The organism is Dyadobacter arcticus (assembly GCF_011762185.1).
Lineage (GTDB): Bacteria > Bacteroidota > Bacteroidia > Cytophagales > Spirosomataceae > Dyadobacter > Dyadobacter arcticus.
This window is the reverse complement of the sequence record NZ_JAASQJ010000001.1, coordinates 173015-230685: the sequence shown is the minus strand read 5'-3', so window position 1 is coordinate 230685 and position 57671 is coordinate 173015. Positions and strand designations below refer to the sequence as shown.

Here is a 57671-nt window from a genome sequence, read left to right as displayed (position 1 = left end):
TGTGAATATCGGAATGTGGTTCGAGCGATTTGTAATCATTGTTACCTCTCTTCACCGTGACTATCTTCCTTCCAGTTGGGCAATGTTTTCTCCGACTAGGTATGATATAGGTGATTATATATTCTCTTTCGGGCTTTTCTTCACCTTGTTCTTGCTATTTTCTAAGTATTTGCCAGTGATTAACATGGCAGAGGTGAAAGCAGTAATCCGCTCAACTTCCGCTAACCCGCCAGCCAAAATCGCGGGTGTCGCAAAAGTAAGGCAACGTGGAACTGCTGAGCCCGTTTTTAATAAGGATAAAGAATAGTTTCGTCAAGCGACTTTCAGGTATTTATATTATCATAATAGTATGGCAGAGTTATCTGGTAAATTTTTGGTCGGAGTCTATGATGATGATGATACTGTTCTTCATGCAGTGCCTCGTCTGAGAAAGGCTGGGGTAAAAATTAAAGAGGTTTATTCGCCATTCCCGATTCACGGAATGGATGAGGCATTGGGTCATCCGCGTACCAGAATTGGGATTGCGGCATTTATGTTCGGAGTTACGGGATGTATCTGCGCACTGGTATTAATGATCTGGACGATGGGTATTGACTGGCCAATGATTGTTGGAGGAAAAGATCCAATATCCATACCTAATTACATCCCTATTACATTCGAGTTGACGGTACTTTTTACCGCATTTGGAATGGTTACTACTTTCTTTATTTCCAATGGACTGGGGCCTGGTACACACTTTCATCCCCGTTTTGATGTGCGTTCGACGGATAACAAGTTCGTAATGGCTATAGATTTAGGAAGAAATTCAATGAGCGAGGAAGAAATATCACGTGCGTTGAGAGACAGTGGTGCTGAAGAGGTCAACCTTAAACAATTTTAATGCCGTTTTGAACAATGAAATTTAAAAGTTTAAATAGATACCTGTTGGTTGCTATCGTTTTGCTTACAGCCGTTTTGGGTTGTAAAAACGATCCTAATAATCCTGGAAAGGAGTATGCACCTAACATGTACCTGCCGGTAGGTTATGAACCCTACAAACAGGAAAAGGCCAATCCGATAAACCCAATGGGGTTGACAATGCGACTACCCGTTGAGGGGACTGTTGCGAGAAGAAATTATAAAACATCATTTGGCGAGACAGATTCGGCAAGGGTGGATTTAATGGTATACAATATTTCAGCAGACAGTATTTCAATCTCCGAAAGGGTTTTGAAAAATCCGGTGCCTCTGAACGAAGCTACCCTGGCGGAAGGTAAAATTTTATATGAAAGATATTGCCAGCATTGCCATGGTGCAACAGGAGCTGGTGATGGCAAGGTTGGGGCGATGTACAAGGGGGTGCCTAACTATGCAAGTGATGCATATAAGAGTTTGAATGAAGGCCATATTTTTCATGTCATAACACACGGTAAAGCTCGTATGTGGCCTCACGGATCACAGATTAACCCTGAGGAACGCTGGAAGATTGTCCATTATGTACAGAAATTGCAAAAAGGGGCATAATTAGAATTTTAATAACAGAGAAATAATTTTAGATAATGGCATCAGCACATTCGATTCCTTCTATTGAAGAACGGTTTGAATTTACATCAGAAGCTAAGCGAAATTTACTTATTGGCGGCGGTGTCGGACTGGCTCTTGTATTATTAGGAGCTTACCTGGCCGCGACTGGCGGCGGGCATGAGGCAGCTGCCCATGGTGCGGAGCATGCGGCTAATGCACTTGCAAGAACAACATCGGAACATGCCGCTGGTGGCCATGAAGCTGCTGCTGCGGTTGGCCACGAAGGTGCTGCGGCTGAGGGGGGTCACCATGCTAAGAGTTGGATGACAAGAATTTGGGCTAACCTTTGGGTAAATGCGGTATACTTTACAGGGATGTCCGTAGTCGGGATGTTTTTTATTTCCTATAATTATTTGGCTCAGGCTGGATGGTCCGCTGTTTTTAAACGAGTTCCTGAAGCACTGCCTGCGTTTCTGCCATTCACAGGAATTATAATGCTAATTACTTTCTTTTTAGGCGGGCACGATCTGTTCCATTGGACGCATGAAGGGCTTTATGAAATTGGCGGTCCAGAATATGACCCTATTATAGCTGGTAAGAGAGGGTTTTTAAATACACCATTCTTCATCGCGCGACTTGTTATTTATTTCGGTGTATGGTACGGATTGTGGCGTGTGATCAGAAACCTTTCTTTAAAGGAAGATGAAATCGGCGGGACTGAGTTTTATGAAAAATCGATCCGATTTGGAACAGCGTTCCTGGTAGTTTTCGGAGTGACTTCTTCTACATCCGCATGGGATTTTGTGATGTCAATTGATACCCACTGGTTCAGTACAATGTTTGGCTGGTATACACTTGCTAGCTGGCATGTTGCCGGGTTAGCGGTTATAACATTGACAGTCATTATGCTGAGAGAGCGTGGATATTTAAGGGCAGTTAATTCCAGTCACATGCGTGACCTCGGTAAATTTATATTTGCATTCAGCATTTTCTGGACCTATGTATGGTTTGCACAATTTTTGCTTATTTATTATGCTAACCTTCCGGAGGAAACGATTTACTTTCTCGAGAGATTCAGGGGTTATGGAGGATTTTTCAAAGGCCCCTTCTTTGTCACATTATTTCTTAATTTCTTTTTTCCTTTTCTTGTGTTGATGACAAGGGATGCGAAATACACGCATTCAATTCTGAAAGTTGCTTGCTGGAGTGTGATTGTGGGTCATTATATGGATTTCTATACTAATATAATGCCGGGTACGGTTGGAGCTGGTGCAGAACTAGGTCCATTGGAATGGGGATTTTTTGTAATATTTCTTTGTGCGTTTGCTTATTCAATTGCTAGTCAACTTGAAAAGGCAAATCTGATCCCAAGGAATCACCCTATGTTGGAGGAGTCATTGCATCACGATATTGCCTAATTGCAAAACAGTTTATTATCATGTCTATTTTAATCGCAATAGTTGCTCTTGTTTTCGTGGTTCTCACAGGTATTGTGATTTCCAGGTTACAGAACGTTCTTAAAAGTATTAATAAGTCGGATTCCCCAGACGCTGAACCTAGTGGAAACAAGGTTAATGGAGCAATGTTTCTTGTCATTCTGGTGACTGGCGCAGTTGCCATCACCTGGTCATATCTTCACGCGAGGGAATTCTTCCTGCCTGAGGCATCATCGGTACACGGTAGAAGAACTGATGATTTATTTTGGTTTTCTATGGGGATTCTTACCATTCCCTTTATACTTGTGAATTTCCTAATCTTCTTTTTTGCTTGGAAATATCAGCATAAACCAAATCATCGCGCCTCATTTTATCCTGACAATCATAGGCTTGAACTTATCTGGACGATTGTTCCGGCAATTGTCATGGCGCTGCTGGTATTTACAGGTTGGAAAGCATGGTCCGATATTACTTCCGACGCCCCAAGGGATTCGGAAGTAATCGAAATAACGGGTAAGCAATTCAACTGGATTGTGCGTTACTCCGGGGTAAGTGATAACAAATTAGGGAACTACAATTTTAAATTGATCGACGCGCAGAATGAGGTTGGAATTGATTTATCCGACGAGAATTCATTCGATGACTTTACCAATCCCAGCGAAATGCACATTCCCGTGAATCGTCCCGTTCTGCTGAGAATTCGCGCAAGGGATGTTTTGCATAGTGTATTCATTCCTCATATGAGAGTTAAAATGGATGCGGTTCCTGGAATGCCAACGAAGTTTTGGTTTGTGGCTGATAAATCAACTGCTGATATGCGCGCAGAGCTGAACAATCCAAAATTCGACTATGAAATTGCTTGTACCGAGGTATGTGGTCAAGGTCATTTTTCTATGAAGTTGAGACTGATTGTGGAGGATGAGGCGTCTTATAAGAAATGGTGCGCTGAGCAAGCTACCTTTCTGCAAACCTACCCGGAGTACCTCGCGAAGGTACCGGAGAATTTGAAAGCTAAGGCTATGAAATATGTACCGGCAGAAGCAGTTACTCCAGCCGACAGTTCTTCGACGTCTGCCGGTGGAGCAGGAACAAGTACAAGTCTACGCTAATTAATAATTTTAAAATATTAAAAGTATATGTCAGCTATTGAAGGAGTGGTAACAGCTCAACATCACGCAGAGGAGCACGAACACCACCATGAAGCACAAAATTTTTGGCAAAAATATATATTTTGTGAGGATCACAAAGTAATTGCAAAGCAGTACTTGATTTCAGGAATTATATGGGCAGTAATTGGTATTTCCATGTCTGTTGTTTTCCGTATACAGCTTGGGTTGCCAGAGTCTAATCTGTCATGGCTAAAACCTATTCTGGGTGGTTGGATCAGTGAATCCGGGAAGCTAGACCCGAATTTTTACCTGGCCTTGGTTACCATGCACGGAACAATCATGGTATTCTTCGTATTGACAGCCGGATTGAGTGGAACGTTCAGTAACTTCTTAATTCCCTTACAGATTGGCGCAAGGGACATGGCATCCGGATTTATGAACATGTTGTCTTACTGGTTTTTCTTTGTTGCCAGTGTAATCATGTTTATTTCGCTGTTTTTGCAAACGGGTCCCGCAGCGGGGGGGTGGGTGATTTATCCTCCATTAAGTGCATTACCGCAGGCGCATATGGGATCAGGCATGGGTATGACACTCTGGTTGGTGAGTATGGCGCTTTTTATTGTATCCCAATTATTAGGAGGTATTAATTACATTACTACTGTAATCAACCTGCGAACAAGAGGTATGTCATTCGACCGGCTGCCATTGACCATTTGGTCATTTCTAATTACCGCAATTTTGGGTCTGATATCATTTCCAGTATTATTTTCATCGGTTCTGCTTCTGATTTTTGACCGTCACTTCGGTACAAGCTTCTACCTTTCAGATATTTATATCAATGGAGAAGCACTTCCCAATGTAGGAGGAAGCCCGATCTTATTCCAGCACCTTTTCTGGTTTTTGGGTCATCCGGAGGTGTACATCGTTTTGCTTCCAGGGTTAGGAATTACCTCAGAAGTTATCGCTACAAATTCGCGTAAACCTATTTTCGGTTATCGTGCCATGATTGCCTCCATGCTTGGTATTGCCTTTCTCGCCTTTATCGTATGGGCGCACCATATGTTTGTCACGGGGATGAATCCGTTCCTCGGATCGGTGTTTATGTTCCTCACCTTGATTATTGCGGTTCCTTCTGCGGTTAAAGGATTTAACTACATTACCACACTTTGGAAAGGCAATATCGTATTCACACCGGGAATGCTTTTCTCAATTGGATTGGTGTCGCTATTTGTTTCCGGAGGTCTCACGGGTATCATTCTTGGTAATAGTGCATTAGACATTCAGTTACACGATACCTATTTTGTTGTAGCGCATTTCCACCTTGTAATGGGTGCCGCATCCGCTTTCGGACTTTTTGCCGGTGTTTATCACTGGTTCCCTAAAATGTTTGGCCGCATGATGAATACAACATTGGGACAGATACATTTTTGGTTTACGTTTATCGGCATATACCTGATATTTATTCCAATGCATTATGTTGGTATAGCAGGGTTCCCACGTAGGTATTATCAGTTTACCAGCTACGATTTTACGCATAAATACATGGATATGAACATGTTTATCTCGGTTGCTGCTATCCTGTCATTCCTTGCGCAGTTCATTTTCTTATGGAACTTCTTCTACAGCATTTTCAAGGGCAAAAGGGCTCCACAAAATCCATGGCGTTCAAATACGCTGGAATGGACTACACCGATTCATCCTGGCCATGGAAACTGGGAAGGTCAGATTCCAGCAGTTTATCGTTGGTCGTATGATTATAGTAAGCCCGGTGCAAAAGAGGATTTCATTCCACAAAATATTCCGTATTCTCAAACGCTGGAATCCAATTTCCCTCATGAAAATGAGTTGATCGCTGCGGAAAAGGCAATTGAGTCACAGAACTTTAATGATCAGTTCAACGCATCTCATTGATTCCAAGGCCAACCGGCGTTTTCGCCGATTGGCCTTAAATACTGTCATTACGCTCTATTTTCTGATCATAGCAGGTGGGGTTGTGAGAAGCACCGGTGCAGGGATGGGATGTCCCGATTGGCCCAGATGTTTCGGGAGTTGGGTTCCTCCAACAGAGGCTTCTCAGCTGCCAGCCAATTATAAAGAGAACTATGGCGCTAAGCTAAAGGGAGAAGTTGAATTTAATCCTGTTAAAACCTGGATTGAATATGTGAATAGGCTTCTCGGCGCTTTTACCGGCATCATGATCTTTCTCACATTACTAGCCTCAATTCCTTTTCTAAAAACTGGGGACAAGCAAATTTTCTTTTTCTGCCTTGCGGCATTTTTGCTGGTTGGTTTCCAGGGCTGGCTGGGTGCCAAAGTCGTTTCCTTTGAATTATTACCAATAGTGGTAACGTTGCATATGCTCTTGGCAATCGTTATCGTGTTTGTTTTACTGTATTTATTGACCTGGTCCAGATTTTCGGCATATACACTTTTTAAAACTAATGAGAGCAGAAAAGTCTTAAATACCATTGGGCTGGTTGTGATGGGTCTATCACTGTTTCAAATTTTACTTGGAACTCAGGTAAGGGAAGCGATGGATGAGGTAATTGTGAAATTAGGTTATAGTTCAAGAGCTAGATGGATTAGCGAGCTGGGAGTGAAATTCTACATTCACAGGTCATTTTCAACAATAGTCTTCGGATTTAATATATTTTGGATCAACAAAATACTTAAAACCGAAGGTAGAATGACTTTGCCGGGCAGGATTGCAATTGCCTGTCTATTTATAATGTTAGCGGAGATCGGGACAGGCTTAATAATGGCCTATTTAGGAGTTCCGCCTTTTGCACAGCCGCTTCATCTAACATTCGCTATTCTGCTAATCGGTTTACAGTTCGTCGGTTGGCTGGTAATAAACGGAAATAAATATCTTAGATACAACAATAAAAAAATTGGTGAGCATCAAATGCTTACTAGCAAGTAATTTACCAATGACATCAGCACAGAATATCATCATATCGGTAGCGGGCATCAAGGAAAGACTGGGTGTTTTGTTTGAGTTACTTAAATTTAGATTGGCCTCCCTGATTGCTTTTTCCGGTGCTATGGGTTATTGCCTTGGGGCGAAGGATGCAAAAACTACCGACCTGATCCTTTTCGTTTTTGCTTCAATTGGGATCACTGGCGCGGCAAACATAATTAATCAAATTCTTGAAAAAGATTATGATAAGCTGATGAAAAGAACTGCCTCGAGACCCTTACCAAGCGGAAGAATCACAATTGAGCAAGCAGCAATTTGGGCAGTTATTTTAGGAGTTCTTTCATTAACAATTTTTGTCTTTGCATTTAATCTGGCTACTGGGTTGTTGTCGCTTCTCTCATTGGTTCTGTATGGATTTGTCTATACGCCATTGAAAAGAGTTGGACCCATAGCTGTTTTCGTAGGTGCAATTCCAGGCGCCTTTCCGCCAATGATCGGTTGGGTTGCGGCGACTAATCACTTCGGACTAGAACCGGGTATACTGTTTGCGATTCAGTTTTTCTGGCAGTTTCCACACTTTTGGGCAATTGCTTGGGTTTTAGATGAGGATTATAAGCGGGCCGGCTTTAAATTGCTGCCAGCAAATGGTTTGAAAGACCTGGATACCACATTCCGGATTATGATTTACACGCTTTTCCTTCTGCCTGTTGGATGGCTTCCATATAAATTGGGAATGACGGGGATTAACTCCGCTTTAATTGCGACCGTTTTCGGAGTCTTATTTCTTGCACAGACGTTTCATTTGATGCGTACGTGTACAGATAAGACAGCGCGTCAACTCATGTTCGGGTCGTTTATATATTTACCGATTGTACAGATTGCTTTTTTGTTGGATAAATTGTGAAATTGAAATTAGGAGAGAAAATGGAAAATGTTCAGCAATATAAAGTAGAAAGAGAACCACAGGAGACATTGGCAATGGATCCAATGAAATTCATTTTGTGGTTGTTCCTGGTTAGTATCATTATGCTTTTTGCATCGCAGTCGAGTGCATACCTGGTTCGTAGAGCGGAGGGAAACTGGCTAGAATTTGAAATGCCGCGGATATTCTGGTACAGTACGGCAGTGCTGGTAGTCAGTAGTGCAGCAATGCAGTGGGCCTATTATTCGGCAAAAAAAGATCAGTTCAAACAATTGAAAATAGCAATTTCTATTACTTTTGTACTTGGCCTGGCTTTCCTTTGGATGCAGTTTGAGGGATGGAGAAAGCTGGTAGATATGAATGTATATTTCGTAGGAAACCCGTCAGGTTCGTTTTTTTACGTATTCACCGGACTACACGGTTTTCACATTATCAGCGGTCTGATCGTATTACTGTATTCCTGGATAGCTGCATTCAAATTGCAGGTTCATGGGAAAAATCTTAGGAGGATTCAGATCTGTGTATCTTACTGGCATTTTTTGGATATTCTGTGGTTATATCTATTCGCATTTTTATTGACCTTTAATTAATATTTTTTCTCAATGGCTGCAAATGTAACAACACCTGGCGCGATAGAACCCAAAATGTGGATGGGGGGCATTGAGCCTATGAAAGCAAGTTATGGTAAACTGATGATGTGGTTTTTTCTCATCTCGGATACCTTTACTTTCTCCGCCTTATTGGTGGCATATGGCACAGCCCGGTTCAGTTTCCCTGCATTTGCGGGTAAAGCAGCTGATTTTTCATTCTCAAACATGTATTGGCCGATACCTGAAAAGGTTTATGAAGCAGTGCCTTTTTTACATGGCATCTCCTTGCCGTTGGTTTTTGTGGGTATCATGACCTTCATTTTGATTGCGAGTAGCGTGACTATGGTACTTGCAGTGGAAGCAGGGCATAGAATGGATCGCGCTAATGTCGAAAAATATATGCTTTGGACTATTTTAGGAGGCTTTACTTTCCTGGGTTGCCAGGCTTGGGAATGGGCCCACTTTATACACGGCACAGATGCTGGTAGTGTTATGAAAGTAATCGAAAACGGTGCCTGGGCTGAAAAGACGATATTTGGTGCAAATCTTACTGAAAATCAGTATGGTCCGCCAGCTTTTGCAGACTTCTTCTTTTTCATTACAGGATTCCACGGTACCCACGTTTTTAGTGGTGTTATCTTGAATATTTTAATATTCTTCCGATCTGCGACAGGATTTTATGATAAGAGAGGAAGCTACGAAATGGTCGAAAAAGTTGGCCTTTACTGGCACTTTGTTGATTTGGTGTGGGTATTTGTATTCACATTCTTTTACCTGGTTTAAACTACGAACATTATAATTCCAAAGTCAAATGTCAGAAGTACATCACGTTCACAATCAGGATCCTAATGCAGGTGCTGAACAACGCAAAGCGATTTGGAAAACTTTCTGGATTCTGCTTGTTTTAACTGCACTGGAATTCATTATCGCCTTTACGGTTCCACCGGGCACATTAAAAGTGTCTGTTTTCATCGTGATGACAATTGTGAAGGCGTTTTATATTGTTGGAGAATTTATGCACTTGAAGCATGAAACCAAATCATTGATATGGAGCATCCTCGTTCCAATTATCTTTGTGGCTTGGTTAATTCTAGCGTTGATGCTTGAAGGCAATGCCATTTTTGAAGCAATTTTTGATTAGAGAATCTATAAATGAAGAATTTTTCCAAGGCCGGATTACTGATCATAACATTAGTAATTCCGGCTTTGATTTTTATTTTTTTAAAATTCTTTGCCAGAAATCATTACGACTTACCCTACTATTTTCCGAAACGAGACGGCCAGGGAAAAGTAGTTTTTAAAAACAAGGATACGGTTTTTTACACATTTGATAACATTTGCAGACCACTTCAAGCTCCTGTTATTACGAATAAATTAACAGTTGTAAGCAGCTTACCTGAGAAATGCGACGATAATTGTAGGTTGGTAATTGCCCAATTACAGCGCATTAACACACTTGGAAATGAAATAACCGAATTGAATCTTCTTACGTTAAGTGAATTTGGTAAGCCAAAAGACAATAGCTTTCCGGAGGAAATAGGGAAAGGTAGATGGCAGCTCGTAAACATTGCCCGAAATGAAATAGACAGCTGTTTCCGGATTGATCTTGCATTCCAGGCAAGTGTGGAGGGAATGGTGATACCGATAGAAGAAAGGCTTATCTTAATTGATCGCGAAGGTTATATCAGAGGTTATTACAATGGTACCAAGGTAGCTGAAACGGATCGTTTGATGGCTGAAATCAAGATCCTGAAATATGAGAATGAAGAAAGTGCAAATCAATAATTTATGGCCACATTACTAATTGAAAAGAAACCCAAGTACGAGCGCATTATTAACATATTGGCGATTGCAATCCCGGTTGCAGTTGCCGTTTTACTTGGTATCAGGCAAAAAATTAATCTGGGCGAGTGGACGAAAGTATTGCCTCATGTCATTGGAGTGATCAATTCTTTGACTGCGATTTTACTGCTTGCTGGTTTTTATTTAATAAAAAATAAAAACTTAAAGGCGCACCGCCAAACGATGACAACAGCTTTCATTTTAGGTGCTGTTTTTTTGGTTTGCTATATATTATACCATGTTTCCAATGAATCTACCCCTTTTGGTGGGCAGGGAATGATTCGGCCTATCTATTACTTTTTACTAATTTCGCATATTCTGCTGTCGATCGTAGTCGTTTGGTTTGTGTTGCGAGCGGTGTATTTTGGATATACAAATCAGATTTTACAACATAGAAAGGCGGTGAAATGGGCATTGCCTATCTGGTTGTATGTCAGCATTAGCGGAGTTCTCGTTTACTTAATGATTAGTCCTTATTACATATGAAAAAGTTAGTTGCAATATCCGGATTTATTATTTTGTTTTTGCTCATGGGCGTAGACTCCTGGGCACAATGCGCAATGTGCAGGGGCTCGGTAGAAAGTTCAATAGGCAATGGCAGAAACAATGTTGGAGCCGGGCTCAACACCGGGATCATGTTTCTTTTTGTAATGCCTTATTTATTGGTGGCCATAATTGGTTATTTGTGGTATCGCAATAGCAAGCGGCATCAGCAGGAACGCCAATTTATTGCTTCCCGTGTGAAGCAGGCTTATCAGGGTTAATTTTTTAAATCAAATAGCATATGAGCGAAACTGGAAACGGTTTCGCTTTTTTTTATGCGTAGAATCGAATTCCTGCGTCTTTAATCAGAAACCTGCTCTCATGCGTCTAGCACTTATTTTCCTGATATTCTTAAGCTGCTTTCTGGTTCGTGCACAGCCTATGTCAACGTCCAAACCCTGGACATATTGGTGGTGGATGGGCAGCGCCGTAACAAAGGAAGATATTTCAGCTCAACTTGATTTTTTCAAAAAGTCTGGTTTGGGTGGTGTGCATATTATCCCGATTTACGGCGTCAAGGGTTACGAGTCGAAAGCTATTCCATTTCTGTCATCAAAATGGATGGAAATGATGCAATATACAGTGAGTGAAGGTCAGCGACGGGGACTTGGCGTAGACATGACGACCGGCACTGGCTGGCCCTTTGGCGGGCCTAATGTGTCAACTGAAATGGCAGCTAAGAATATGTCGATCCTAAATAACAGTCTGCAAGTTGTTCTGACCAAACAAAAAGTTAAACGGGCGGCCCCAGGTGGCGAAGGGTTCGTGCTGGATCCTTTTCACTCCACTGCGATGACAGGCTATCTTTCGAGGTTTGATTCCGCATTTGCTGATGTTAAAAATAAGCCGCGGTCCATGTATATGGATTCTTATGAGGCTTATGGCGCAAATTGGACTAGTGATTTTACAAAACAATTCAAGGAGCGGCGAGGGTATGATCTGGAAACTGAGTTAGCCCTGCTCAATGACTCAACCGGAAAACCATTTTCTGAATTGGTAAAAATCGATTATCAGCAGACGTTATCTGAACTTCTATATGAGCGATATGCACTCCCCTGGGCCAAATGGAGCACAAAACATCGGTTTCTGACCAGGTACCAGGCGCACGGCTCTCCGGGTAACCTGCTCGATTTGTATGCAGCGTCCGATATTCCGGAAACCGAGTCTTTTGGTACAAGCCGTTTTCCCATTCCCGCTTTGCGGGTTGATCCTGATTATTCGATAGATCAATTTGGTACGCCAAATCCATTGGCTATGAAATTTGCATCTTCTGCGGCTCATTTCAACGGAAAAAAGCTGGTAAGCTCTGAGACTGGCACCTGGCTTGCCAATCACTTCAAGGTTTCATTGTCGCAGATTAAGCCACAGATTGATGAATTGTTTGCGTCCGGTATCAATCACATTTTTTACCACGGTATCAATTATTCACCGGAGAAGGAACCGTACCCCGGGTGGTTATTCTATGCTTCTACCAATTTTGGAAAGTCATCCCATTTTGCTGACCAATTTCAATTATTGAACGAGTATGTTGAAAGTTGTCAGGCTTTGCTGCAAAATAGTAAGCCGGATAATGACGTGCTGGTTTATTTTCCTATTCACGATTTGTGGGCTACCAAGGCCAAATCGTCTGGTAATGTGCATTTATTAGAAGTGCATCACGTGGATCGCTGGCTCCTGGATTTGCCTTTTGGGAAGGTTTCACAAAAACTATGGAACGAAGGTTATGCATTTGATTACGTTTCTGATTTACAGTTGACACAATTATCTGTTGATAAAAATGGCAGTCTGAATTCCGGTAACAGCTCTTACAAAACCTTATTAATTCCCGAAAGCAGCTATATGCCAATGAAGACGCTGAATGAGTTAAAACGTTTGGCGAATGCAGGAGCAAAAATTGTTTTCGAGAAAAAAGTGCCAACAACTGTGACCGGTTATGCGGAACATTTACGGCAGCAGCAGCAGTTTAGTCGGGAAATAAACGCATTAACAAAACAGCAAACAGTTAAAGTGTCCGCAGATCTGGAAAAAGATCTGGCTGCTAATGGAGTGGTAAGAGAGCTGAGGTTGGCAGAAAATGGGCTGACATTTATTAGAAAAAGGACCCAGAACGGAGCATTATATTTTGTTACGAATCTTGGAAATCAGTTTCAGGAAGGTTGGCTTCAGTTGGGGAAGGCAGATATGGTCTTCAAAAACGATCCGATGGCCGGAAAGTCTTTATTGTCGCACCGACCGGGCAAAAAAGGGAATGAGTTTTTCTTGTCACTGTTACCCGGCCAATCCTGCTTTCTACAGTCCGGCTTAGACGGGGCTAGGAGTCCGCATTTGGACAACCCCAAACAGGAATTTGAAATAAAAGGTAAATGGCAATTGACTTTTTTGAAAGGTCGGCCGACTCTGCCACATTCGTCCGAAATGGATCAGTTGCAGTCCTGGGCGGAATTACCAGATTCTTCGGAATATTTCTCAGGAACGGCACGGTACAAAATTCAATTCAATCTGCCCGATGGTATGCTTCGCAAGGACGCTTTTATTCAACTTGATTTGGGGGATGTAAGAGAAACTGCAAAAGTCACAATGAATGGGAAAGCATTAGGAACGGTGTGGTCAATTCCATTTCGCATGAATGTAAATGCTGAATTGCTGAAAGCGAAAATGAATGTCCTTGAAATTGAGGTTACCAACCTATCAGCCAATTACATGCGTCTTCGTGATAAGCAGGCGCCAGAATGGAAAAAATTTAATGACATTAACATTGTCGACATCACCTATAAAAAGTTTGATGCTTCCAAATGGAAACCTATGCCTTCGGGTCTGCTTGGTCCTGTCAAACTGATTTATGAGTGATCACTCCCAAAGTGGATAATGTTCCAAGAGGATATGCTGCCCAAAAAATATGTTTGTAGACTGCTCGAAAGATAATGTGTAGTCAGAAACATAAAATTGCCTGATACCCCTACCCTGCTCATTAACCAGAAAATGCTGTTCCAGCAATGCGCGCAATGAATGGGCAACAATTTCGGAGGTATCCAATATGCCTACTTTCTGGCTATAGAAAGCACTGATCTGATTTTTGATCAATGGATAGTGGGTGCATCCCAGGATAAGTGCTTCAATGGATGACAATTGGGGATCTGAAAGATAGTTAGCGATAATACTTTCACTGATGTTATTGTCAAAAAAACCTTCTTCGATCATTGGAGCAAGCAACGGTGTCGCCAATGATTTCAAATGGATATTTTTGTCCAGGGCATCCACCTTCTTTTTGTAAACATTGGACTGCACAGTTTGCTTAGTCCCTATCAATCCAATTGTTTTATCTGCATAATGTTCTTTAATATAATCGACAACGGGATCGATTACATTTAGGACTTTTGCTTTGCTTCCCACATATTCCCTTACCAATTCATAAGCGGCCGCGGAGGCGGAATTACAGGCGATCAGGATCAGCTTGCAATTTTGCTGGAGAAGCATATTGCAGATCTTAATGGAGTAAGCCTGAATGGCCGCCGTCGACTTATCCCCGTATGGAAGGTGGGCGGTATCTCCAAAATAGATCGTATTTTCTTTTGGCAAAAGCCGTGTTACAGCGCTGGCGACGGTCATCCCGCCAATACCACTGTCAAATATTCCAATCGGGGCGGAAGAATCAAGCATAGCAAGTATTTCCCATTAATTAGTCTAAGGTGCGTCAAAACTAACGGAACCGAAGCAATTACCGTTTGAAAACTGAAATAAAATTGATCAGGTCTGACTGAAAATAATATGTTAAAAAACTTTAAGGGCGATGCAACCTCTATGCAAAGAATGAGCATCTTGCTATTGAAACCACAAGTCGAATGGGTCGAATTTTAGCACTATTTAGCCAGGAAGCACAACTTATCAAAGCACTCGGAAAGGGAGATCCGAAAGCGCAAAGACAAGTTTATGATAAATACAGCGCTCGCATGCTGGGTTTATGCTTTCGCTATATATGCGACGAAATGGCGGCCGAGGATGTAATGGTTGAGGGTTTTTTAAAAGTATTTGGGAAGATAGGGCAGTTTAATAGCGAGGGAAGTTTTGAAGGCTGGATCCGCAGAATCATGGTAAATGAAGCGTTGGGATATCTTCGGAAACAAAAGAGAATATTGGAAGATACCTTATCAGATGAAGCCAACAATATTCCGGACTACATTCAGGCAGATCAGAATCTTGATACGGAAGAGTTATTAAAACTCATAGAAACCTTACCGACCGGCTATCGGACTGTGTTCAACCTGTATGCTATTGAAGGTTATGCACATATCGAGATTGCTGAAATGCTTGGGATCAGTGAGAGCACCTCCAAATCGCAATTGCACCGTGCACGCACATTGCTGCAAAGAATGGTTTTTGATTGGGAAAATAGTTTTAAAAAAAAAGTAGAATATGAAAAAGCATCCGGTTGATGATCTTTTCAAGCGCAAACTAACCGAGTGGTACAAAACGCCCTCTGAGAATGCCTGGCTTAAAATACAGGAAGGAACCGAAACGCGCCGCCGACCCGCTGTATGGATTTGGTACGCCGCTGCCAGCGTCGCCGTTTCCCTGATTGCCGGCTACCTGATATGGGGAAATGGGCAGGATGGTACAATAAAACAGACTGACAGTCAAAAAACCGTGGCAACTGTCAAGCAGCAAAAGGGGAAAGAACAGGTTGAAAGCATTGTTAAGGGGCGTGATTTCCAAGCTCAAGTTTTATTAAAACAAAAGGATATTGTCGCGCAAAGAAAAGCTCCCGTTGCCAGACATGAAAAGAACCTGACTCAGCACCAACCAGCTTTTGAAAAAAAACAATCGAAGACACGAGCTGAAACACCGGTTATTGCAATTCAGGAGCCGTCGGTTGTCGAAAATAGTGTGGCATCAGCAGATTCTCCCAAATCTTCGGATATCGAAACTGTAAAACCGCCAGTTGACAAGCTGACAATGCTAGCAGTGGTCAATAAGGAAAAGGCAGAGCAGGCTATAAAGATCGTAGTAGCAGTTGAAGCCAGTAACGATGAGTTTGAAGAGAGGCCTAAGTCTTCGCGATTTTCACGGGTATTCCGCCAGTTAAAAAATGCGAGAGCTGGGGAACGTGTGAATTGGGAAGAGGTAGGGTTTAATCCTAAAAACCTGGTTGCACGTGTTGACGATCGATTGCGCAATAAGGAGGAAAGGACGTCAGAAAGAAATCAAAACCCCATAGAAAGAACAAAACTATAAATGATTTTAGCCATGAAAAGAAATGTATATGTTGCTGTATTGATGCTATTTGTCGTGTTTACAGCAAATGCCTTTAATTTGAAAGAGTCAGGTAACCGTTCTGAAAAGGATTCAATCATAGTCACTTTTGGGGATAAAACCCGTCTGGTAATCTATGGAGAAAACAGAAAAGAATTGGAGAAGATTATGAAGTATGATCTTAATGCTTTGTTGCGGGATCTGAAAGTGAGGCTTGATAGCACAAATGCTGATACCACTTATTTAAGAGAAGAGCTTAACGGAAACCGGTATCTGAAAGACAATGATAAAGAGGAGAAAGATTATGTCCGGATAGGTTTAAGGGGTGTTCACGTAAAAGACGGTGATACCGAGGTGACTATCAACGCGAAGGGAGTTGAGGTAATCGATGATGATGAGAATAGTTCCTCCGACTCTACTTACAGGCGCACTGGCAAACGGTATTACAAATCGCACAGAAATTCAAGTCCCAGAAAGGGTTTCAATATTGCTGTGGGACTAAATACATATGGTGCAAATGAAGCGACGGCGGGCTACAACAAAGTTGATTATGACCTCAAACCTTTTGGATCGCGTTATATCAGTTTAGGCTACATAGCAAGTGCAACTGTTGCCCGTGGTGAAAATGCCAGGCTGCATCTGGATTTTGGGGTTGATTTCTCATGGTATAATATAATGTTCGACGGAAACAATACTATTGACAAGAATGATGAGCGCGTTACATTTCCTATGGTGATGGATGATACGGGCAACGTGGTCGAGATGAAAAAGAGCAAGTTGGTTGTGCCATATGTCAACCTATCATTCATGCCGACCATCAGTTTTCCGCATTCGTTTATCTCATATCTCAGTGCAGGAGCTTACGGAGGCTACCGAATTGGAAGCTATACTAAGCTGCGGCCCGAAGACAGCAAAGATGTGGACCATGTTAGGAAGAACTTTTATCTTGAAGATTTACGATATGGCTTATCAGCGGAAATAGGGATTAGAAATTTTCCCGACCTGTTTGTCAACTATGATATGAACAATCTTTATCAGGATAGTAATGGCCCTTCTGTAAGAATGTTAAGCTTTGGTGTGAGATTGTTTTAACAGCGAAAAGCGCTTTCAAAGGCTGAAATGGGGCATTCTCATTTTAGCCTTTTTTTTTATTTATTTTTTTAATCAAACAATTTGAGAATTTGAGAAAAGGGTATAATTTTGCGACTCCAAAAAGTGGAACGAACGGTTTTCCGGTTGTGTTGAAATGATGTCCGGGGGGTGTACCAGAGTGGCCAAATGGGGCAGACTGTAAATCTGCTGGTGTACGCCTACGGTGGTTCGAATCCATCCGCCCCCACAGTTTGCGCCAGAATTGCTCTTGTAAAACCAGTCAGGAAAGGCAAAAAACATACGCGGAAGTAGCTCAGCTGGTAGAGCGATAGCCTTCCAAGCTATAGGTCGCGAGTTCGAACCTCGTCTTCCGCTCATTGAATACACCATCGAAGCGATTAGCGAAAACATTCAAAATTGAAACTTTTTCGCTAATCGCTTTTTGGTTGTAGGCAGCATTTTCTGCCGTTGTAGCTCAGGGGTAGAGCACTTCCTTGGTAAGGAAGAGGTCGGGGGTTCAAATCCCCCCAATGGCTCGAAAAAAAGAGTACTTTCTTGGTAAGAAAGAGGTCGGGGACGGTTCGCCGTGCGGTTCAAATCCCCCCAATGGCTCGAAGAAGATTTTGATTCTGTATTTGGTTAATTGGTTTTGAAGGGCTTGGAGTTGTAAGCGAAACAGGATCAATCATTAGTGTTTAATAAATTTCGTAATAACATTTTAAATTTTAAGCGTACTTAAGTCATGGCAAAAGAGACGTTTGACCGCTCGAAACCCCACGTAAATATTGGTACTATCGGGCACGTTGACCACGGTAAAACTACCCTTACTGCGGCTATCACAACAGTGTTGGCTAAAAAGGGTTTAGCAGTACTTCGCGATTTCTCATCAATTGATAATGCACCTGAAGAGAAAGAACGCGGTATCACAATTAATACATCACACGTAGAGTACTCGACAGCAAATCGTCACTACGCGCACGTTGACTGTCCAGGTCACGCGGATTATGTGAAAAACATGGTTACCGGAGCTGCTCAGATGGATGGAGCTATCATTGTAGTTGCTGCAACTGATGGTCCAATGCCTCAAACACGTGAGCACATTCTTTTAGCTCGCCAGGTAGGTGTGCCTCAACTAGTTGTATTCATGAATAAAGTGGATATGGTTGATGATCCTGAACTACTTGAGCTTGTTGAAATGGAAATTCGTGAGCTATTGAGCTTCTACGATTATGATGGAGACAACATTCCTGTAATTCAAGGTTCTGCCTTGGGTGGTTTGAATGGCGAAGACAAATGGGTTAAAACCATTGAGGAATTGATGGATGCTGTTGACAGCTACATTCCAATTCCTCCACGTATGACTGAACTTCCCTTCCTTATGCCTGTTGAAGACGTATTCTCGATCACTGGTCGCGGTACTGTTGCAACTGGTCGTATCGAACGTGGTATCATTAACTCAGGCGAGCAAGTTGATATTCTCGGAATGGGTGCTGAGGGCCTTAAATCAGTAGTTACTGGTGTTGAGATGTTCCGTAAAATCCTTGATCGCGGAGAAGCTGGCGACAACGTTGGTTTATTGCTTCGCGGTATTAACAAAGAAGATATCCGTCGTGGGATGGTAATCTGCAAGCCAGGTTCAGTTAAGCCTCATGCTGCTTTCAAAGGCGAGGTTTATGTTCTTTCGAAAGAAGAAGGTGGTCGTCACACACCATTTTTTAACAAATATCGTCCTCAGTTTTATTTCCGTACCACGGATGTAACTGGTGAAATTACACTTCCTGCTGGTGTTGAAATGGTTATGCCAGGTGATAACATTACAATTGAAGTGAAATTGATCAATAAGATTGCTATGGAAAAAGGTCTTCGTTTCGCGATTCGTGAAGGTGGACGTACCGTAGGTGCTGGTCAGGTAACTGAAATTCTTGACTAATTAGTCAGAGAACAATCGCAAGTGCATTTCTTCACGGGATGCACTTGTTTTTTATAATTAAATTGTATCTTTGCAGCCCGAAATAACGGTTGTGTGATAAACGGGTGTAGTTCAAGGGTAGAATAGCGGTCTCCAAAACCGTTGATGGGAGTTCGAATCTCTCCACCCGTGCATAATAAAAAGAAAAATGGAAAAATTTACTTCTTTTTTGAAAGCTTCCTGGGAGGAAATCACCCAGCATGTAACTTGGCCTCCTTTCAACGAACTTCAGGCGAATACAACATTAGTGCTTGTAGGATCCCTCATTTTTGCCTTTGTAGTAGGTGTGATGGATTTTGTTTTTGAGAACGCACTGAAATTATTTTATCAGTCTTTCTAAGACTATTTAACCCCACAGATGGTATGAGTAGTCTAAATTGGTTTGTATTGAGAGCAGTGTCAGGTCAAGAGAAAAAGATCAAGTCCTACATCGAAAATGAAATAACACGTCAAAAGCTGAATGAATTTGTTCCGCAGATTTTGATTCCTTCCGAGAAGATCTATGAGATGCGTAACGGGAAGAAACGTGTTAGGGAAAAGAATTTTTTTCCAGGATATATAATCATTTCGGCCGACCTGTCCAAGGGTGAGGTTTTACACATTATTACCAGTATTCCTGGTGTAATCGGTTTTCTTGGAAATGCCCAAGGAAATTCCAAAGTTCCTGTTCCGCTTAGGCAAGCAGAGATAAACCGCATCCTTGGTAAAGTAGATGAAGCTGAGCAGCATGAAGAAGCTCCAAGCATGTCTTTTATCAGAGGAGAAACTGTAAAAGTGGTCGATGGGCCTTTCAGTGGATTTATTGGTCTGGTTGAAGAAGTATTTGATGAAAAGAAAAAACTCAATGTAGTTGTAAAAATATTCGGGCGTAATACACCCGTGGAACTCAGTTACGCACAAGTAGAAAAGGATAGTTGAAAATTAGCGGGCAGGGTAAGCTTCCACTTGCATGTAAGCCGCTAGTTGACCAATGAACCGACAAATTCCAAAACAATGGCAAAAGAAATAGGTGGATACGTCAAACTACAGGTAAAAGGTGGCCAAGCCAACCCTTCACCTCCAATTGGTCCTGCATTGGGATCAAAGGGTTTGAATATCATGGAGTTTTGCAAGCAATTCAATGGCCGTACCCAGGATAAAATGGGTGTGGTATTGCCGGTAGTTATTACTTACTATAAGGATAAGTCTTTTGACTTTGTCATTAAGACCCCCCCGGCCGCGATTCTGCTTCTGGAAGCATCAAAAATAAAGCTCGGTTCGGCTCAGCCAAATCGTTTGAAAGTGGGTTCGGTATCATGGGATCAGGTTCGTACGATCGCTGAAACCAAAATGCCAGACCTTAACTGCTTTACAATTGATTCTGCTATGAAGATGATTGCGGGAACGGCTCGTAGTATGGGAATTACCGTAGCAGGCAAGGCCCCGTGGGAAGAAAACAACTGAGCGTAAATAATTTATACGCTGAAAGAAACAAAGAACATGGGAAAACTGACCAAAAAGCAAAAAGAAGCTATTTCGAAATTCGACGCAACTCAAGTTTATTCTCTTGAGCAGGCTGCGGACGTACTTAAGACGATTTCTTACACGAAGTTTGATTCTTCCGTGGATATCGATGTCCGTTTGGGCGTTGATCCGCGTAAGGCAGATCAAATGGTTCGCGGCGTGGTAACCTTACCACATGGAACCGGAAAAGAAGTTCGTGTACTGGTATTGTGTACTCCCGATAAGGAGGCAGAAGCGAAAGAAGCAGGCGCAGATTATGTTGGTCTTGATGAGTATATCCAAAAGATAGAACAAGGCTGGACAGACATTGACGTAATTATCACGATGCCAAGTGTAATGGCAAAAGTGGGACGTTTAGGTAAAGTTTTAGGTCCTCGCGGACTTATGCCAAACCCTAAATCGGGAACGGTAACTCCGGATGTAGCGAAAGCTGTGAAAGAAGTAAAAGCCGGTAAGATCGACTTCAAAGTTGATAAGACCGGAATTATACACACAAGTGTTGGAAAAGTTTCTTTTGGAATTGACCAGCTTGCACAGAATGCTCAGGAAGTGATCAATACCTTGGTTCGCCTTAAGCCATCTTCGGCAAAAGGTACTTACGTAAAGAGCATTCACTTGTCAAGTACGATGAGCCCGGGTGTTTCTATTGATAAAAACACGATTCCAGGATTATAATATGACACGGGAAGAGAAAGCAGTAATTATAGACGAGTTAAGTCAAAAATTCTCGAACACGCCATACTTCTACATTACCAGTGCTAACGGCATGTCCGTTAAGGAGGTAAATACCTTGAGAGCTCAGTGCTTTGAAAAAGGTATCGAGTATCGTGTTGTTAAGAATACTTTGATTAGGAAAGCGCTGGAAGCATTAGATACGGATTATTCATCTTTTGACGAAGTACTCAAAGGATTTTCCGGAATCATGTTTCACCCGGAGTCAGGTAAAGTTCCTGCACAATTGATAAAAGAGTTTAAGAAAAAAGGTGGAAGTGACAAGCTCAAATTTAAAGGAGCATCTGTTGATTCATCCGTATTTGTTGGCGAAAGTCAACTAGACGTTCTGATCGCTCTGAAATCCAAGCAAGAAATGATTGGAGAGATTATCGGATTGTTGCAGTCACCTGCTAAAAATGTGATCTCGGCGCTTTCAAGCGGTGGACACAAATTAGCTGGTATCCTTAAAACTTTGTCTGAAAAAGAAAATTAATAAATAGCCAGGCTAGGCTCTCCGGGTAAAAGAAATGGAGCTTTTTAAATCATCTTATTGTATAATCAAAAAATCTAAATAAAAATGGCAGATTTGAAAGCTTTCGCAGAACAGCTTGTTAACCTAACGGTTAAAGAAGTTAACGAATTGGCTACAATTCTTAAAGACGAGTATGGTATTGAGCCTGCAGCTGCTGGTGCAGTTATGGTAGCAGGTCCTGCTGCTGGCGGCGGTGCTGATGCTCCTGTTGTTGAAGAAAAAACAGCTTTTGATGTGATTCTTAAAGCAGCTGGCCCAAGCAAACTGGCTGTTGTGAAATTGGTTAAAGATCTTACTGGTCTTGGATTGAAAGAAGCAAAAGAACTAGTTGACGGTGCTCCAAAACCTGTTAAAGAAGGAGTTGCAAAAGACGAAGCAGAAGCTTTGAAAAAGCAACTTGAAGATGCAGGTGCAGAAGTTGAAGTGAAGTAATTTGCTTATTACAGCAACCTATAATTTCATGGATTCAGGCCTGGCAATAGCCAGGTCTTTTCCAGTTTTGTATTACACCAAACGAAATGTAAGTTTTTGACGTTTGGAATAAAGGCGCCAGTTTGAAAATGATCTGGTTGCCATTTCTCCTTCCCGGATAATTTGCCCGAAACACTTCTTTACTCGTAGAAAAGACAGAAAAGGGGCATTATTCATTTCCTACGAGGCATTAGATTAGGTTTATAATTTATAATGCCATACGTTTTTCATTATTACGTACTGGTTTTCTGCTAACCAAAATCAAACATAGCCTTGGCTACAATTAAAGCAACACCTAGAAAAAACTTCTCAAGGATTAATCAGATTATCGATTATCCCGATCTGCTAGGAATCCAGGTACAATCGTTCCGGGATTTTTTCAGTCTGGATACTTCGGTAGAAGATCGTTCCGGTGAAGGATTGTACAAAGTTTTCGCTGAAAACTTCCCAATTGCCGATTCCCGCGACAATTTCGTGTTGGAGTTCATTGATTATCTACTTGAACCACCGAAGTATTCTGTCGATGAATCTATTGATCGCGGACTGACTTATGCAGTTCCGCTTAAAGCTAAATTGCGGTTGATTTGTAATGATGCGGATCACGAAGAATTTGAAACCATTGAACAGGAAGTGTTTTTAGGAAACATTCCTTATATGACCGAGAGAGGGTCATTTGTAATCAATGGTGCAGAACGTGTGATTGTTTCTCAACTTCACCGTTCTCCTGGCGTATTCTTCTCGATGAGCAAGCATACAAACGGTTCTAAATTATATTCCGCTCGGATCATTCCGTTCAAAGGTTCGTGGATTGAATTTTCTACGGATGTGAACAACGTTATGTACGCGTACATTGACCGTAAGAAGAAATTTCCGGTCACCACACTTTTGAGGGCAATCGGATTTGGTTCTGATAAAGACATTCTTGACCTGTTCGGATTGTCAGAAGAAATCAGCGCTACGCCTGCAAATCTTAAGAAAGCTGTAGGACGCCGTTTGGCTGCAAGGGTACTTCGCACCTGGACAGAGGATTTCGTTGATGAAGACACCGGCGAGGTAGTTTCCATTCAGCGCAATGAAGTATTGTTAGAGCGTGATTCTACGATTTCAGCTGACGATATCGATGTGATCACAGAATCTGGTCAGAAATCGGTAATCCTTCATAAGGAAGATATGAATGTTGCGGATTATAATATTATTTATAATACGCTGCAAAAAGATAGCTCAAACTCTGATAAAGAGGCAGTTGAGCAAATTTACCGCCAATTGCGTAACGCTGAGGCTCCTGATGAGCAAACCGCTCGTGATGTAATTCAAAGCTTGTTTTTTAGCGACAAACGTTATGATTTGGGAGATGTTGGCCGTTATAGGATCAACAAGAAACTAGGATCAGACACTAGTCTTGACGTTCGTGTACTTACTACCGGGGATATTGTTTCCATCGTAAAATATTTGATCGGTCTTATCAATGCAAAAGCGGTAGTCGATGATATCGATCACTTGTCAAACCGTCGGGTTCGTACAGTTGGCGAACAACTTTATGCTCAATTCGGTGTTGGTCTTGCCCGTATGGCACGTACCATTAAGGAAAGGATGAATGTTCGTGATAATGAAGATTTCAAGCCTGTTGATTTGATCAATGCGCGTACTTTATCTTCTGTTATCAATTCATTCTTTGGTACTAACCAGCTTTCGCAGTTCATGGATCAAACCAATCCATTGGCTGAGATTACCCATAAACGTCGTATGTCTGCGCTTGGGCCTGGTGGTCTTTCCCGTGAACGAGCAGGTTTCGAGGTTCGTGATGTTCACTACACGCACTATGGTCGTCTTTGTACGATTGAAACTCCGGAAGGACCGAACATTGGTCTGATTTCATCACTTTGCGTTTTCGCCAAGGTAAATGGAATGGGCTTTATCGAAACACCTTATCGTGTAATCGATGGAGCCGGTAAGCTGACCAATGAGCTTATATATATGACTGCCGAGGAAGAGGATTCCAAATACATCGCTCAGGCTAACGCTTCGGTAGATAAGGATGGAAATTTTACGGTAGAAAAAATTAAGACCCGTTTTGAAGGTGACTTTCCGATGGTGGATCCTTCGCAGGCATCATTTATGGATGTTGCAGCTAATCAGATCGTGTCTGTTGCTGCTTCGCTTATTCCATTCCTGGAACATGATGATGCGAACCGTGCCCTGATGGGATCTAACATGCAGCGCCAGGGTGTTCCATTATTGCGTCCTCAGGCTCCAATCGTAGGAACCGGTCTAGAAAAACGGGTTGCTATGGATTCACGTGCATTGGTTGTGGCGGAAGGTGATGGTGTCATCGAATTCGTGGATGCCAAGAAAATTGTTGTCAAATATGACAGAACGGAAGATGAACGTCTGGTCAGTTTTATTGAAGACAGCGTTTCTTATGACTTAGTGAAATTCCGTCGTACCAACCAGGATACTTGCTTAAATCTTCAACCTATGGTTCTTAAAGGCCAAAAGGTGAAAAAAGGAGAAGCACTTTGCCAGGGTTATGGTACTGAGGGAGGAGAACTTGCATTGGGACGTAACCTACTTGTGGCTTTCATGCCTTGGCAGGGATATAACTTCGAAGATGCGATCGTAATATCTGAGAAAGTGGTTCGTGAAGATATCTTCACTTCAATTCACATTGAAGAATTCGAATTGGAAGTAAGGGATACCAAACGCGGCGAGGAAGAACTTACTGCTGAAATCCCAAACGTAAGCGAGGAAACAGTTAAGAATCTTGATGAAAACGGCATCGTTCAGATAGGTACGGAGGTTAAAGAAGGAGATATTTTAATTGGTAAGATTACTCCAAAAGGAGAATCTGATCCAACTCCCGAAGAAAAACTGTTACGTGCCATTTTTGGTGACAAAGCTGGTGATGTGAAGGATGCTTCTAAAAAAGCGCCGCCATCTATGAAAGGTGTGGTTATTGATACCAAACTGTTCTCGCGCCCAACCAAAGAAGAGCGCGCCAAGCATAAGGACGAGCTTCGTTTGTTGATGAAAAAATATGGCCGTGACCTTACTCAGCTTCGCGGACGTATCATTGAAAAACTGGTTGAACTTGTAGACAGTAAAACGACACAGGGTGTTAAGCATAAATTCGGCGATGAATTGATCAGCAAAGGAATGAAGTTTAATGTGAGAAATATCTCCGAAAACTTATTCCCTGCTAATAACCCGTATCGTGACGAAAGCCAATATGCTGTACCCGAAGAAGTCAATCTTATCGGTGACGTTTTGACGGATTCGTGGACCGAAGATGCAGATGTAAACGTTCAGGTTTCTTTGGTTTTGAAAAATTATTTGAATGCCAGAAGTGAAATCATGGGCCGTTTCAAACGCGATCGTTTTGCGCTTGAAGTTGGTGATGAGCTTCCTGCTGGTATTGTAAAACTCGCGAAAGTATATATCGCGAAGAAACGTAAGCTGAAAGTTGGAGATAAAATGGCGGGTCGTCACGGTAACAAAGGGGTTGTTGCCCGTATCGTTCGTGATGAAGATATGCCATTCCTCGAAGACGGAACACCAGTTGATATCGTGTTGAACCCACTTGGGGTACCTTCACGTATGAACATTGGTCAGATTTATGAAACCATTCTTGCATGGGCTGGTCTGAAACTTGGTCGCCGGTATGCAACGCCAATTTTTGATGGTGCAACTGAAGCCGAAGTAGCTGCTGAGCTTAAAGAGGCAGGCTTACCAGATTGGGGACGAACATACCTTTACAATGGATTGAGTGGCGACAAATTTGATCAGCCGGTAACAGTTGGCCTGATGTATATGATGAAGCTTGGTCACCTTGTTGATGATAAGATGCACGCCCGTTCTATCGGACCGTACTCATTGATCACGCAGCAACCATTGGGTGGTAAAGCGCAATTCGGTGGTCAGCGGTTTGGAGAAATGGAAGTGTGGGCACTAGAAGCATTCGGTGCATCCCACATTCTTCAGGAAATTCTTACCGTTAAATCTGATGACGTTGTTGGCCGTGCCAAAGCATACGAAGCAATCGTGAAAGGTGAAAACCTTCCGAAACCAAATATTCCGGAGTCCTTCAATGTACTTGTTCACGAGCTTCGTGGATTAGCATTGGAGATTACGCTGGATTAATTTATAGTCGTAAGGAGAGCTTGAAATATAGCTCTCCTTAGAAATGCAATAAAAATTGAGTTTCGACTAACAGACAAACGACTTTTTAATTATGTCTTTCAAAAAGAACAAAAAACTTAATAGTGATTTTTCCAGAATGACGATCAGTCTGGCATCACCGGAGTCTATCCTTGAGAGCTCCTTCGGTGAAGTAACCCAGCCTGAAACCATCAACTACCGGACTTATAAGCCGGAAATGGGTGGGTTGTTCTGCGAACGTATTTTCGGGCCTGTAAAGGACTGGGAATGTCATTGTGGAAAATACAAACGTATCCGTTACAAAGGTATCATCTGCGACCGTTGCGGTGTGGAAGTTACTGAGAAAAAGGTGCGTCGTGAACGTATGGGGCACATTGAATTGGTGGTTCCTGTTGCACACATCTGGTACTTCCGCAGCTTGCCTAATAAAATTGGTTATTTGCTAGGATTGTCTACCAAGAAACTGGATCAGATCATTTATTACGAGCGATATGCTGTGGTTCAGCCTGGTGTTAAGGAAGAAGATGGCGTAAGCTACCTTGACTTCCTTACTGAGGATGAATATTTGGATATCATCGACAAGTTACCGCGCGAAAACCAAATGCTTCCGGATGCTGATCCAAATAAGTTTATCGCGAAAATGGGTGCCGATGCGCTTGAAATGCTGTTAAACCGGATCAAACTGGATGAGCTTTCATACGAACTTCGTCACCAGGCTGCAACGGACACTTCACAACAACGTAAAGCGGAAGCGCTAAAACGTTTGAAAGTAGTTGAAGCTTTCCGTGATGCAAACACACGTATCGAAAACCGCCCAGAATGGATGGTAATCAAAATGGTACCTGTTATTCCACCAGAACTTCGTCCGCTTGTACCTCTGGACGGTGGTCGTTTTGCAACTTCCGATTTGAATGATCTTTATCGCCGCGTAATCATTCGGAATAACCGTCTGAAACGTCTGATCGAGATTAAAGCGCCTGAGGTAATCTTGCGTAACGAAAAGAGGATGTTGCAGGAAGCGGTTGATTCGCTTTTTGATAACAGCCGTAAAGTGAATGCGGTACGTTCGGAAGGTAACCGTGCATTGAAATCACTTTCTGACATGCTGAAAGGTAAGCAAGGACGTTTCCGTCAAAACTTGCTTGGTAAGCGTGTCGATTATTCCGGTCGTTCGGTAATTGTCGTTGGACCTGAATTGAAATTGCATGAGTGCGGTTTGCCGAAAGATATGGCTGCTGAATTATTCAAGCCATTTATCATTCGTAAACTGATTGAACGTGGAATTGTTAAAACTGTAAAGTCAGCTAAGAAGATCGTAGACCGCAAGGATCCTGTAATCTGGGATATTTTGGAAAACGTTTTGAAAGGACATCCTGTTCTGCTAAACCGTGCTCCAACGCTTCACCGTCTAGGTATTCAGGCGTTCCAACCCAAGCTGATTGAAGGAAAAGCGATCCAATTGCACCCGTTGGTATGTACCGCATTTAACGCTGACTTTGACGGTGACCAGATGGCCGTTCACGTGCCATTGGGTCAGGAAGCCGTTTTGGAAGCTTCAATGTTGATGCTTTCTTCTCATAACATCCTTAACCCTGCCAACGGTGCGCCAATTACGGTACCATCGCAAGACATGGTTTTGGGTCTGTATTATGTTACAAAAGGACGTGTAAGTACTCCTGAATATCCAATCATTGGTGAAGGAAAAATCTTCTACGGACCTGATGAAGTAGTGATCGCAATCAACGAAGGCAAACTTTCGAAGCACGCGAATATCAAATGCCGTCTGAAAGTTCGTAACGATGACGGAACATTTGAAACCAAATTGACTGACACAGTGGCCGGGCGTATCCTTTTCAATCAGGCAGTTCCTGAGGAAGTGGGATATATCAATGAATTGTTGACGAAGAAAAAACTTCAGCAAATTATTGGTTTGGTATTTAAAATGGCGGGTGTTGCCCGTACTGCTCAATTCCTTGATGAAATCAAAGAACTTGGTTTCCAGATGGCCTTCAAAGGCGGCTTATCAATGGGATTGAACGATGTAATGGTTCCGGAAGAAAAAGAGAAGCTGATCGAGCAAGCCAAAGCAGACGTTGAAAACGTTTGGAGCAACTACTTGATGGGGCTTATCACTGAAAACGAACGTTACAATCAGGTGATCGATATCTGGACTCGTGTTAACTCTCGGATCACAGAAACATTGATGAAGCAATTGGAAACAGATCAGGGTGGATTTAATTCCATCTATATGATGATGCATTCCGGTGCGCGTGGATCACGTGAGCAAATCCGTCAGTTGGGTGGAATGAGGGGTCTTATGGCCAAGCCTCAGAAAAACATCGCTGGTGGTGCAGGTGAAATTATTGAGAACCCGATCCTTTCTAACTTTAAAGAGGGTTTGGACGTTCTTGAATACTTTATCTCAACCCACGGTGCACGGAAAGGTCTTGCAGATACAGCTTTGAAAACAGCGGATGCAGGTTACCTTACCCGTCGTTTGCATGATGTAGCGCAGGATGTTGTGGTTATTGAAACAGATTGCGGATCGCTTCGCGGTATTGCAATCTCAGCTTTGAAAGACAATGAAGATATCGTTGAACCACTTTCAGAGCGTATCCTTGGCCGTGTAAGTGTTCACGATGTATTTGATCCTTTATCCAATGAAATGATTCTGGCTTCCGGTCAGGAAATTACAGAGGAGATTGCTTCTTATATTGATGAAACAAGCATTGAAACAGTTGAAATCCGTTCAGTATTGACTTGCGAAACCCGTAATGGTGTTTGTGCGAAATGCTACGGTCGTTCACTTGCTTCTGCTTATATGGTTAACATTGGTGAAGCTGTTGGTGTAATTGCCTCTCAGTCAATCGGTGAGCCTGGTACACAGCTTACACTTCGTACATTCCACGTCGGTGGTACAGCTTCCAACATTTCTGTTGAAGCAAACATCAAGGCGAAATTCGATGGTGTAATTGGTTTTGAAGATCTTCGTCTGGTTCAGTCTGTTAACTCAGAAGGGGACGACGTGACCGTAGTAATGGGCCGTTCCGGAGAAGTGAAAATCACAAACCCTGAAACTGGACAATTGCTGATCTCGAACAATGTACCTTATGGTGCACACCTTTTGGTAAAGGAAGGCGACAAGGTTCTTAAAGGACAGGAGCTTTGTACCTGGGATCCATATCATGCAGTAATTCTTTCTGAATTCACAGGTATCGTCTCTTTCGATGCCATTGAAGAAGGAATTACATATCGTGAAGAATTTGATGAGCAAACTGGTTTCCAGGAGTCTGTGATTATTGAAACACGTGATAAAACCAAAAACCCTGCTTTAGTGGTAAAAGGTAAGAGCACGTTATTGAAAGATCAAACTGAAAAAGGCTATAACCTTCCTGTTGGAGCACGTTTGGTTGTGAAGAATGGCATAGCGATAAAAGCTGGTCAGCCTTTGGCAAAAATCCCTCGTGTGGTTGGTAAGACCCGCGATATTACGGGAGGTCTGCCACGTGTAACGGAATTATTTGAAGCACGTAACCCTTCAAACCCAGCAACAGTTTCCGAAATCGATGGTGTTGTTTCATACGGTGGCGTAAAACGTGGTAACCGCGAAATTCATATCGAATCAAGAGATGGTACGCAGCGTCGTTACATGGTCGCACTTTCGAAACACATTCTGGTTCAGGATGGTGACTTCGTAAGGGCGGGTGATCCGCTTTCTGACGGAGCGATTACGCCGGCTGATATCTTGTCAATCAAAGGGCCAACTGCTGTTCAGGAATATCTTGTGAATGAAATTCAGGAGGTATATCGTTTGCAAGGTGTAAAAATCAATGATAAGCACATTGAATGTATCGTTCGTCAGATGATGCAGAAAGTGGAGATCCTTGATGCAGGTGACACCAACTTCCTCGAAATGCAGCCGGTTGACCGTGTTGTGTTCCGTGAAGAAAACGATAAGATCCTTGATCTGAAAGTGGTTGAAGACGCTGGTAGCTCTGAAACATTGAAGCCGGGTATGATCGTTTCTGTGCGCCGTTTGCGTGACGAAAATTCAAGCTTGAAACGTCGTGACCTTAAATTGGTTACCGCTCGTGATGCTCAGGCAGCTGTTGCGAAACCAACATTGATGGGGATCACACAAGCTTCATTAGGTACGGAAAGCTTTGTTTCTGCGGCCTCGTTCCAGGAAACAACCAAAGTATTGAGTGAAGCAGCGGTTCGTGGAAAACGCGATGAACTGAAAGGCTTGAAAGAGAATGTGATCGTTGGTCACCTTATCCCAGCCGGTACAGGTATGCGTCAATACGAAAGCCTGATTGTTGGATCGAAAGAAGAGTACGATGCATTAACTGAATCCCGTGATAAACAATCACGTAAGAAAAAAGAGTTAGTGTAACAGAATATCTGTCCATAGAAGAGCCGGTTCTGCGCAAGCAGACCGGCTCTTTGCTTTTCGATGCTGTTTATTTTTAGTAATTTACCCAACCAAACTTTATAACCTACTCGCAGCAAACAGCTTTTCAAACGTCAACTCATGAAAGAGGATAAAGAAAACGAACAACAAATCAACGTAGAATTATCAGAAGAAATGGCCGAAGGAGTTTACTCCAATTTAGCCATGATTGCCCACTCCAACAGTGAATTTATCCTGGACTTTATAAGGCTGATGCCAGGAGTACCCCGTGCGAAAGTTAAAGCAAGGATTATTATCACCCCGGAACACGCCAAGCGGTTAATAGCTGCGCTTATGGATAACATTCAAAAATATGAGGATCAATACGGGCCTATCCAAAGTTCACAAGATAGCGAACCGACCTTTAATTTTCCGATCAGCTTTGGCGGGCCCGGGGGAGAAGCATAGGTAAGTGATGGGTAGTATACCATATTAATTGCCTTATTATCAACATACTCAGACATAATTATTCACCATGGCGTTATTCAAACTTTCAATTAACAATCGCGCGTACAACGCAGATGTGGAGCAGGATACTCCGCTTCTGTGGGTTTTACGCGACAATCTTGGTCTGGTAGGCACCAAGTACGGATGTGGTATATCCCAATGTGGTGCCTGTACTGTGCATTTGGATGGGAAGGCGGCAAAATCTTGTGTTCTTCCGGTTTCAGCAGTGGGAAAAGCAAAAGTTACAACCATTGAGGGTTTATCTGAAAAAGGCGATCATCCGGTTCAGAAAGCGTGGGATGAAGTGGACGTTGCCCAATGCGGATATTGCCAGGCAGGTCAGATTATGACTGCTGCGGCATTGTTGAAAGAGAAACCAAAGCCAACTGACGAGGAAATCGTTTCGACAATGAGTGGAAATATCTGTCGCTGTGGAACTTACCATAGGATACGGGAAGCCGTAAAAGTAGCAGCGTCTAAAACCAACTGACCATGAAAACATTAGAGCAAACATCGAGGCGTGATTTCATGAAGCTGGCCGCTGCGGCGGGTGGTGGGCTATTTTTAGGATTTAACTGGTCCAATTCGTCTGCACTTCCCGTAGTTGTGAATGCAAAGGATATTGCAGCTGGGTTAATTCATTTCAATAGCTATTTGTCGATCGGCACGGATAATACCATTACCATCGTGTCACCAAACCCTGAAATTGGGCAGGGAATTAAGACTGCATTTCCGATGATTGTAGCGGAAGAGTTAGATGCCGATTGGAAGAAAGTAAAAACTGTTCAAGGGAATCTGGATACCACCATATTTGAGCGGCAGGTTACAGGAGGCAGCGGCGCAGTTCCCCATTCTTGGGAAAGGCTTCGCAAAGCCGGTGCAACTGCAAGGTACTTATTGGTGGAAGCGGCTGCTACAACCTGGAAAGTACCTGCAACAGAATGTACCACGGAAAGTAATAAGGTTTTACATAAAGCGTCGGGTAAGTCACTTTCGTATGGAGAACTGGCCGAAGCGACATCGAAGCTTACCGCTCCGACGGAAGTAAAATTAAAGAACGAAAAGGAATTCAAGCTGATCGGGCAATCCGTTCGTAATGTTGACAATAACAATATAGCTACTGGCAAACCTCTTTTTGGTCTGGATTTTTATCGCGAAGGAATGCTTTTCGCTTTAATTCAGCGACCCAAAGCATTTGGCTTGAAGCTCAAATCGGTCAATTCCGATGTTGCTAAGTCAATGCCGGGAATTGTGGATGTAGTAACATTTGATAATAGTGTGGCAGTCGTCGGAAAATCCACCTGGCAGGTCAAAAAGGCAAAAGATACTTTAAAGATAGAATACGAAAAAGCGGCAGATCTGGAAAGTACTGCCGATCATAACCGGATTTTCGCTCAATTAATGGATAGCGGGCAGGCGACCGTCCGCCGGAAAAATGGGGATGTTGATACCGCTTTCAAAAATGCTGCGAAGGTTATAAAGGCAGAATATCAATGTCCTTTCCTGCCTCACAGCCCATTGGAACCGATGAATTTTTTCGCGCATGTTCGTGAAGACGGCGTCGAACTTGTAGGTCCGACACAAACTCCAGACCGCGCCCGTACAGAAGTTGCCAAGCTGACCGGTATAGCTCCTGAAAAGATAACCGTTGAAATCACCAGGCAAGGCGGAGGATTTGGACGCAGACTGGCAGCTGATTATGTGATCGAAGCAGCTAATGTTTCGAAACTGATGAAAGCGCCGGTTAAGGTAATATGGACCCGCGAAGATGATATGACCGGTGGCATTTACCGCCCAGCAGTAAGGTATCGTTTTGAGGCTGCTTTGGATAAGAGTGGAGAACTAATAGGATATAAACTCAGGGGAGTGGGAATGAATTCAGGTAACTCTACCAGAGAAGATAACTTTCCCTCAGGATCCGTCGATAACCTTCTGATTGATTCTGTTGAACACAAATCGCCTATAACAACCGGCCCATGGCGGGCACCGATTACCAACTTTCTTGCTTATGCCGAACAGTCTTTTCTGGACGAGGTAGCCGAAGCTGCTGGGAAAGATCCGATTGAATTCAGGCTTGCTTTGCTGGAAAAAGCCAAGAAATCGCCTGCCGGAGATGTTAAGTACGACGTCGACCGGATGATTGCTGTGATTAAAATGGCAGCTGAAAAAAGTAATTGGGGGAAAAAGAAGGGTGTCCATCAGGGATTCAGCGTTTATTTTTCACATAGATCTTACGTCGCGCAGGTTGGCGAAGTAGTTGTCGAAAAAGGTAAGCCGGTGCTCAAAAAAGTAATTGCTGCCGTGGACTGCGGTATTGTGATTAATAAAAGCGGTTCTTTACAGCAGGTAAGAGGCGGTGTTGTGGATGGGATTGGGCATGCGATGTATGGAAATATGACATTCAAAGACGGTACGCCAGACCAAAACAACTTCAACGGCTTCCGATTGATACGCATGAATGAAATTCCGGAAGTGGACGTACATTTTGTAGATAATGGTATCTCACCGACTGGTTTGGGAGAACCCGCATTGCCCCCAGCAGGCGGTGCCGTCGCAAATGCGTTTTATAAAGCAACAAAACTACGTCTGCGTAACCAGCCATTTATCAACGAAGAGGCATTTAAAGGCATATCCTGAGATTGCTTGAAACAAATTATCAGACAGTAAGGTGAAAATGTGATACTGCATTTTTAACTTACTGTCTTTTATTTGGAATGGGTTTAATAATCATCCTTCCGCCTCTTTTGTAGATATCCTAAACCATTGAATGTTGTAATGAAAAAGAAATTATTATTGATTTTGGTGTGCGTGTTTTTGGGCATCACTGCATTCAAATTCGTAGAATTTCCAGAGACGGACATCACAAATGGCATTATTAAAGCAAAGTTGTTCCCAGATGAATCAAAAGGATATTACCGGGGGACGCGGTTTGATTGGGCCGGAGTTGTTCCTAGTCTGGAATATAAAGGGCATTCTTATTTTGGTCAATGGAACCAGGCGCCATACGACCCAAAGTTGCACGACGCGATCATGGGTCCGGTAGAAGAGTTTACGCCTCTGAATTTCGAAGAAGCAAAGCCTGGTGAACAGTTTGTTAAGATTGGCGTTGGGGTGCTGGTCAAGCCTGACAATAAAAAATATACATTCGCTACCGACTATCCGATCAAAAATGCAGGAAAATGGACGGTAAAGCAAAAAAAAGATCAGGTGGAGTTTACCCATGAGCTTGTAGATGGCGTTGGGTACGCTTATGTTTACAAGAAAACATTAAAACTCGTAAAAGGTAAGCCGGAATTGATTTTAGAACACAGCCTGAAAAATACCGGTATCAAACCCATCGAAGCCAATACCTATAATCACAATTTTTTTATGATTGATAAGGAACCGTCCAATGAAAATATTCGGATCGTATTTCCTTTTGATGTAAAAGGAGACGGAAAAGGTTTTGGAAGCATCATCCATGCAAAAGATAAAGCGCTGAGTTATACTAGGGAAATCGTGAAAGGAGATCAGGTATTCAGTGCTGGCCTGCAAGGTTTTGGGCCAAATGCCAAAGATTACGACATTCGAATTGAAAACACTAAAACGCGGGCTGGTGTCAGAATGACTTGCGACCGTCCTTTGGAAAAAATCGTGTACTGGGCGTGCCCTACCACTTCATGCCCTGAACCCTACATTAAACTTTCGGCCCAACCAGGTCAGGAAATCAAGTGGAAAATCAATTATGAATTCTACACTTTCTAAAAGAAGGCCTGGAACCTATCGCTCTTAATTACTACAAATGAGTTCGCACAAACAACTTGATAAAGCTTCCGCTGCCGGTCTCCTGGTTGCACTAGGTATTATTTTCGGTGACATTGGCACATCGCCACTGTACGTTATGCAGGCAATTATTGGTACAGATAAAATAACTGATGAAGTCATCTACGGCGCAGTATCGTGTATATTCTGGACGCTTACATTACAAACCACCGTCAAGTACGTCATTCTGATTTTGAGGGCGGATAACAAAGGTGAGGGGGGAATTTTAGCACTTTATGCTTTGGTAAGGAAGAAAGCTACTTGGCTGACAGTTCCAGCCATCATTGGTGCAAGCACATTGCTTGCCGATGGTATTATTACACCACCCATCTCGGTTTCATCAGCGGTTGAAGGATTACGGTTACTTTACCCGAACATTCAGACAATACCAATTGTAATTGGCATACTAACATTACTTTTCATAATCCAGGTTTTCGGGACAACCATCGTTGGGAGGGCTTTTGGGCCGGTCATGATGATCTGGTTCCTGATGCTCGCCGTGCTGGGCTTTTCGCAGGTCATCGAGCATCCGGAGATATTAAAGTCGATCAGCCCTTACTACGGTTATCAGCTGCTGGCCAACCATCCCGGAGGTTTCTGGATGCTTGGTGCTGTATTTCTTTGCACGACCGGTGCCGAAGCACTTTATAGTGACCTCGGGCATTGCGGCAGGGGAAATATTCGGATCAGCTGGATATTTGTTAAAACCTGCCTAATCCTCAATTATTTCGGACAAGGTGCCTGGCTTATTGTGCATTCAGGAGGTTACCTGAATGGCCAAAAACCGTTTTACGCAATCATGCCCGACTGGTTTTTGCTGCCTGGCATTGCCATTGCAACCATGGCAACTATAATTGCAAGCCAAGCGTTGATAAGTGGCTCTTTTACCTTGATTTCGGAGGCAATACGGCTTAATTTCTGGCCAAAAGTAAGGCTGGTTTACCCGAGCGATAAAAAGGGGCAATTGTATGTTCCCAGTGTCAATTGGCTTCTGTGGGCTGGGTGCATAGGTATTGTATTGTATTTCAAAGAGTCGTCGCACATGGAAGCAGCTTATGGGCTTGCAATAACTTTAACCATGATCATGACGACCCTGCTCATGTCCGTATATCTTTATGTGAACAATGTCAATAAGGGAATAATCGCAGTTTTTCTTGCTGTCTACCTTGCAATTGAAGGTTCTTTCCTGGCAGCAAATCTTCTCAAATTCACACATGGAGGGTGGGTGTCGTTATTGCTGGCTACGATTATTGCATTTGTGATAACCGTTTGGTTAAAAGCTTTTTATATCAAACTGCGACTTACAGAGTTTGAGAGTTTGGAAAAGTACATTGGCCCACTGAAAGAGTTGAGTAACGACATTAGCATCCCCAAATATTCTACTCATTTGATTTTCATGTCGAATGCCTCGCATGAATCTGAAATTGAGAGCAAGATTATTTACTCCATTTTTTACAAACGCCCAAAGCGGGCAGATATCTACTGGTTTGTGCACGTGGACACAACGGATGAGCCTTACACCATGGATTATCATGTGAATGTACTTGCAGAGGATGACGTGATTAAGGTTACTTTTCGCCTGGGCTTCCGGATTGAGCAGCGGATGAACCTTTTCTTCCGAAAAGTGGTGGAGGATATGGTATCCAATAATGAGGTGGATATCACCAGTCGGTACGAATCGCTCAACCGGCAGAACATTACTGGCGATTTTCGTTTTATTGTCCTGGAACGTTACCTATCTATTGAGAATAACCTGCCTTTGATGGAAGATGTGATTATGAAAATCTATTTTGGAATAAAAAGCATTACTACTTCCGAGGATAAATGGTTTGGACTTGACAGCAGTGCAGTGAAAGTGGAAAAAGTACCATTGGTTTTGACCCCGGGAAAGCACATAAGGATGCGCAGGGTTTACGGTTGACGATATCGAAATAATTCTATATTAAACTTATTTAATTACTATCTCAAAATGATCCTCGAAATAACATCAATTTTGGGTATTCATGTACGCATTTTGTGGATAAAAGGTTTATTTAGAAATAGATACAAACGCATTGCTTGGTTAAATGCTTCTTGGTTGAATGCAAATACACCCCAATCTATATCTTCATTTTACAAACGCGCTGGAATGCTTTTATTAAGTGATGCTGTATCTGGATAAAAACCAGCATCATAAACTAAAAACCAAACAGAAATGAAAACTTTTCGCACAATTATCGTATTGGTTTGCCTCGCTATGGCGGGTACAGCCTACGCTCAGACAACGACAGTCCCAGGACAAACTGCTCCTCCGACGGCTCCACAGACAAGTCCGGTTCCAACAACTCCTGAAACGGATAAGAAGTCGGAATTTAATTCGCCTCAAACCCCTTCCAGACCAGTACAGACTCCCTCTGAGGATACTTTGATTAAGGGTCAAAAAAGTTCTGGTACCATTATGCAAGATACCTTGACACCCTCGTCAGGAAAGAAAAAAGATCGGATGAGCCGCAGAAATAGAAAAGCTATGGCTGAAAAAGGTGATACAACTTCAACTACGCAGGCTGATTCTACAAAAAAGCCTTAAACTATTGAATACGCTTGACAACAAAAATGCCCGGAAATCCTTTTCCGGGCATTTTTGTTTGGGTGTGAGGTCAGTTCGGTACTGATAGAAGGACGTGTAAGCGTTACTGGCTACATTAGTGCCGAGTTTGGAACCGCAGCTTCAATCTCATATTCCCAGAAAGGTTGTGTGACGACGGTTTTATTTTCATTAACCCACGTACACCAGATTTTGCCACTATAAACTCTTTTCACAAGAGGTAACGACATATTCCCACTTGCGTGAGTAACTGCCTCAATAATCTGGTACTCATCAACCTGCATTAATCTGGATCCGTTTTTTTCCTTCACCCAGTCATCTTTAACAAAGTTTAACGTAACCATTTGTATTAGAATTTATAAGAACGTTCAGCCGAATATTCAAAACCCATGCCATCGGAATAAAATAATTCCAAGTTTGATCTACCTAAACGCTTCAATTACAATTCGCGCGTAGAATTATTTCAACAAAGTAGAATTGAGTTAAACCCATTTCAGACCGATATCTCTAATGGATGGCTGCATTAAAATCATGTAAGGCACAACCCTAATTGTGTAAAATTCAGCCTCAGCATCCAGGTAACTTTGTAGAAAGGAATTCGAGGCTATGGAGACCAATTTAATAAGCGATATAAAAAAGAACACCGCGGAAGGAAAACCGTTAAGGCAGACATTTCCGGTATTGGGCATGAGTTGCGCAGCTTGCGCTGTGAGCATCGAAAGTATGTTAAAATCGACCAAAGGCGTGCAAGATGCTGGCGTGAATTATGCCAACCAGACCGCTTGGGCCAAATTTGATAAAAGTGTAAAAACCAAAGATCTTCAAAATGCAGTCCGAGCGATCGGTTATGACCTGATCATTGATGCAGAAGATCCCCAGCATGCACAACAACAAGCACAAGAAATAGAATATCAACTTTTGAAAAAACGAACGATCTGGGCAGTAGCACTTTCCATCCCACTTATCATCATCGGAATGTTATTTATGGATGGGTCTAACTATTCGTTGCCCTATGCAAACTGGCTCATGATGGGGCTTTCCTTTCCGGTTGTATTTATCCTGGGAAGAAAGTTTTTTGTTAATGCTTTCAGGCAAGCCCGTTTAGGAAAGGCAAACATGGACACGCTGGTGGCACTCAGCACAGGTATTGCCTTTATTTTCAGTTTTTTCAATACTGTTTATCCCGAATTCTGGCATGTCCGGGGCGTGCATCCACATGTTTATTACGAAGCGGCGGCAGTGGTGGTTGCCTTTATTTCCATTGGCAAATTGCTGGAAGGGAGGGCTAAGTCCAATACTTCATCTGCCCTCAAAAAGCTAATCGGTTGGCAGCCGAAAACAGTCCATATAATCAGAAACGAGATTGAACAGGAATTGCCGGTTGCCCAGGTGCTGGTCGGTGATACGATTATGGTGAAGCCGGGAGAAAAAATTCCCGTGGACGGTGCTGTAAGGTCCGGCAGCTCTTTTGTGGACGAAAGCATGATTAGCGGTGAGCCAATTCCAGTTGAAAAAAGGCAAGGCGACAGCGTTTTCGCAGGTACAATTAATCAAAAGGGCAGTTTTCGGTTTGAGGCGCAAAAAGTGGGTGGCGATACCATTCTGGCCCGGATCATCCATATGGTGCAGGAAGCACAGGGTAGCAAGGCCCCTGTACAAAAATTGGTTGACGAAATTGCGGGCATTTTTGTCCCGATTGTTATTGGAATTTCAATACTGACTTTTGTAGCCTGGATGATATTTGGGGGTCAAAATGCATTTAGCCATGCATTGCTGACATCTATTACTGTTCTTGTAATTGCCTGTCCGTGCGCACTTGGCCTTGCAACACCTACCGCCATCATGGTTGGTATTGGAAAAGGTGCTGAAAACAATATTCTGATCAAGGATGCTGAAAGTCTTGAACTGGCATATCGGGTTGATACAGTCATTCTGGACAAGACAGGCACCATTACGGAAGGAAAACCCGCTGTAACAGATATGATTTGGGAGACGACCACACAGCAGCAGGCTATTGAAAGGCAAATTTTGTACGCCATGGAAATGCGCTCGGAACATCCGCTGGCAGAAGCGGTAGTACATAGTCTGAAACGGGAAGAGATTGAAAATACGACATTGGACCAGTTTGAAAGCATTACGGGTTTGGGCGTAAGCGCGGTAAAGGATGACATCAAATATTTTGTCGGAAACAAAAAACTGATGGATGATAAGGGTATCGCTATCGGCCGGAAACTTCTCACTGAAACCCTGGAATGGCAAAAACAGGCAAAAACGGTCATTTATTTTAGTTCGGGAAAACAAGTACTGGCGGCGATTGGTATTGCTGATCAAATTAAATCCACTTCTCAGGAGGCTATCAAGACATTGAGAAGCCGCGGTATTGAAGTATACATGCTGACGGGTGATAACGAAGATACAGCCGCCTCTGTGGCAGCGGAAGTTGGGCTGCTTCATTATAAAGCAGAGGTAATGCCTTCTGAAAAAGCAGGTTTTGTAAAAGAGTTACAGGCCCAAGGAAAGATAGTCGCCATGGTAGGTGATGGTATCAACGACAGCCAGGCGTTGGCGCAGGCGGATGTGAGTATTGCAATGGGGAAAGGTTCGGATATCGCGATGGATGTTGCCAAAATGACCTTAATTACTTCCGATCTCAATATGGTACCCAAAGCATTAAAGCTTTCGGGCAGAACCGTTAGGACGATCAGGCAAAACCTATTTTGGGCCTTTGTCTACAATTTGGTTGGTATCCCGCTGGCAGCCGGGGTGTTATACTCTTTCAACGGCTTTTTATTAAACCCAATGATCGCAGGCGCCGCCATGGCTTTAAGTTCGGTATCGGTAGTTGCAAATAGCCTGCTCTTGAAGACGGGAAGGCTATAAATAAAAATGGCAGCATCCGTGTGGTGCTTTCCGTTCTTACCATCATTAAATCCCGCCAGTCTGCGCTGGTCAATTTGATTAAGGGGCTTGAATTGGGGGAACACCTGTTTTTCACCAATACCATCCCAGTTATGACCCGCCATTAAATCATTTCGAAGATGTCATTCAGAATGCTGGAATGTTTTTTAGGAAATGGAAACAATGGCCTATGGGTGGCTGGCTTCCAAATCCGGATGAAATAAAACTGGCTATCAAGCGGTAAATTGCTGTTTTATTTAGATGAAAAAATTTCTTCCCATTTACTGAACAATTGCTCCGAAATCGCATCAAGTGCATTTGGATTAATCACTCCCTGCCAACCATTTTCAGAAAGATTCTGCGCTTTTTGAATCAATGCGGGCCAATCTACTAAATCAAGATTATGATGATCTAAGACAATGGCCATGTTGTTGGCCTGTAACAAAGCTCCTTTGCGGACCTGTTCGTGAAATGGCCTTTCTTCGGTGATACAAATAAACCTTTTGTTCAGCGCTGCCATTTCCATTACCGTGTTGTGGCCCGCATTGCCGATTACAACTTCACAATCGGCCAAAAGCCCCGCTGGATCTCCCATTGCACCATGGTAGATGATATTACTTTCCTCAAACTTAGCGCTGCCGTGAATGGACATTTCCCCAATAAGATGGAAGCTGCTGGGTTGACATTGCCGTGCAATCGCTTTCACCAGCTCACAATCGATTGAAGTTCCTCCCGCCCCGATAATGATCCCGATTTTCCCCTTTTCAGGTGGTATTGCGAGATTTTCGCGGTCGTCGTAACGGCAAAATCCTCCTGAGTAAAATGTCTTTCTTTCTACCCAATCAGCTGCGGATTGATCCACTAAAATTTGCGGGCATGGTGCCAGCAGCATCTGGGCGCTTTGATAAGCATTCAGATGCGCAACGTCATCCCTGTTACCATTTTGCCTGATAACAATCGTAGGTACACCGACAAGTGTTGCCAGCATGGTAACTTCCACAGAAACATCCACAATTAGCATAATCGGAAAACTGGCCTTCAGAGTCTTTACAATCATTTCACTCCTTTCCAACAAGCCCCAAACATTTAGCGGCGCATAATGGAGGAAATCCAACTTTTGGGACGTGGCAAATGTATCCGATTCGATAGGCACGTCCATCGGTAAATGAACGCAGTTAATGTGCGCCGGTAACAAAGACTGAAAGCGTTTCAGGTTACTTCCGAGAAAAGTTACCTGAGCATTTGATAGACGCCTTGCAATTGCAAGGGCGCGCATGAAATGACCGGAGCCGTGATGATGGATATAAAAAGCAAAATTAGGCTGCACTTGCGGTTATTTTAAAGGGAACCGCTTTTTTGGCAACTCCTTCCAAAAGTTGCTCATAAGCATCGACCATCATTTCCACATCAAAATTTTGCTCAGCCCTTTCCCGGCACCCCCGACGGCTCAGTGCCGCTGCATCGTGAATGCATTGGGCCAGCTCGTCTATATCCTCCGTTAAAGAAAGTCGGGCTGTATTCTCACAAAGCAGGTATGGCAATGCGCCTCGCGCAATGCCGGCAACCGGCGTTCCACAAGCGAGCGACTCTGCAACGACGAGTCCAAAAGGTTCATCCCAGCAAGGAGTAATCAGGCTAACCTGAGCATTTCCAATCAATTCGTTCAAAGCATTGTGATCGCAATGACCGACCAGTTCGATCGATTCGTCCAAGAGAGGTAAAATGTATTCCTGGAAATAAAATTCATCACTAATTGCCCCGGCAATTTTCATTTTTTTACCCGCCACTTTCGCAGCCTGAATGGCAATGTGCAAGCCTTTGTCTGGATGGATCCGGCCAAACCACATGACGTATTCCCCCTCATTGTCTGGATAGAACTGCCAGGTTTTGAGGTCAATGCCATTTGGGATTACATTGCATTCCGGGGCATAATCTTTCCAATTTTGTGCATTGGAGACTGAAACCGATACATAGTTGACACCTCCGTAATCCTGCTCGCGGCGGATGGCATTCTTCAATTCGAAGATCGGGGGTGTATGCAGTACAGTCAGCATTGGGGCTGCAACCAATGATGCCATCATAATGGGCACATAATTGAGGCTATTGTTAAAGATGACATCCAATCCGTCGTTGTCAATTTCCTGCATCATCTCTACGTATGCATGGTGCGTTGCAATGAACTCCATGCTTAACTCACGAGAAGTGAATTTGGATGAAACGATAGGACTATGGTCTTCCACCGACAATATGGGACGAACATTTAAAATCGGGTCCGAGGCAGCGCAGGCATACAATATGACGTCATGACCCCTGGCCAGCAAACGTTGACTGATATCATATGTAAATGCTTCGAGACCGCCCTGGAAGGGTTTGGCAATTGGGTATTTCAAGTGAGCTATAATCCCGATTTTCATAGTTTATTGCGTAAAATTTCTATAAAGGCATAAGAATGTTGATGTTATGATTGGTATAGAAATATTATGCCGGGATTAAAATCTCAAATGTAACCAACCGAAATTGTGTCCAAGATTAAAAAGCAACATCTTCCAGAAAAAATATGCGTTGTTTGTGGGAGGCCATTCAGCTGGCGAAAAAAATGGGAAAAGGTATGGGACGAAGTTAAATACTGCAGTGATAAATGCCGTCAGAAAAGGTCCGCTAATGTGGTGTTGTGAAGAAAGCGCAATAGATGTTCTGCCTATCTCAACACCGTATCTAGCGGAACCAGCTTGAAACGGTCATTCATGGAGAAATAATAATCCAATGGGGCACAATGGCTTGCGCCGTAAATAATGACGATCCGTTTTTCATCTCCTTTGAGCTGCTTCAAAATATTGCTGTAAATTTTCAGATTACGCATCAGCCAGTTCCCACTCAGCGTAGCACCAATATCGTTATTAAGTTTCCCAGCGAGCGTAGGGCTATTAATATACCATCCCAAATCTTTGCGGCGCATTTCCGGATTGTTCATCCATAATAAAATGTTTTTGACAGATTGAGTAGCGAGTCGGTTATTCATTTCCTGCTCTATCGTGTGCATCAGCTCAACCATTTCTTTTTCCAATTGTGTTTGGCCTGCCTCCCTGATGGAGTTCATCATGGAATCAAAAGGGAAATCAGCGTTAGCATCGCTCGCATATATTTTTGGCAGTTTAAGCTGATGCCCAACCGCAAGTGATAGTTGGTAAAGTTCATTTTTTTTTGTCTTCAACGGGCTTTGGTCTTTTTGGAAAGCGGCATAAGTACTGTCCAGCCATTGGGTATTATCCAAATTAATTTCAGTATAAATGGCATCGGGCTTAAATGCGACCAGGTTATTACGAATTTCCTGGATTTCTTGCTGGCGTTTTTGGCTTAGCATGTCATCTATTTTGAATTTGGCAACATCCAGTCCCGGATTGTTGAAATGGAACACCCCGACCAGCAAAACTTCCGTTTTGGCGGGATTACTTTGGGCAATGCTATTGGTAAGCAGTGCAAACGCGGCGAATAATTGAATGAGAATAATTTTCATGGTCATGCTTTTATAGATGGATTAAGGCACGAATTTCAAATTCGAAAGGAAGAAAGATAAAAGAGATCGACTAACCCTCTCATTTCGACGACGAAAGCAAACACCCTTCATTACTACCTCGCAATTACCGACGAACCCGTTGGTCGGTGCGAAAGCCGATTGGTCGGGACAAATCCCTTGTAAGACGATTTCCATCTGCGTTTCGAAACGGTCCGATGCAACTTTGTATCGCTCAAAAGGCCATGAAAAACTTTTCTAACTCAAAACTCTAAACAAATCAAAACAATGAAAACATTTAATCGCATTCTCGTACTATTTACTGTAATCGCCTGTCTTACTGCCTGCTCTAAAAAAGAAGCAGATCCCGCCCCGGAATTATCCGCCCGCATTTCTGGGGATTACAAAGTGACCTACCTCAAACAAGACGGCAAAACTTTCACACTGAACGGTTCCACAAAAGGTACAATAAAAGTGTCTGCCGAGTCGGCTGAGATGGCCCAGGTAATTGTTGACGTAAGCAACGGTAACCCTTCTGATGATATCAAAGGCGTTATCAACAATATTGCTCTGAAGGATATCGGCGGTGGCGAAGTAGAATTGATCGCCAACGGCTTTACACTCGGTAAGGGCGGTAACAATCAGATAACAGTTAAGGTGGCCCCGGTCGACGGCAGCGCTCCGTATGAATTTATTGGTATCAAGTAAACAATTGCTAAGCAGGTGTTTAGCCGTAAGTGGGACTCCATTTACGGCTTGACTCATTCAAACAGCGTAACCTATATGGAGTACTGCAAAGTAGCCCAGGCAGCGTAACCAACCTTTAAATACAAGATAATGACCCGCAACCAAAGACTGATATTTCACTGCCTGTTCTGGTTGGTTTATTTTTCGATGACGTTGTCTAAAGACTATGTTAAACATGCCGAGACAATGTCATTATGGGAAGTTCTCACCTTCCCTTTGTCATTTTCGCACTATTTGCGCACCTTTTTTATAACCTATGTCTGCTTGTGGATACTGAACCGCACATTTGAACGCAAGCAATATGCATTTGGCGTACTGGGGATACTTTTCATTTATATCTCACACCCTTTTATAAGGTATGCTATTGAAGAAGTTTGGTTCGTGAACTGGCTTGGCCTGGGGAATTATTTCAAAGGCACTACTTTCAGCTATTATCTAACCGATAATCTTTTTAGTTGTCTAATGCCTGTACTCATCAGTTTTGTGTTTAAAGCCGTGGAAGATTTCTTTAAAAATGAAAAGGCCAAAGCAATGCTCCGGGAGGAAAAGCTGATCACCGAACTTCAATTTTTGAAGTCGCAGGTCAACCCGCATTTTTTCTTTAATACATTGAACAACATCTATTCACTTGTGTACCAAAAGTCGGATGAGGCGCCTGGCGCAGTATTAAAACTCGCCGAAATGATGCGGTACATGCTGTATGAGAGCAATGTAGAAAAAGTAGATCTGGTAAAAGAATTAAAATACCTGGATAGCTACATTGATTTACAGAAGCTCAGGTATCCTGGGGAAACCTTTGTAAACTTCGAAACGCACGGGCACATTAATGGACAACAAATCGCGCCAATGCTGCTGATCCCTCTGGTCGAAAATGCATTTAAGCATGGCGATATTCAAGACCATCAACACCCGCTGGCCATCAGCCTGCAAATAAGCGGGAACAATATGCAGTTTGATGTCGAGAATAGTAAAACGGATAAAAACAAGGATGAAGCCGGGGGGATAGGCATGGTCAATGTCGAGCGACGTCTGAACCTGATCTACCCGGACCGGCACAGCCTTCAGGTTAGGGATGAAACAGACCGCTATTCTTGTGAACTAAAACTAATCCTTTAAGCTATGGCGATTCGGTGCCTTGTGCTGGACGACGAGCCACTCGCGACAGACATTCTTTCGGATTATGTAGGGAAAGTGTCAACACTAGATTTGGTAGCAGTGTGCCACAATGCGATGGACGCGTTGGTGCTAATCCAGCAGGGAAAAGTTGATTTGGCCTTCGTTGACATTCAGATGCCCGATTTGACCGGATTGCAGTTTCTGCGTGTGGTAAATGGAAAATGTAAAGCGATTTTAACGACAGCTTATCAGGAATATGCCTTAAATGGGTACGAATATGATGTGATCGATTATTTGCTCAAACCGATCTCATTCGAACGGTTTTTATCATCCGTCCAAAAAGCACAGGAACGATTTCACCCTGCGCCTGATGCGGTATCTGTTCCATCCAAGGAATTACCACCTAAAAATGAGACAATTCTTTCTGCCCGTCCGATTGCTGCCGAATTTATATTTGTCAAGACAGAATACAAGATCATCAAGATTAACCTGACGGACATCCTGTTCATTGAAGGCCTAAAAGATTACGTTTCCATTTATACCCCAACGGAACGGATTTTAAGTTTGCAGACCATGAAAAAAATGGAAGAAGTCCTGCCAGGTCCGCGATTTATGCGGGTCCATAAGTCTTACATTGTGGCTATGGACAAAATCGAATCCATTGAAAGACAGCGTATTTTCATTGGAAAACACGTTATTCCTGTCGGAGAAAGTTATGTAAAAGAATTTGCCAAGAGGATTGAGTAAATTTAACCAATCGTTTTCCTTCGGAGGAAGTTGCATTTCAGCTTACGCACAGCAAGTAGAGACGGAATCAGCTCCTGTGCCCCGTGTCATTGAAAATATGCCGGCATGGAGTCCCGGAAAGCAGAGCGGTCACGCAGTTGCAGTCTGGTATAATGTCCCGGTTCATTTTCCTAAAAATTAGAGCATATAATCAATGTTGGGAAGGCAGGCCTGCGACCTTTAGTATATACCACATGCAAGTACGCGACCGCCTAGAGCCAAAAAAGGCTTGATCAAAAGACCAAGCCTTGTCGGGATGACAGGATTTGAACCTGCGACCTCTTGCACCCCATGCAAGTACGCTACCGAGCTGCGCTACATCCCGTATTCTTTCGGGTTGCAAATGTAATGATCTTTTTGAGGGGAGTCAATCATTTATTTGTAAGTCCTTCAACCCCAACATTCCAAATGATCATCCGCATTTCGACGAACCGCAATCTTTACAAGTCAAGCAGCCTTCCTGATATAGCAAGTTCGTAGAGTTACAATTCTGACATTTCTGTTTGATTGCTTCCGTTCCGTCCGGAATGTAACGTTTCAAAGCTCTGGCAACCCCGGCTTTCCAGGTATTGATTGCCTCGTCCAGTTGCAATGAGCTGATCAGATCTACTACTTTTTCAATCTGCATTCCGTGACGTAATGTACTGGAAATCAGCTTGGCATAGTTCCAGTATTCTGGATTGAATTTGTGCGAGAGACCTTCAATGGTGGTTTTATAGCCTCTTGGATTTTTATATTGAAAGTCATAACGCGAGCTCCCATCAGCCTCCCGGTTTTTGATGATCAAACCCTCATTTACCCATCTGGGGATCAGGATACCATCCTCATCATCAGCAAAACCGGTGAAGATCTCGTAAGGCCTGCCATCAATGGTACCAATGAATGCAATCCATTTGTCTTTTTTATTTTGGAAACGAACAACGTCTGCTTCCAGCGTTTGCGGTCTTTCGGTAGGAAATGGCGTTAGACCCTCTATTTCTTCCTCCTTCTTTTCGGTATTGGCGATCAAAACGCCTGAACGCGAACCGTCACGATAAACGGTAACACCTTTGCAACCTGCTTTCCAGGCTTCCATGTAACATTCCCCTACCAACTCCTCAGTGACATCGTTCGGCATATTGATTGTCACACTGATCGAATGGTCGACCCATTTCTGGATTGCACCTTGCATTTTAACCTTTTTTAAATAATCCACATCATTGGAAGTGGCTTTGTAGTATGGCGACTTTTTAACCAGATCGTCCAGTTCCTTTTGCGAGTAATTTTTGGTAAGATCATAACCATTAACCGTCATCCATTCCTGAAAACGGTGATGGAAAACAACATATTCTTCCCACGAATCACCCACCTCATCCACAAAATCAACCCGAATGTCTTTATCATTAGGATTGACCTTCCTTCTTCTTTTATAAACCGGAAGAAAAACAGGCTCAATACCCGAAGTTGTCTGGGACATTAAACTGGTAGTACCTGTCGGCGCGATGGTCAGCAATGCAATATTTCTTCTGCCATATTCCAGCATTTCATAATAAAGCTGCGCATCTTCCTCTTTCAATCTCTGGATGAAAGGATTGTTCTTCTCTCTCTCCGAATCAAAAATAGTGAAAGGGCCTCTTTCTTTGGCGGTATGCACCGATCCGCGATACGCTTCCAATGCGACGGTTTTGTGAATTTGCACTGCAAATTCATTTCCTTCATCACTTCCATAACGCAAGCCTAACGCAGCAAGCATATCTCCCTCGGCTGTGATACCAATTCCTGTCCTTCTGCCTTCTCCGGCCTTGGTTTGAATGTTCAGCCAAAGGTTCCGCTCAACCAATTTTACCTCATCTGCTTCCGGATCTGCGTCAATTTTTTCAAGAATCGCATTGATCTTTTCCAATTCCAGATCAATGATATCGTCCATCATGCGCTGAGCGGCAGCTACATGCTTTTTGAATAACGTCCAGTTGAATGCTGCTTCTTTTGTGAATGCATGATCAACATAGGAAAACAGGTTAATCGCCAGTAAACGGCAGGAATCGTACGGACAAAGCGGAATCTCACCACATGGGTTTGTCGACACTGTCTGGTAACCCAGATCAGCATAACAATCAGGGACCGATTCCCGTATGATGGTATCCCAGAACAATATGCCGGGCTCCGCAGATTGCCAGGCGTTGTGGACTATCTTTTTCCACAATGCTGTGGCGTCAATTTCCTTGATATGCGTTGGAGACGTGCTCTTAACCGGATATTGCTGCTTATAAGTAGCACCTGTCTCGACGGCTTTCATAAATTCGTCATCAATACGCACGGAAACATTGGCACCAGTTACCTTGCCCTGCTCCATTTTCGCATCAATGAAATTTTCCGAATCCGGATGCCTGATCGCCACTGAAAGCATTAATGCGCCACGGCGGCCATCCTGCGCCACCTCTCTCGTCGAATTGGAAAATCGCTCCATAAACGGAACGATACCCGTGGAAGTTAGAGCGGAATTTTTAACCGGCGATCCTTTGGGACGGATATGGGATAAATCGTGACCAACACCGCCACGCCTTTTCATCAGCTGAACCTGCTCCTGATCGATCTTCATAATGCCACCGTACGAATCAGATTCGCCATTGTTGCCGATCACAAAGCAATTGGAAAGTGAGGCGATCTGGTAAGGATTGCCAATTCCAGTCATCGGGCTTCCCTGCGGAATAATGTATTTAAAATCTTTAATAAGGTCAAACACTTCGGTTTCACTCATCGGATTAGGATAAAGCTGCTCGATCCGCGCAATTTCGCTTGCGATCCGCTTGTGCATATCGTCCGGTGTGGCTTCATAAATTGCGCCGTAAGAATCTTTCAAAGCATATTTATTGACCCAAACGCGGGCGGCCAAATCGTCGCCCTTAAAGTATTGAAGAGAAGCCTGGTATGCTTCATCCGTTGTGTAAGTAGCGGCGGATTGAGAAGACTTTATCTTTTCCATTGGTGAGTATAAGGTGAATTTTCCAGAAGCGAACAATCTTCAAATGTAGAAAAATTAAACTTGATCTAAAAAATTAATAAAAAAGTTTACAAAAAATAGAATTTAACATGCTGATAAACTGATTATTACGATTTTAAATCTAATAAAATGTTTACAAATTTTTTTTCATCATGTCAGTTTGATAAGCAGGTGAGCGTTGGAAATATAAATAGTTGGCAAATACTTAGTTTTCACGCATCAAAAATCGGGAGGCGGGGCTTTTATTATTGTAAATTCATAACTTACCGTTTCTTCGTAACCGGACTATCCGGGCTCGTCCCTTACCTTATATCTGGCTGAAATTGAAAAAGTTATTTACCAACCTCACCTTTTGGGTACTTACCTCCATCACTTGCGGCGCTTTGCTGGGTCATTATTTTCCTGCGAAAGCTGTTGAGATGGAGTTTTTAGGGAAAGGTTTCATTCAAATTGTCAAGCTATTTATCAATCCAATCATTTTCCTGACCATTACGCTCGGGATTATCGGAATGGGTGACTTGAAAAAAGTGGGAAAGGTAGGTGCCAAGGCGCTTCTTTACTTTGAGGTCGTGACTACGTTTGCATTGATTGTTGGGATTATTGTGGCTAATATCATCAGGCCCGGGGATGGCGTAGTAACCAGCAATCTGCAAAAGGGCGATATCTCTATTTATGCCAATAAAGTGCACGATTTCAGTTGGTTACAGTTCTTTCTGGATAATGTAACATTACAGGTTTTGTTGGCTTCGCTTGTATTAGGCACGGTTCTGAGTAAGTATTCGGGAAAAGATAAGGTTATAGAATGGCTGAATTTTGTATCCAAATACGTTTTCAAAGCGCTTCATTTTGTGATGATCTTCGCCCCGATCGGCGCATTTGGTGGAATGGCATTCACCATTGGAAAGTATGGGATCGATACGCTGCTTCCGCTGGCCAAATTGATGGGAACAGTTTATGCTACAATGGCGATTTTCATTTTTGGTGTATTGGGCCTGATTCTCAGGACTTACAAGATCAATCTCTGGTCATATCTCAAATATATTCGCGAAGAATTACTGATTGTATTAGGTACCTCCTCGTCAGAGGCGGGGTTGCCTTCTCTTATGGTGAAATTGGAACGAATGGGATGTTCCAAACCGGTAGTTGGACTCGTGGTACCTGCTGGTTATTCCTTTAATCTGGATGGGACGACGATTTACCTTTCTATGGCGACGATTTTTCTTGCACAGGTTTTCAATGTGCATCTTACTTTCGGCCAGATCCTTTCTTTGATCGGAATTTTGATGATTACGTCAAAAGGCGCTGCGGGGGTAACAGGAAGCGGTTTTGTGGTGCTAGCTTCTACATTGACAGCTATTAAGGTAATTCCCGTCGAGGGCCTTGCGTTACTATTGGGCGTTGACCGTTTCATGTCCGAAGCCAGGGCCATTACCAATTTTATCGGAAATGGTGTAGCGACAATCTGGCTGGCTAATAATGAAAAGGAGTTTGACCGCGACAAAATGCTGTATGCATTCGCCAATGTGAAGGAAACTGAAAATATTGTTACTGATAATTTAACAGATGCCACCCAGCCTGAACGCACCAAAATGTAGGATTGTTAGTTTTAAAACTTTTGGATAGTTTTAGCTTGATCTAGCTTACTCTTATGGATTATAGAAATTTCATTACATCTGATCATCGCATCATGCTGGGTAAGCCAGTTATAAAAGGTACCCGTCTTACTGTCGAACTGATTCTTCGAAAACTGGGAGAAGGGGCTTCTGTTGAAGATCTGTTACGGATGTATCCCGCTCTTGAAAAGGATTCTATTCAAGCCGCACTTCAATATGCTGCTGAAATAATTGCAAACGAAGAGAATCTTGAATCTGCTGCATGATTCTAGCCGATGAAAATATTGATCAAAGCTTAATCAATGATATCCGGCAGTGAAACAGTCTTCATTAATCAATAAGCAAATGAATATACTTTAATCAAAATGACAGACCAGGAAACCATTCAGATACCAACCCGGGCGAAACGACCTTTTATTGGAGAGGAATTTGAATTAAAAAAATGGGAAGACGTTGAGCCGTTTTTCGAGAACCTGAAAAACAGGGAGCTTAACTCAGAAGAAGATTTAAGACAATGGTTTTCAGACCGCAGTGAAATTGAATCCTACTTATCAGAGAATTTCGCGTGGCGCTACATCCGCCAGACTTGTGACACCGCCAATCAGGGACTTATAAGCGCGCTCCAATTTTTTATCACGGAAATCCAGCCCAAACTTGCCGAATACGGCAATGCTCTGGATAAAAAAGTTGTGGACAATCCATTATTGGGCAAGCTTACTGAACCCGGATATGAGATTGCGTTCCGTGGAATGAAAAAGGCGATTGAGATATTTCGTGATGAAAACATTCCACTGATCACGGAAATGCAGACGGAGGAACGCAAATATGGTGCAATCGCAGGCGCCATGACCGTTACCCTCGACGGCGAGGAAATGACTTTGCAGAAAGCGTCGGACCGCCTTCAATCCACAGATAGAAAAATACGTGAAGAGGTCTGGCGTGCCATTGCTGGCCGTCGCTACGAAGACCATGACAAGTTGGATGAATTACTAAGCAAGCTTGTAGGCCTGAGAGATCACATAGGCCGAAATGCAGGTTTTAGTAATTATCGTGACTATATGTTTGCTGCCATGGGCCGGTTCGACTATACTGCCCAGGATTGTTTCAATTTTCACAGCTCGGTTAAGAAAGCCGTCGTTCCATTATTGAACGATATGGCTGCATCTCGAAAACAAGCATTAAAAGTTGAGCAGCTTCGCCCTTGGGATACAAAAGTGGACCCGCAGGGACTTGGCCCTTTGAAACCATTTGAAACAGGCGAACAATTACTGGACAAAACAATCCGCTGCTTCACCCGTCTTGATCCGTTTTTGGGCGAATGTCTCAAAATCATGAAAACCATGAAACACCTTGATCTGGAATCAAGGAAAGGGAAAGCGCCCGGCGGTTATAATTATCCATTGGACGAGATTGGCGTTCCTTTCATTTTTATGAATGCGACTTCCAACCTGCGCGACATGGTTACATTGCTGCACGAGGGCGGCCACGCGGTACATTCGCTTGTTACACGCGACCTGGCATTGAATGCTTTCAAACACACACCTTCGGAAGTAGCGGAACTGGCATCCATGTCGATGGAGCTGATTACGATGGACTTTTGGGATGAATTTTTTGAAAACGAAAGCGACCTGAAAAGGGCCAAAATCCAGCATCTGGAATCCATTATTGAAACATTGCCCTGGGTAGCAACGATTGATAAATTCCAGCATTGGATGTACGAAAATCCGCTGCATACGCCAGAAGAACGCACAAATGCCTGGGTTGGCATTTATGAGGAATTCACAGATTCGGTTATTGATTGGGCCGGACTTGAAAATTTCAAGAAGTATGTGTGGCAGCGTCAGCTTCATCTTTATGAGGTACCATTTTACTATATTGAATATGGTATCGCTCAATTAGGCGCCATTGGTGTTTGGAAAAATTACCGCGAGAATCCTGCAAAAGGCCTCAAAGGATATCTTGATGCTTTAAAGCTGGGTTACACGGCAACCATTGGCGAGATTTACCATGCAGCAAATATTTCTTTCGACTTTTCGGAACAGAATATTACCGAATTGATGCAGTTTGTGCATAGGGAATTGGCTGAGCTAAAAAAATAGGATTTCATTTGCCAGCGATTTGGTGGTTATGAATTTGGCGGTTATTTTTGCGGACAATCCAATGAACGATCAAAGAAATGAAATTCAATAGAATAGTAGCGTTTTTTGCAGGTCTGGCTTTGCTTTCTTCTTGTGAATACCAAAAGTATAATCAGATTGAGCAAAAGGATTTAAATAAAGACAATGAATACGTTTATGGAGTAAGTCCAGATTCATTACCTCGCCAGATGGCCAACAAATACGATGCGAAACCCGAGCTGGATGCACGTGTGAATGATATCAGAGTCAAGTTGTATGGGGGTTCAAGCAGCACAGTTGTAAAAGAATAAGCATTATTTTTTAAGATATTTTGAAGATATCCTCATTTCCATGGGGATATCTTTTTTTTGAAATCTCTATCTCTATCCGATTGAACAATTTTAATATCACCAAAGGCATTTAATCCCTCTGGCATGAATACGTTGGATAACCTCGTTGTGACAATTGAACATTTTTAATTTACTTTACATATTGAAAAAGGGCTAAAACCTTATTTCAAACAAAGAACACGCAATTTAAAGTTTACAAAAACATGAATATAGCATTGGTAACCGGCTCAGCCGGCCTGATAGGAAGTGAATCGGTTGCTTTTATGGCTGATAAATTTGATCTGGTCATTGGTGTTGATAATAATCTTAGAGAATATTTTTTCGGGGCCGACGGAAATACAGATTGGAACCGTAACAGAATCCAGGATGCATTCGGCAATTACAAGCATTACTCTGCCGACATTCGCGAAGCAAGCCAGCTTGAACCAATTTTTAAAGAATACGGTAGCGATATTAAACTTATCATCCACGCAGCCGCACAGCCAAGCCACGATTGGGCGGCACGTGAGCCTTTTACTGATTTCGGCGTAAATGCAGTAGGCACACTGAATATGCTCGAAATGACCCGTCTACATGCTCCTGAGGCGGTTTTTATATTTACTTCTACTAACAAGGTTTACGGGGATAACCCCAATTATCTGCCGCTTGTTGAGCTTGAAACCCGCTGGGAAATTGACGAAAGCCATCCCTATTTTATCAATGGAATCGACGAGAGCCATAGCATTGACCATACCAAACATTCCATTTTTGGCGCATCAAAAGTAGCTGCCGACATTATGGTACAGGAATATGGCCGCTATTTTGGTATGAAAACTGCGGTTTTCCGCGGCGGATGCCTTACCGGTCCAAATCATTCAGGCGCTCAATTGCACGGCTTCCTGGCTTACCTGATGAAATGCGCGATCACTGGAAATCACTACACTATTTTCGGTTATAAAGGGAAACAAGTTCGCGACAACATCCACAGCCACGATCTGGTGAATATGTTCTGGCATTTTTACCAAGATCCACGTCCGGGCGAAGTATATAACGCGGGCGGCGGCCGGTTTGCAAACTGCTCCATGCTTGAAGCAATTTTGTTGTGCGAACAGATTACAGGAAACAAGCTTTCTTACTCATATTCCGAAACAAACCGCGTTGGGGACCATATCTGGTACGTAAGCGATCTGTCCAAATTTAAATCCCATTATCCAACCTGGAACTGGGAATTTGGCCTGGTTGAAACCCTTACCCAAATCCACGACGGCATTTCTTCCCGACTGGGAGTAAAAACGGTTTAAATTATTTCAAGATCTCCGAAGATGACGTAACTTCGGAGATCTTCAACCATCTCCCATGTCAGAAAATTTTGCGATCATCGTTCCTCAATTCAACGACTGGGAGGCGTTGAATCTGCTTATACAAAAGATCAATTCGGATCTGAATACGCCGATTTTAAAAAATACAACCCTGCTGATCGTTGACGATTGCTCTTCCAAGAAACGAAATCAGCCGTTTGCGACATTTGAGGGAAAGGAGATCAAATTATTAAAGCTCTACCGAAATTTGGGTCATCAAAAAGCGATCGCGATTGGCCTTTCTTATGTTGCCGAACATCTCCCGACGGACAAGGTTATTGTAATGGACGCGGATGGTGAAGATGCCCCTTCAGACATTAACAGCCTCGCAGCCAAATCATTGGAAGAACCCGATACCATCATTTTTGCTGAGCGAAACAAACGGACCGAAAATTTCATGTTTCGGTTTTTCTACGTGATCTATAAAATGATTTTCAAACTGCTGACTGGAAAAGTCATCACATTTGGCAATTTCAGTCTGATACCCCAAAGTCGGCTGCAAAACCTTGTTCGCGTTTCCGAAATATGGAATAATTATCCCGGCGGCATTATCAAATCCCGGATTCCCTACGATTCTGTGTTAACAAATCGCGCTAAACGTCTGGCCGGCGAAAGCAAGATGAATTTTGTTTCGTTGGTATTGCATGGGTTGAGTGCCATTTCAGTGATGATAGATACCACAGCGGTGAGGATATTGATATTTTCGATTATGATGTCGGGCGTTGCTATTGCTTTTATTTTCATCATTCTTTTCCTGAAACTGATTGGAAATGCTACGCCGGGATGGGCTTCCACATTGGGCAGCACTTTAATGATCCTGATGCTGCAATCCTTTTTGATATCTCTCTTTCTCGTGTTTATGGTATTGCAGTACCGTTCCCAGCAACATTTCATCCCCGCTGTTCACTACCGCGATTTTGTGGAAAAAGTAGAGACTTTCAGCTGATTGTATGATTACATTCGACCATTCTCCGACAGTATATTGGCTTATTGGCTATATATTGGCAGGGCTAGTCGTTCTTTCAAGCAGTTCCAAACGAGTTTCAACTCCATTCTTTCTACTTAGCTGCATTCTGTTACTAGCTTTCATGCGGCTGCCGGTTATTGTTTTCAATCGGGAGCTCAATGCGGATGAAAGTCAGATGCTGAGCCACGCAATCACACTTTTTCAGGACCCGATTTATTGGAGATCGGTTGACGGCACGACCATCGGTCCGCTCGACAACTATGTATTAGTGATTCCAAAACTGCTTGGTTTTCAAATCAATTACACCTCTGGAAGAGTCATGGGCCTGTTATGTTCAGCTGGTTCGTTGATATTTTTATTTTTTACATTGAAAAACTGGTTCAGTTCCAATACCGCACGGCTGCTTGCACTTATTCCGCTTATTTTTTTGTCTTTCACACAAGAGGTGGACTTTGTTCATAATTCCAGCGAACAACTACCGGTATTTTTACTTTCGGTGGCAATTTGGCTGCTTTCAAGGTTTAAGCTCTCCCAAATCTCCGTCAGGGCAAATGCTTATTCCCTTGGATTTGTAGCAGGCGCCATTCCTTTTGCCAAACTTCAGGCTGTGCCGTTAGCGTTGGTGATTGCATTGGCAGCAGGTTGGTTCTGCTATCTTCAATTTCGTCAAGTCAAAGATTATCGTCCGCTCATTGCATTGATTTTAGGTGGGTTCACTTTTCCCCTGGCAGTTTTACTCTGGACATTGTCATTTCACGTTTTCACCGACCTGATTGACTTCTATTTATTAGGAAATGCGATATATGCCGGTGGCCCCGGACTCACAGGAATTCCTTCACAGTTTTTAAAGATATTTAAGCTTTCCCTCGACTTTCAAATATTCACACTTGCATTAAGCGTCCCGATTATCCTTGGATTTATAGCGTTTGTCAGATTACCAAAAAAGAAAACTGAGGATTATGAAGTGCCTGTGATTATTTGGTTACTGGTTCTTTCCAGCAGTTATGCAGTTACCAAATCGGGCAATGACTTTACTCATTACTTCAATTTCTGCATCATTCCCTGGACGTTATTGGCGGGTTATGGGATGATGAAACTTGAAAAATTATCTTTATCATTTTCTGCGATCATTTTACTTTGGTTTGCGGGAAATGATGCTTATTACTTCGTGAAAGAGCGGCGGCTTAATCACTTTTATTCAGTAAACGCAACCGGTCTGGGACAAAGCCCGGTTGTAAAAGAACTTAAAAAGTTTAGCCGAGAAGGCGACTATATGGCCGTGTGGGGTTGGCAATGTACTTATTATGTAGAAGCGCAACTGGCACAGGGAACGGCCGAAAATCATTCCGAACGTTCGATATTCGGCCATGCCATGCAGCAAACTTATCGCAGCAGATATCTTTCTGATATTCAGAG

52 protein-coding genes and 5 tRNA genes (2 of these 57 running past the window's edge) are annotated in these 57671 nt (G+C 42.9%); 50 read left to right on the top strand and 7 right to left on the bottom strand.

The genetic code is table 11. From position 1 onward, the window contains the following. From nrfD to FHS68_RS00960, 15 genes are all read left to right on the top strand, one after another. On the top strand, positions 1–307 hold the final stretch of the coding sequence (gene nrfD / locus FHS68_RS01030; protein WP_167266344.1) for an NrfD/PsrC family molybdoenzyme membrane anchor subunit. It extends 1127 nt beyond the left edge of the window; 307 of the gene's 1434 nt are visible here — the last part of the coding sequence; the start codon falls outside the window, past its left edge; its stop codon occupies positions 305–307. A gap of 42 nt (positions 308–349) precedes the next feature. Further along, positions 350–880 (top strand): DUF3341 domain-containing protein, encoded by a 531-nt coding sequence (locus FHS68_RS01025; RefSeq protein WP_167266342.1) that lies wholly within the window; start codon positions 350–352, stop codon positions 878–880. A gap of 14 nt (positions 881–894) precedes the next feature. Then, positions 895–1503, top strand: coding sequence for a c-type cytochrome (locus tag FHS68_RS01020; protein ID WP_167266339.1), 609 nt, complete (start codon positions 895–897; stop codon positions 1501–1503). A 35-nt stretch (positions 1504–1538) separates the two neighbouring features. Next, positions 1539–2921: a quinol:cytochrome C oxidoreductase gene (locus FHS68_RS01015; protein WP_167266336.1), complete on the top strand. Its 1383-nt coding sequence runs from the start codon at positions 1539–1541 to the stop codon at positions 2919–2921. Between the two features lie 20 nt (positions 2922–2941). Continuing rightward, the gene (locus tag FHS68_RS01010) at positions 2942–4048 is read left to right on the top strand and encodes a cytochrome c oxidase subunit II (protein ID WP_167266334.1); all 1107 of its coding nucleotides are present in this window, start codon (positions 2942–2944) and stop codon (positions 4046–4048) included. Between the two features lie 27 nt (positions 4049–4075). Then, complete coding sequence (locus FHS68_RS01005) at positions 4076–5959, top strand: cytochrome c oxidase subunit I (RefSeq protein WP_167266331.1); 1884 nt, start codon at positions 4076–4078, stop codon at positions 5957–5959. A 28-nt stretch (positions 5960–5987) separates the two neighbouring features. Further along, positions 5988–6971 carry a COX15/CtaA family protein gene (locus tag FHS68_RS01000; protein WP_310588485.1) on the top strand — a complete coding sequence of 328 codons (984 nt, stop codon included), beginning with the start codon at positions 5988–5990 and terminating at the stop codon, positions 6969–6971. Between the two features lie 7 nt (positions 6972–6978). Continuing rightward, positions 6979–7872, top strand: coding sequence for a heme o synthase (gene cyoE / locus FHS68_RS00995; RefSeq protein WP_167266326.1), 894 nt, complete (start codon positions 6979–6981; stop codon positions 7870–7872). Positions 7873–7892: 20 nt separating this feature from the next. Beyond that, entirely contained in the window at positions 7893–8480 is a 588-nt protein-coding gene (locus FHS68_RS00990; protein ID WP_167268653.1) for a cytochrome c oxidase subunit 3, read from the top strand. Positions 8481–8492: 12 nt separating this feature from the next. Next, on the top strand, positions 8493–9263 hold the full coding sequence (locus FHS68_RS00985) for a cytochrome c oxidase subunit 3 (protein WP_167266324.1): 771 nt from the start codon (positions 8493–8495) through the stop codon (positions 9261–9263). A gap of 28 nt (positions 9264–9291) precedes the next feature. Further along, on the top strand, positions 9292–9621 hold the full coding sequence (locus FHS68_RS00980; protein ID WP_167266321.1) for a cytochrome C oxidase subunit IV family protein: 330 nt from the start codon (positions 9292–9294) through the stop codon (positions 9619–9621). 11 nt (positions 9622–9632) lie between these two features. Next, positions 9633–10265, top strand: coding sequence for a hypothetical protein (locus tag FHS68_RS00975; protein WP_167266318.1), 633 nt, complete (start codon positions 9633–9635; stop codon positions 10263–10265). Between the two features lie 3 nt (positions 10266–10268). Next, complete coding sequence (locus FHS68_RS00970) at positions 10269–10808, top strand: DUF420 domain-containing protein (RefSeq protein ID WP_167266315.1); 540 nt, start codon at positions 10269–10271, stop codon at positions 10806–10808. Then, positions 10805–11086, top strand: a complete 282-nt coding sequence (locus FHS68_RS00965) for a CAMCR motif-containing small membrane protein (RefSeq protein WP_167266312.1) — start codon at positions 10805–10807, stop codon at positions 11084–11086. Before FHS68_RS00970 ends, FHS68_RS00965 begins: the two co-directional genes overlap by 4 nt. A 100-nt stretch (positions 11087–11186) precedes the next feature. Then, positions 11187–13712: a glycosyl hydrolase gene (locus tag FHS68_RS00960; protein ID WP_167266309.1), complete on the top strand. Its 2526-nt coding sequence runs from the start codon at positions 11187–11189 to the stop codon at positions 13710–13712. On the opposite strand, the gene murI is transcribed toward FHS68_RS00960, so the two are convergent. Continuing rightward, positions 13713–14522 (bottom strand): glutamate racemase, encoded by an 810-nt coding sequence (gene murI, locus FHS68_RS00955; RefSeq protein WP_167266306.1) that lies wholly within the window; start codon positions 14520–14522, stop codon positions 13713–13715. It lies immediately after the preceding gene. A 182-nt stretch (positions 14523–14704) separates the two neighbouring features. Between murI and FHS68_RS00950 the strand changes: the two genes are divergently transcribed. The 23 genes from FHS68_RS00950 to FHS68_RS00840 all read left to right on the top strand — a co-directional run bounded on the left by FHS68_RS00950 (position 14705) and on the right by FHS68_RS00840 (position 37815). Beyond that, positions 14705–15295, top strand: a complete 591-nt coding sequence (locus FHS68_RS00950) for an RNA polymerase sigma factor (protein WP_167266304.1) — start codon at positions 14705–14707, stop codon at positions 15293–15295. Continuing rightward, positions 15276–16094: a hypothetical protein gene (locus tag FHS68_RS00945; RefSeq protein WP_167266301.1), complete on the top strand. Its 819-nt coding sequence runs from the start codon at positions 15276–15278 to the stop codon at positions 16092–16094. The genes FHS68_RS00950 and FHS68_RS00945 overlap by 20 nt, the downstream gene beginning before the upstream one ends. Before the next feature lie 12 nt (positions 16095–16106). Continuing rightward, positions 16107–17204, top strand: coding sequence for a hypothetical protein (locus FHS68_RS00940; RefSeq protein ID WP_167266299.1), 1098 nt, complete (start codon positions 16107–16109; stop codon positions 17202–17204). Between the two features lie 164 nt (positions 17205–17368). Continuing rightward, positions 17369–17451 (top strand) — tRNA-Tyr (locus tag FHS68_RS00935). 55 nt (positions 17452–17506) lie between these two features. Beyond that, a tRNA-Gly gene (locus FHS68_RS00930) sits at positions 17507–17579 on the top strand. An 89-nt stretch (positions 17580–17668) separates the two neighbouring features. Then, positions 17669–17740 (top strand) — tRNA-Thr (locus tag FHS68_RS00925). A 206-nt stretch (positions 17741–17946) separates the two neighbouring features. Next, on the top strand, positions 17947–19134 hold the full coding sequence (tuf, locus tag FHS68_RS00920) for an elongation factor Tu (RefSeq protein WP_167266296.1): 1188 nt from the start codon (positions 17947–17949) through the stop codon (positions 19132–19134). A 100-nt stretch (positions 19135–19234) separates the two neighbouring features. After that, positions 19235–19305 (top strand) — tRNA-Trp (locus FHS68_RS00915). A gap of 16 nt (positions 19306–19321) precedes the next feature. Continuing rightward, positions 19322–19513: a preprotein translocase subunit SecE gene (gene secE / locus FHS68_RS00910; protein ID WP_031528323.1), complete on the top strand. Its 192-nt coding sequence runs from the start codon at positions 19322–19324 to the stop codon at positions 19511–19513. A 23-nt stretch (positions 19514–19536) separates the two neighbouring features. After that, the gene (nusG, locus tag FHS68_RS00905; protein ID WP_167266293.1) at positions 19537–20091 is read left to right on the top strand and encodes a transcription termination/antitermination protein NusG; all 555 of its coding nucleotides are present in this window, start codon (positions 19537–19539) and stop codon (positions 20089–20091) included. A 75-nt stretch (positions 20092–20166) separates the two neighbouring features. After that, positions 20167–20616, top strand: coding sequence for a 50S ribosomal protein L11 (gene rplK / locus FHS68_RS00900; RefSeq protein WP_167266291.1), 450 nt, complete (start codon positions 20167–20169; stop codon positions 20614–20616). A 36-nt stretch (positions 20617–20652) separates the two neighbouring features. Further along, positions 20653–21351 carry a 50S ribosomal protein L1 gene (gene rplA, locus FHS68_RS00895; RefSeq protein ID WP_167266288.1) on the top strand — a complete coding sequence of 233 codons (699 nt, stop codon included), beginning with the start codon at positions 20653–20655 and terminating at the stop codon, positions 21349–21351. 1 nt (position 21352) lies between these two features. Continuing rightward, positions 21353–21883: a 50S ribosomal protein L10 gene (gene rplJ, locus FHS68_RS00890; RefSeq protein ID WP_167266285.1), complete on the top strand. Its 531-nt coding sequence runs from the start codon at positions 21353–21355 to the stop codon at positions 21881–21883. 84 nt (positions 21884–21967) lie between these two features. After that, positions 21968–22354, top strand: a complete 387-nt coding sequence (gene rplL / locus FHS68_RS00885; RefSeq protein WP_167266283.1) for a 50S ribosomal protein L7/L12 — start codon at positions 21968–21970, stop codon at positions 22352–22354. 312 nt (positions 22355–22666) lie between these two features. After that, on the top strand, positions 22667–26530 hold the full coding sequence (rpoB, locus tag FHS68_RS00880) for a DNA-directed RNA polymerase subunit beta (protein WP_167266280.1): 3864 nt from the start codon (positions 22667–22669) through the stop codon (positions 26528–26530). Between the two features lie 91 nt (positions 26531–26621). Next, positions 26622–30944, top strand: coding sequence for a DNA-directed RNA polymerase subunit beta' (rpoC, locus tag FHS68_RS00875; RefSeq protein WP_167266277.1), 4323 nt, complete (start codon positions 26622–26624; stop codon positions 30942–30944). 138 nt (positions 30945–31082) lie between these two features. After that, on the top strand, positions 31083–31409 hold the full coding sequence (locus FHS68_RS00870; RefSeq protein ID WP_167266275.1) for a DUF3467 domain-containing protein: 327 nt from the start codon (positions 31083–31085) through the stop codon (positions 31407–31409). Between the two features lie 67 nt (positions 31410–31476). Next, positions 31477–31938, top strand: a complete 462-nt coding sequence (locus tag FHS68_RS00865; RefSeq protein ID WP_167266272.1) for a (2Fe-2S)-binding protein — start codon at positions 31477–31479, stop codon at positions 31936–31938. Positions 31939–31940: 2 nt separating this feature from the next. Continuing rightward, on the top strand, positions 31941–34085 hold the full coding sequence (locus FHS68_RS00860; protein ID WP_167266269.1) for a molybdopterin cofactor-binding domain-containing protein: 2145 nt from the start codon (positions 31941–31943) through the stop codon (positions 34083–34085). Between the two features lie 138 nt (positions 34086–34223). Next, positions 34224–35192 carry a hypothetical protein gene (locus FHS68_RS00855; RefSeq protein WP_167266267.1) on the top strand — a complete coding sequence of 323 codons (969 nt, stop codon included), beginning with the start codon at positions 34224–34226 and terminating at the stop codon, positions 35190–35192. Between the two features lie 37 nt (positions 35193–35229). Continuing rightward, a complete protein-coding gene (locus FHS68_RS00850; protein ID WP_167266264.1) occupies positions 35230–37170 on the top strand; it encodes a KUP/HAK/KT family potassium transporter in 1941 nt (646 codons plus the stop codon). A gap of 48 nt (positions 37171–37218) precedes the next feature. Then, the gene (locus tag FHS68_RS00845; RefSeq protein ID WP_167266262.1) at positions 37219–37410 is read left to right on the top strand and encodes a hypothetical protein; all 192 of its coding nucleotides are present in this window, start codon (positions 37219–37221) and stop codon (positions 37408–37410) included. Positions 37411–37443: 33 nt separating this feature from the next. Then, positions 37444–37815: a hypothetical protein gene (locus FHS68_RS00840; RefSeq protein ID WP_167266259.1), complete on the top strand. Its 372-nt coding sequence runs from the start codon at positions 37444–37446 to the stop codon at positions 37813–37815. A 110-nt stretch (positions 37816–37925) separates the two neighbouring features. On the opposite strand, the gene FHS68_RS00835 is transcribed toward FHS68_RS00840, so the two are convergent. Continuing rightward, positions 37926–38177: an immunoglobulin domain-containing protein gene (locus FHS68_RS00835; RefSeq protein WP_167266256.1), complete on the bottom strand. Its 252-nt coding sequence runs from the start codon at positions 38175–38177 to the stop codon at positions 37926–37928. Positions 38178–38439: 262 nt separating this feature from the next. Here FHS68_RS00835 and FHS68_RS00830 point away from each other — a divergent pair, with 262 nt between their 5' ends. Beyond that, positions 38440–40713: a heavy metal translocating P-type ATPase gene (locus FHS68_RS00830; RefSeq protein WP_167266254.1), complete on the top strand. Its 2274-nt coding sequence runs from the start codon at positions 38440–38442 to the stop codon at positions 40711–40713. Positions 40714–40984: 271 nt separating this feature from the next. Here the strand turns inward: FHS68_RS00830 and FHS68_RS26620 are convergent, their stop codons facing one another. Together FHS68_RS26620 and FHS68_RS00820 are read right to left on the bottom strand one after the other, a co-directional pair. Next, positions 40985–42058, bottom strand: a complete 1074-nt coding sequence (locus FHS68_RS26620) for a glycosyltransferase (RefSeq protein WP_167266251.1) — start codon at positions 42056–42058, stop codon at positions 40985–40987. Further along, positions 42048–43145 carry a glycosyltransferase family 4 protein gene (locus FHS68_RS00820; RefSeq protein WP_167266250.1) on the bottom strand — a complete coding sequence of 366 codons (1098 nt, stop codon included), beginning with the start codon at positions 43143–43145 and terminating at the stop codon, positions 42048–42050. Before FHS68_RS00820 ends, FHS68_RS26620 begins: the two co-directional genes overlap by 11 nt. 105 nt (positions 43146–43250) lie before the next feature. Here FHS68_RS00820 and FHS68_RS00815 point away from each other — a divergent pair, with 105 nt between their 5' ends. Next, complete coding sequence (locus tag FHS68_RS00815) at positions 43251–43406, top strand: DUF2256 domain-containing protein (RefSeq protein ID WP_167266247.1); 156 nt, start codon at positions 43251–43253, stop codon at positions 43404–43406. A 23-nt stretch (positions 43407–43429) separates the two neighbouring features. On the opposite strand, the gene FHS68_RS00810 is transcribed toward FHS68_RS00815, so the two are convergent. Next, positions 43430–44245: a DUF5694 domain-containing protein gene (locus FHS68_RS00810; RefSeq protein WP_167266245.1), complete on the bottom strand. Its 816-nt coding sequence runs from the start codon at positions 44243–44245 to the stop codon at positions 43430–43432. A gap of 285 nt (positions 44246–44530) precedes the next feature. On the opposite strand from FHS68_RS00810, the gene FHS68_RS00805 reads away from it, so the two are divergent. From FHS68_RS00805 to FHS68_RS00795, 3 genes are all read left to right on the top strand, one after another. Then, a complete protein-coding gene (locus FHS68_RS00805) occupies positions 44531–44950 on the top strand; it encodes a hypothetical protein (RefSeq protein ID WP_167266242.1) in 420 nt (139 codons plus the stop codon). A 225-nt stretch (positions 44951–45175) separates the two neighbouring features. Then, a complete protein-coding gene (locus tag FHS68_RS00800) occupies positions 45176–46105 on the top strand; it encodes a sensor histidine kinase (RefSeq protein ID WP_167266239.1) in 930 nt (309 codons plus the stop codon). Positions 46106–46108: 3 nt separating this feature from the next. Beyond that, complete coding sequence (locus FHS68_RS00795) at positions 46109–46852, top strand: LytR/AlgR family response regulator transcription factor (RefSeq protein WP_167266237.1); 744 nt, start codon at positions 46109–46111, stop codon at positions 46850–46852. Positions 46853–47142: 290 nt separating this feature from the next. Here the strand turns inward: FHS68_RS00795 and FHS68_RS00790 are convergent. Beyond that, positions 47143–47216, bottom strand: a tRNA-Pro gene (locus FHS68_RS00790). 87 nt (positions 47217–47303) lie between these two features. Beyond that, the gene (locus FHS68_RS00785) at positions 47304–49853 is read right to left on the bottom strand and encodes an adenosylcobalamin-dependent ribonucleoside-diphosphate reductase (RefSeq protein ID WP_167266234.1); all 2550 of its coding nucleotides are present in this window, start codon (positions 49851–49853) and stop codon (positions 47304–47306) included. A 341-nt stretch (positions 49854–50194) separates the two neighbouring features. On the opposite strand from FHS68_RS00785, the gene FHS68_RS00780 reads away from it, so the two are divergent. The 7 genes from FHS68_RS00780 to FHS68_RS00750 all read left to right on the top strand — a co-directional run. Next, positions 50195–51466 carry a cation:dicarboxylate symporter family transporter gene (locus tag FHS68_RS00780; protein WP_167266232.1) on the top strand — a complete coding sequence of 424 codons (1272 nt, stop codon included), beginning with the start codon at positions 50195–50197 and terminating at the stop codon, positions 51464–51466. 53 nt (positions 51467–51519) lie between these two features. Further along, complete coding sequence (locus tag FHS68_RS00775) at positions 51520–51750, top strand: DUF433 domain-containing protein (protein ID WP_167266229.1); 231 nt, start codon at positions 51520–51522, stop codon at positions 51748–51750. A gap of 99 nt (positions 51751–51849) precedes the next feature. Then, positions 51850–53583, top strand: coding sequence for a M3 family oligoendopeptidase (locus FHS68_RS00770; RefSeq protein ID WP_167266226.1), 1734 nt, complete (start codon positions 51850–51852; stop codon positions 53581–53583). A gap of 77 nt (positions 53584–53660) precedes the next feature. Further along, on the top strand, positions 53661–53912 hold the full coding sequence (locus FHS68_RS00765) for a hypothetical protein (protein ID WP_167266224.1): 252 nt from the start codon (positions 53661–53663) through the stop codon (positions 53910–53912). A gap of 242 nt (positions 53913–54154) precedes the next feature. Continuing rightward, positions 54155–55231: an NAD-dependent epimerase/dehydratase family protein gene (locus FHS68_RS00760; protein ID WP_167266221.1), complete on the top strand. Its 1077-nt coding sequence runs from the start codon at positions 54155–54157 to the stop codon at positions 55229–55231. A 55-nt stretch (positions 55232–55286) separates the two neighbouring features. Then, positions 55287–56234, top strand: coding sequence for a glycosyltransferase (locus FHS68_RS00755; protein WP_167266218.1), 948 nt, complete (start codon positions 55287–55289; stop codon positions 56232–56234). A gap of 4 nt (positions 56235–56238) precedes the next feature. Beyond that, positions 56239–57671 carry the 5' portion of a hypothetical protein gene (locus FHS68_RS00750; RefSeq protein WP_167266215.1) on the top strand. Its footprint extends 184 nt past the window's final position, so the window shows 1433 of its 1617 coding nt (coding positions 1–1433); the start codon lies at positions 56239–56241; its stop codon lies beyond the right edge, outside the window.

Excerpts from the sequence above, each read along its gene's own strand:
- FHS68_RS01025 (WP_167266342.1), top strand. The coding sequence starts at position 350 with ATGGCAGAGTTATCTGGTAAATTTTTGGTCGGAGTCTATGATGATGAT.
- FHS68_RS01020 (WP_167266339.1), top strand. The coding sequence starts at position 895 with ATGAAATTTAAAAGTTTAAATAGATACCTGTTGGTTGCTATCGTTTTG.
- FHS68_RS01015 (WP_167266336.1), top strand. The coding sequence starts at position 1,539 with ATGGCATCAGCACATTCGATTCCTTCTATTGAAGAACGGTTTGAATTT.
- FHS68_RS01010 (WP_167266334.1), top strand. The coding sequence starts at position 2,942 with ATGTCTATTTTAATCGCAATAGTTGCTCTTGTTTTCGTGGTTCTCACA.
- FHS68_RS01005 (WP_167266331.1), top strand. The coding sequence starts at position 4,076 with ATGTCAGCTATTGAAGGAGTGGTAACAGCTCAACATCACGCAGAGGAG.
- cyoE (WP_167266326.1), top strand. The coding sequence starts at position 6,979 with ATGACATCAGCACAGAATATCATCATATCGGTAGCGGGCATCAAGGAA.
- FHS68_RS00990 (WP_167268653.1), top strand. The coding sequence starts at position 7,893 with ATGGAAAATGTTCAGCAATATAAAGTAGAAAGAGAACCACAGGAGACA.
- FHS68_RS00985 (WP_167266324.1), top strand. The coding sequence starts at position 8,493 with ATGGCTGCAAATGTAACAACACCTGGCGCGATAGAACCCAAAATGTGG.
- FHS68_RS00980 (WP_167266321.1), top strand. The coding sequence starts at position 9,292 with ATGTCAGAAGTACATCACGTTCACAATCAGGATCCTAATGCAGGTGCT.
- FHS68_RS00975 (WP_167266318.1), top strand. The coding sequence starts at position 9,633 with ATGAAGAATTTTTCCAAGGCCGGATTACTGATCATAACATTAGTAATT.
- FHS68_RS00970 (WP_167266315.1), top strand. The coding sequence starts at position 10,269 with ATGGCCACATTACTAATTGAAAAGAAACCCAAGTACGAGCGCATTATT.
- FHS68_RS00965 (WP_167266312.1), top strand. The coding sequence starts at position 10,805 with ATGAAAAAGTTAGTTGCAATATCCGGATTTATTATTTTGTTTTTGCTC.
- FHS68_RS00960 (WP_167266309.1), top strand. The coding sequence starts at position 11,187 with ATGCGTCTAGCACTTATTTTCCTGATATTCTTAAGCTGCTTTCTGGTT.
- murI (WP_167266306.1), bottom strand. The coding sequence starts at position 14,522 with ATGCTTGATTCTTCCGCCCCGATTGGAATATTTGACAGTGGTATTGGC.
- FHS68_RS00950 (WP_167266304.1), top strand. The coding sequence starts at position 14,705 with ATGGGTCGAATTTTAGCACTATTTAGCCAGGAAGCACAACTTATCAAA.
- FHS68_RS00945 (WP_167266301.1), top strand. The coding sequence starts at position 15,276 with ATGAAAAAGCATCCGGTTGATGATCTTTTCAAGCGCAAACTAACCGAG.
- FHS68_RS00940 (WP_167266299.1), top strand. The coding sequence starts at position 16,107 with ATGAAAAGAAATGTATATGTTGCTGTATTGATGCTATTTGTCGTGTTT.
- tuf (WP_167266296.1), top strand. The coding sequence starts at position 17,947 with ATGGCAAAAGAGACGTTTGACCGCTCGAAACCCCACGTAAATATTGGT.
- secE (WP_031528323.1), top strand. The coding sequence starts at position 19,322 with ATGGAAAAATTTACTTCTTTTTTGAAAGCTTCCTGGGAGGAAATCACC.
- nusG (WP_167266293.1), top strand. The coding sequence starts at position 19,537 with ATGAGTAGTCTAAATTGGTTTGTATTGAGAGCAGTGTCAGGTCAAGAG.
- rplK (WP_167266291.1), top strand. The coding sequence starts at position 20,167 with ATGGCAAAAGAAATAGGTGGATACGTCAAACTACAGGTAAAAGGTGGC.
- rplA (WP_167266288.1), top strand. The coding sequence starts at position 20,653 with ATGGGAAAACTGACCAAAAAGCAAAAAGAAGCTATTTCGAAATTCGAC.
- rplJ (WP_167266285.1), top strand. The coding sequence starts at position 21,353 with ATGACACGGGAAGAGAAAGCAGTAATTATAGACGAGTTAAGTCAAAAA.
- rplL (WP_167266283.1), top strand. The coding sequence starts at position 21,968 with ATGGCAGATTTGAAAGCTTTCGCAGAACAGCTTGTTAACCTAACGGTT.
- rpoC (WP_167266277.1), top strand. The coding sequence starts at position 26,622 with ATGTCTTTCAAAAAGAACAAAAAACTTAATAGTGATTTTTCCAGAATG.
- FHS68_RS00870 (WP_167266275.1), top strand. The coding sequence starts at position 31,083 with ATGAAAGAGGATAAAGAAAACGAACAACAAATCAACGTAGAATTATCA.
- FHS68_RS00865 (WP_167266272.1), top strand. The coding sequence starts at position 31,477 with ATGGCGTTATTCAAACTTTCAATTAACAATCGCGCGTACAACGCAGAT.
- FHS68_RS00860 (WP_167266269.1), top strand. The coding sequence starts at position 31,941 with ATGAAAACATTAGAGCAAACATCGAGGCGTGATTTCATGAAGCTGGCC.
- FHS68_RS00855 (WP_167266267.1), top strand. The coding sequence starts at position 34,224 with ATGAAAAAGAAATTATTATTGATTTTGGTGTGCGTGTTTTTGGGCATC.
- FHS68_RS00850 (WP_167266264.1), top strand. The coding sequence starts at position 35,230 with ATGAGTTCGCACAAACAACTTGATAAAGCTTCCGCTGCCGGTCTCCTG.
- FHS68_RS00845 (WP_167266262.1), top strand. The coding sequence starts at position 37,219 with ATGATCCTCGAAATAACATCAATTTTGGGTATTCATGTACGCATTTTG.
- FHS68_RS00840 (WP_167266259.1), top strand. The coding sequence starts at position 37,444 with ATGAAAACTTTTCGCACAATTATCGTATTGGTTTGCCTCGCTATGGCG.
- FHS68_RS00835 (WP_167266256.1), bottom strand. The coding sequence starts at position 38,177 with ATGGTTACGTTAAACTTTGTTAAAGATGACTGGGTGAAGGAAAAAAAC.
- FHS68_RS00830 (WP_167266254.1), top strand. The coding sequence starts at position 38,440 with ATGGAGACCAATTTAATAAGCGATATAAAAAAGAACACCGCGGAAGGA.
- FHS68_RS00820 (WP_167266250.1), bottom strand. The coding sequence starts at position 43,145 with ATGAAAATCGGGATTATAGCTCACTTGAAATACCCAATTGCCAAACCC.
- FHS68_RS00810 (WP_167266245.1), bottom strand. The coding sequence starts at position 44,245 with ATGAAAATTATTCTCATTCAATTATTCGCCGCGTTTGCACTGCTTACC.
- FHS68_RS00805 (WP_167266242.1), top strand. The coding sequence starts at position 44,531 with ATGAAAACATTTAATCGCATTCTCGTACTATTTACTGTAATCGCCTGT.
- FHS68_RS00800 (WP_167266239.1), top strand. The coding sequence starts at position 45,176 with ATGTCATTATGGGAAGTTCTCACCTTCCCTTTGTCATTTTCGCACTAT.
- FHS68_RS00795 (WP_167266237.1), top strand. The coding sequence starts at position 46,109 with ATGGCGATTCGGTGCCTTGTGCTGGACGACGAGCCACTCGCGACAGAC.
- FHS68_RS00785 (WP_167266234.1), bottom strand. The coding sequence starts at position 49,853 with ATGGAAAAGATAAAGTCTTCTCAATCCGCCGCTACTTACACAACGGAT.
- FHS68_RS00775 (WP_167266229.1), top strand. The coding sequence starts at position 51,520 with ATGGATTATAGAAATTTCATTACATCTGATCATCGCATCATGCTGGGT.
- FHS68_RS00770 (WP_167266226.1), top strand. The coding sequence starts at position 51,850 with ATGACAGACCAGGAAACCATTCAGATACCAACCCGGGCGAAACGACCT.
- FHS68_RS00765 (WP_167266224.1), top strand. The coding sequence starts at position 53,661 with ATGAAATTCAATAGAATAGTAGCGTTTTTTGCAGGTCTGGCTTTGCTT.
- FHS68_RS00760 (WP_167266221.1), top strand. The coding sequence starts at position 54,155 with ATGAATATAGCATTGGTAACCGGCTCAGCCGGCCTGATAGGAAGTGAA.
- FHS68_RS00755 (WP_167266218.1), top strand. The coding sequence starts at position 55,287 with ATGTCAGAAAATTTTGCGATCATCGTTCCTCAATTCAACGACTGGGAG.